Source organism: Maritimibacter alexandrii (assembly GCF_005871115.1).
In the GTDB taxonomy this organism is placed as follows: domain Bacteria; phylum Pseudomonadota; class Alphaproteobacteria; order Rhodobacterales; family Rhodobacteraceae; genus Maritimibacter; species Maritimibacter alkaliphilus.
In genome coordinates, this window is record NZ_SWKQ01000014.1 from 305640 (window position 1) to 360442 (window position 54803).

General features: G+C 65.3%; 56 protein-coding genes, 2 tRNA genes and 1 pseudogene (2 of these 59 cut by a window edge). 29 read left to right on the forward strand and 30 right to left on the reverse strand.

Annotation, left to right across the window (positions count from 1 at the left end):
* Window positions 1-560, forward strand: partial view of a TIGR02453 family protein gene (locus FCT00_RS18205; RefSeq protein ID WP_138424140.1) — the 3' portion only. It extends 79 nt beyond the left edge of the window; the window shows 560 of its 639 coding nt (coding positions 80-639); its start codon lies off the left edge, out of view; the stop codon is at window positions 558-560.
* Between the two features lie 92 nt (window positions 561-652).
* On the opposite strand, the gene FCT00_RS18210 is transcribed toward FCT00_RS18205, so the two are convergent.
* The 7 genes from FCT00_RS18210 to FCT00_RS18240 all read right to left on the reverse strand — a co-directional run bounded on the left by FCT00_RS18210 (window position 653) and on the right by FCT00_RS18240 (window position 8171).
* Window positions 653-1930: a lytic murein transglycosylase gene (locus FCT00_RS18210; protein WP_235889177.1), complete on the reverse strand. Its 1278-nt coding sequence runs from the start codon at window positions 1928-1930 to the stop codon at window positions 653-655.
* Between the two features lie 113 nt (window positions 1931-2043).
* Window positions 2044-2874, reverse strand: a complete 831-nt coding sequence (locus tag FCT00_RS18215) for an SDR family NAD(P)-dependent oxidoreductase (protein ID WP_138424142.1) — start codon at window positions 2872-2874, stop codon at window positions 2044-2046.
* Between the two features lie 70 nt (window positions 2875-2944).
* Window positions 2945-3886, reverse strand: coding sequence for a polyphosphate kinase 2 (gene ppk2 / locus FCT00_RS18220; protein ID WP_138424143.1), 942 nt, complete (start codon window positions 3884-3886; stop codon window positions 2945-2947).
* 119 nt (window positions 3887-4005) lie between these two features.
* On the reverse strand, window positions 4006-6285 hold the full coding sequence (locus FCT00_RS18225; protein ID WP_138424144.1) for a glycosyl hydrolase family 28-related protein: 2280 nt from the start codon (window positions 6283-6285) through the stop codon (window positions 4006-4008).
* Between the two features lie 256 nt (window positions 6286-6541).
* Entirely contained in the window at window positions 6542-7276 is a 735-nt protein-coding gene (locus FCT00_RS18230) for a DUF4336 domain-containing protein (protein WP_138424145.1), read from the reverse strand.
* Window positions 7269-7682, reverse strand: coding sequence for a hypothetical protein (locus tag FCT00_RS18235; RefSeq protein ID WP_235889178.1), 414 nt, complete (start codon window positions 7680-7682; stop codon window positions 7269-7271). The genes FCT00_RS18230 and FCT00_RS18235 overlap by 8 nt, the downstream gene beginning before the upstream one ends.
* 72 nt (window positions 7683-7754) lie before the next feature.
* Window positions 7755-8171, reverse strand: a complete 417-nt coding sequence (locus FCT00_RS18240) for a DUF4864 domain-containing protein (RefSeq protein ID WP_008329702.1) — start codon at window positions 8169-8171, stop codon at window positions 7755-7757.
* 244 nt (window positions 8172-8415) lie between these two features.
* On the opposite strand from FCT00_RS18240, the gene FCT00_RS18245 reads away from it, so the two are divergent.
* Genes FCT00_RS18245 through FCT00_RS18255 form a run of 3 tightly spaced genes read left to right on the forward strand, consistent with a single transcriptional unit; the run spans window position 8416 to window position 11001 of the window.
* Window positions 8416-9843: a cytochrome ubiquinol oxidase subunit I gene (locus FCT00_RS18245; RefSeq protein ID WP_008329700.1), complete on the forward strand. Its 1428-nt coding sequence runs from the start codon at window positions 8416-8418 to the stop codon at window positions 9841-9843.
* Window position 9844: 1 nt separating this feature from the next.
* Window positions 9845-10876 (forward strand): cytochrome d ubiquinol oxidase subunit II, encoded by a 1032-nt coding sequence (cydB, locus tag FCT00_RS18250; protein WP_008329698.1) that lies wholly within the window; start codon window positions 9845-9847, stop codon window positions 10874-10876.
* Window positions 10876-11001, forward strand: a complete 126-nt coding sequence (locus tag FCT00_RS18255) for a DUF2474 family protein (RefSeq protein ID WP_138424147.1) — start codon at window positions 10876-10878, stop codon at window positions 10999-11001. The genes cydB and FCT00_RS18255 overlap by 1 nt, the downstream gene beginning before the upstream one ends.
* 145 nt (window positions 11002-11146) lie before the next feature.
* On the opposite strand, the gene FCT00_RS18260 is transcribed toward FCT00_RS18255, so the two are convergent.
* The gene (locus FCT00_RS18260) at window positions 11147-12724 is read right to left on the reverse strand and encodes a lysine--tRNA ligase (protein WP_138424148.1); all 1578 of its coding nucleotides are present in this window, start codon (window positions 12722-12724) and stop codon (window positions 11147-11149) included.
* A 123-nt stretch (window positions 12725-12847) separates the two neighbouring features.
* On the opposite strand from FCT00_RS18260, the gene FCT00_RS18265 reads away from it, so the two are divergent.
* The 3 genes from FCT00_RS18265 (at window position 12848) to FCT00_RS18275 (ending at window position 14554) form a co-directional block, all read left to right on the forward strand.
* Window positions 12848-13270 (forward strand): tellurite resistance TerB family protein, encoded by a 423-nt coding sequence (locus FCT00_RS18265; protein ID WP_138424149.1) that lies wholly within the window; start codon window positions 12848-12850, stop codon window positions 13268-13270.
* Between the two features lie 7 nt (window positions 13271-13277).
* Window positions 13278-13739, forward strand: a complete 462-nt coding sequence (locus FCT00_RS18270) for a hypothetical protein (RefSeq protein WP_138424150.1) — start codon at window positions 13278-13280, stop codon at window positions 13737-13739.
* Window positions 13740-13855: 116 nt separating this feature from the next.
* On the forward strand, window positions 13856-14554 hold the full coding sequence (locus FCT00_RS18275) for a glutathione S-transferase N-terminal domain-containing protein (RefSeq protein ID WP_138424151.1): 699 nt from the start codon (window positions 13856-13858) through the stop codon (window positions 14552-14554).
* Window positions 14555-14707: 153 nt separating this feature from the next.
* Here the strand turns inward: FCT00_RS18275 and dacB are convergent, their stop codons facing one another.
* Window positions 14708-16180: a D-alanyl-D-alanine carboxypeptidase/D-alanyl-D-alanine endopeptidase gene (dacB, locus tag FCT00_RS18280; protein WP_138424152.1), complete on the reverse strand. Its 1473-nt coding sequence runs from the start codon at window positions 16178-16180 to the stop codon at window positions 14708-14710.
* A 165-nt stretch (window positions 16181-16345) separates the two neighbouring features.
* Window positions 16346-16948 carry a nicotinate-nucleotide adenylyltransferase gene (locus FCT00_RS18285; protein WP_138424153.1) on the reverse strand — a complete coding sequence of 201 codons (603 nt, stop codon included), beginning with the start codon at window positions 16946-16948 and terminating at the stop codon, window positions 16346-16348.
* Window positions 16949-17065: 117 nt separating this feature from the next.
* Between FCT00_RS18285 and FCT00_RS18290 the strand changes: the two genes are divergently transcribed.
* The 3 genes from FCT00_RS18290 (at window position 17066) to FCT00_RS18300 (ending at window position 20310) form a co-directional block, all read left to right on the forward strand.
* A complete protein-coding gene (locus tag FCT00_RS18290; protein WP_138424154.1) occupies window positions 17066-17941 on the forward strand; it encodes a bifunctional helix-turn-helix transcriptional regulator/GNAT family N-acetyltransferase in 876 nt (291 codons plus the stop codon).
* Window positions 17942-18044: 103 nt separating this feature from the next.
* The gene (locus tag FCT00_RS18295; protein WP_138424155.1) at window positions 18045-19760 is read left to right on the forward strand and encodes a family 43 glycosylhydrolase; all 1716 of its coding nucleotides are present in this window, start codon (window positions 18045-18047) and stop codon (window positions 19758-19760) included.
* Window positions 19761-19911: 151 nt separating this feature from the next.
* Window positions 19912-20310: a c-type cytochrome gene (locus FCT00_RS18300; RefSeq protein WP_138424156.1), complete on the forward strand. Its 399-nt coding sequence runs from the start codon at window positions 19912-19914 to the stop codon at window positions 20308-20310.
* Window positions 20311-20356: 46 nt separating this feature from the next.
* On the opposite strand, the gene FCT00_RS18305 is transcribed toward FCT00_RS18300, so the two are convergent.
* On the reverse strand, window positions 20357-20569 hold the full coding sequence (locus tag FCT00_RS18305) for a hypothetical protein (RefSeq protein ID WP_008329680.1): 213 nt from the start codon (window positions 20567-20569) through the stop codon (window positions 20357-20359).
* Window positions 20570-20924: 355 nt separating this feature from the next.
* Here FCT00_RS18305 and ettA point away from each other — a divergent pair, with 355 nt between their 5' ends.
* A complete protein-coding gene (gene ettA / locus FCT00_RS18310) occupies window positions 20925-22580 on the forward strand; it encodes an energy-dependent translational throttle protein EttA (RefSeq protein ID WP_138424157.1) in 1656 nt (551 codons plus the stop codon).
* Between the two features lie 229 nt (window positions 22581-22809).
* On the opposite strand, the pseudogene FCT00_RS21845 reads toward ettA, so the two are convergent.
* From FCT00_RS21845 to FCT00_RS18330, 4 genes and pseudogenes are all read right to left on the reverse strand, one after another.
* Window positions 22810-23253, reverse strand: a pseudogene (locus tag FCT00_RS21845) (REP-associated tyrosine transposase); the annotation flags it as partial.
* Window positions 23254-23324: 71 nt separating this feature from the next.
* A complete protein-coding gene (locus tag FCT00_RS18320; RefSeq protein WP_138424158.1) occupies window positions 23325-23675 on the reverse strand; it encodes a YkvA family protein in 351 nt (116 codons plus the stop codon).
* Window positions 23676-23746: 71 nt separating this feature from the next.
* The gene (locus FCT00_RS18325) at window positions 23747-24829 is read right to left on the reverse strand and encodes an acyltransferase family protein (RefSeq protein ID WP_171043040.1); all 1083 of its coding nucleotides are present in this window, start codon (window positions 24827-24829) and stop codon (window positions 23747-23749) included.
* Between the two features lie 73 nt (window positions 24830-24902).
* Window positions 24903-25454, reverse strand: a complete 552-nt coding sequence (locus tag FCT00_RS18330) for a MarR family winged helix-turn-helix transcriptional regulator (protein WP_138424160.1) — start codon at window positions 25452-25454, stop codon at window positions 24903-24905.
* Between the two features lie 119 nt (window positions 25455-25573).
* On the opposite strand from FCT00_RS18330, the gene FCT00_RS18335 reads away from it, so the two are divergent.
* The 3 genes from FCT00_RS18335 (at window position 25574) to FCT00_RS18345 (ending at window position 31846) form a co-directional block, all read left to right on the forward strand.
* Complete coding sequence (locus tag FCT00_RS18335; protein ID WP_235889181.1) at window positions 25574-27121, forward strand: MDR family MFS transporter; 1548 nt, start codon at window positions 25574-25576, stop codon at window positions 27119-27121.
* Between the two features lie 38 nt (window positions 27122-27159).
* Complete coding sequence (locus FCT00_RS18340) at window positions 27160-28305, forward strand: alpha-hydroxy acid oxidase (protein WP_171043041.1); 1146 nt, start codon at window positions 27160-27162, stop codon at window positions 28303-28305.
* 94 nt (window positions 28306-28399) lie between these two features.
* A complete protein-coding gene (locus FCT00_RS18345) occupies window positions 28400-31846 on the forward strand; it encodes a pyruvate carboxylase (protein WP_138424162.1) in 3447 nt (1148 codons plus the stop codon).
* Window positions 31847-31874: 28 nt separating this feature from the next.
* Here FCT00_RS18345 and FCT00_RS18350 read toward each other — a convergent pair whose 3' ends face one another.
* Window positions 31875-32369 (reverse strand): AAA family ATPase, encoded by a 495-nt coding sequence (locus tag FCT00_RS18350; protein ID WP_171043042.1) that lies wholly within the window; start codon window positions 32367-32369, stop codon window positions 31875-31877.
* Between FCT00_RS18350 and FCT00_RS21615 the strand changes: the two genes are divergently transcribed.
* Complete coding sequence (locus FCT00_RS21615; RefSeq protein WP_212748025.1) at window positions 32350-32958, forward strand: DUF1801 domain-containing protein; 609 nt, start codon at window positions 32350-32352, stop codon at window positions 32956-32958. The genes FCT00_RS18350 and FCT00_RS21615 overlap by 20 nt on opposite strands.
* Before the next feature lie 60 nt (window positions 32959-33018).
* Here FCT00_RS21615 and FCT00_RS18360 read toward each other — a convergent pair whose 3' ends face one another.
* Window positions 33019-33279, reverse strand: a complete 261-nt coding sequence (locus FCT00_RS18360; RefSeq protein WP_138424163.1) for a hypothetical protein — start codon at window positions 33277-33279, stop codon at window positions 33019-33021.
* A gap of 257 nt (window positions 33280-33536) precedes the next feature.
* On the opposite strand from FCT00_RS18360, the gene FCT00_RS18365 reads away from it, so the two are divergent.
* A complete protein-coding gene (locus FCT00_RS18365; RefSeq protein WP_138424164.1) occupies window positions 33537-33932 on the forward strand; it encodes a rhodanese-like domain-containing protein in 396 nt (131 codons plus the stop codon).
* A gap of 16 nt (window positions 33933-33948) precedes the next feature.
* On the opposite strand, the gene FCT00_RS18370 is transcribed toward FCT00_RS18365, so the two are convergent.
* A complete protein-coding gene (locus tag FCT00_RS18370) occupies window positions 33949-34920 on the reverse strand; it encodes a hypothetical protein (RefSeq protein ID WP_138424165.1) in 972 nt (323 codons plus the stop codon).
* Between the two features lie 147 nt (window positions 34921-35067).
* Between FCT00_RS18370 and FCT00_RS18375 the strand changes: the two genes are divergently transcribed.
* Window positions 35068-35514: an SRPBCC family protein gene (locus tag FCT00_RS18375; protein ID WP_138424166.1), complete on the forward strand. Its 447-nt coding sequence runs from the start codon at window positions 35068-35070 to the stop codon at window positions 35512-35514.
* Here FCT00_RS18375 and FCT00_RS18380 read toward each other — a convergent pair.
* Complete coding sequence (locus FCT00_RS18380) at window positions 35495-36112, reverse strand: DUF2306 domain-containing protein (protein WP_138424167.1); 618 nt, start codon at window positions 36110-36112, stop codon at window positions 35495-35497. The genes FCT00_RS18375 and FCT00_RS18380 overlap by 20 nt on opposite strands.
* A gap of 81 nt (window positions 36113-36193) precedes the next feature.
* On the opposite strand from FCT00_RS18380, the gene FCT00_RS18385 reads away from it, so the two are divergent.
* Window positions 36194-36781: a TetR/AcrR family transcriptional regulator gene (locus FCT00_RS18385; protein WP_138424168.1), complete on the forward strand. Its 588-nt coding sequence runs from the start codon at window positions 36194-36196 to the stop codon at window positions 36779-36781.
* 101 nt (window positions 36782-36882) lie between these two features.
* Window positions 36883-36957 (forward strand) — tRNA-Gly (locus FCT00_RS18390).
* Window positions 36958-37066: 109 nt separating this feature from the next.
* Here FCT00_RS18390 and FCT00_RS18395 read toward each other — a convergent pair.
* Window positions 37067-38212 (reverse strand): alpha-hydroxy acid oxidase, encoded by a 1146-nt coding sequence (locus FCT00_RS18395; protein ID WP_138424169.1) that lies wholly within the window; start codon window positions 38210-38212, stop codon window positions 37067-37069.
* A gap of 237 nt (window positions 38213-38449) precedes the next feature.
* On the opposite strand from FCT00_RS18395, the gene FCT00_RS18400 reads away from it, so the two are divergent.
* Window positions 38450-39967 (forward strand): phospholipase D family protein, encoded by a 1518-nt coding sequence (locus tag FCT00_RS18400; protein WP_171043043.1) that lies wholly within the window; start codon window positions 38450-38452, stop codon window positions 39965-39967.
* 309 nt (window positions 39968-40276) lie between these two features.
* Window positions 40277-41938 (forward strand): B12-binding domain-containing radical SAM protein, encoded by a 1662-nt coding sequence (locus FCT00_RS18405; RefSeq protein WP_138424171.1) that lies wholly within the window; start codon window positions 40277-40279, stop codon window positions 41936-41938.
* Window positions 41939-41953: 15 nt separating this feature from the next.
* On the opposite strand, the gene FCT00_RS18410 is transcribed toward FCT00_RS18405, so the two are convergent.
* From FCT00_RS18410 to FCT00_RS18420, 3 genes are read right to left on the reverse strand one after another with little or no spacing between them, the layout of a single operon-like run.
* Window positions 41954-42769, reverse strand: coding sequence for an arylamine N-acetyltransferase family protein (locus FCT00_RS18410; RefSeq protein WP_138424172.1), 816 nt, complete (start codon window positions 42767-42769; stop codon window positions 41954-41956).
* Window positions 42769-44214 carry a glutamine synthetase family protein gene (locus FCT00_RS18415; RefSeq protein WP_138424173.1) on the reverse strand — a complete coding sequence of 482 codons (1446 nt, stop codon included), beginning with the start codon at window positions 44212-44214 and terminating at the stop codon, window positions 42769-42771. The genes FCT00_RS18410 and FCT00_RS18415 overlap by 1 nt, the downstream gene beginning before the upstream one ends.
* A 4-nt stretch (window positions 44215-44218) precedes the next feature.
* Window positions 44219-45541, reverse strand: coding sequence for an aromatic ring-hydroxylating dioxygenase subunit alpha (locus tag FCT00_RS18420; RefSeq protein WP_138424174.1), 1323 nt, complete (start codon window positions 45539-45541; stop codon window positions 44219-44221).
* 99 nt (window positions 45542-45640) lie between these two features.
* Between FCT00_RS18420 and FCT00_RS18425 the strand changes: the two genes are divergently transcribed.
* Entirely contained in the window at window positions 45641-46609 is a 969-nt protein-coding gene (locus FCT00_RS18425) for a Kelch repeat-containing protein (RefSeq protein ID WP_171043044.1), read from the forward strand.
* 21 nt (window positions 46610-46630) lie between these two features.
* Here the strand turns inward: FCT00_RS18425 and FCT00_RS21535 are convergent.
* Window positions 46631-46714 (reverse strand) — tRNA-Tyr (locus FCT00_RS21535).
* Between the two features lie 130 nt (window positions 46715-46844).
* Here FCT00_RS21535 and rlmB point away from each other — a divergent pair.
* The 4 genes from rlmB to FCT00_RS18445 all read left to right on the forward strand — a co-directional run bounded on the left by rlmB (window position 46845) and on the right by FCT00_RS18445 (window position 49384).
* Complete coding sequence (gene rlmB, locus FCT00_RS18430; RefSeq protein WP_138424176.1) at window positions 46845-47648, forward strand: 23S rRNA (guanosine(2251)-2'-O)-methyltransferase RlmB; 804 nt, start codon at window positions 46845-46847, stop codon at window positions 47646-47648.
* An 18-nt stretch (window positions 47649-47666) separates the two neighbouring features.
* Complete coding sequence (locus FCT00_RS18435; protein ID WP_138424177.1) at window positions 47667-47906, forward strand: putative hemolysin; 240 nt, start codon at window positions 47667-47669, stop codon at window positions 47904-47906.
* Window positions 47907-48168: 262 nt separating this feature from the next.
* A complete protein-coding gene (locus FCT00_RS18440; protein WP_138424178.1) occupies window positions 48169-48600 on the forward strand; it encodes a CoA-binding protein in 432 nt (143 codons plus the stop codon).
* Window positions 48593-49384 (forward strand): class I SAM-dependent methyltransferase, encoded by a 792-nt coding sequence (locus FCT00_RS18445; protein WP_138424179.1) that lies wholly within the window; start codon window positions 48593-48595, stop codon window positions 49382-49384. The genes FCT00_RS18440 and FCT00_RS18445 overlap by 8 nt, the downstream gene beginning before the upstream one ends.
* A gap of 87 nt (window positions 49385-49471) precedes the next feature.
* Here the strand turns inward: FCT00_RS18445 and FCT00_RS18450 are convergent, their stop codons facing one another.
* Window positions 49472-49780, reverse strand: a complete 309-nt coding sequence (locus FCT00_RS18450) for a phosphoribosyl-ATP diphosphatase (protein WP_138424180.1) — start codon at window positions 49778-49780, stop codon at window positions 49472-49474.
* Window positions 49777-50538: an imidazole glycerol phosphate synthase subunit HisF gene (gene hisF, locus FCT00_RS18455; RefSeq protein ID WP_138424181.1), complete on the reverse strand. Its 762-nt coding sequence runs from the start codon at window positions 50536-50538 to the stop codon at window positions 49777-49779. Before hisF ends, FCT00_RS18450 begins: the two co-directional genes overlap by 4 nt.
* Window positions 50539-50651: 113 nt before the next feature.
* On the opposite strand from hisF, the gene FCT00_RS18460 reads away from it, so the two are divergent.
* Window positions 50652-51407 (forward strand): SDR family NAD(P)-dependent oxidoreductase, encoded by a 756-nt coding sequence (locus FCT00_RS18460; RefSeq protein WP_138424182.1) that lies wholly within the window; start codon window positions 50652-50654, stop codon window positions 51405-51407.
* A gap of 2 nt (window positions 51408-51409) precedes the next feature.
* Here the strand turns inward: FCT00_RS18460 and FCT00_RS18465 are convergent, their stop codons facing one another.
* The gene (locus FCT00_RS18465; protein ID WP_138424183.1) at window positions 51410-51802 is read right to left on the reverse strand and encodes a cupin domain-containing protein; all 393 of its coding nucleotides are present in this window, start codon (window positions 51800-51802) and stop codon (window positions 51410-51412) included.
* Between the two features lie 58 nt (window positions 51803-51860).
* Window positions 51861-52583 carry a 1-(5-phosphoribosyl)-5-[(5-phosphoribosylamino)methylideneamino]imidazole-4-carboxamide isomerase gene (gene hisA, locus FCT00_RS18470; protein WP_008329778.1) on the reverse strand — a complete coding sequence of 241 codons (723 nt, stop codon included), beginning with the start codon at window positions 52581-52583 and terminating at the stop codon, window positions 51861-51863.
* Between the two features lie 148 nt (window positions 52584-52731).
* Between hisA and FCT00_RS18475 the strand changes: the two genes are divergently transcribed.
* Window positions 52732-53130 carry a DUF2147 domain-containing protein gene (locus tag FCT00_RS18475; RefSeq protein WP_138424184.1) on the forward strand — a complete coding sequence of 133 codons (399 nt, stop codon included), beginning with the start codon at window positions 52732-52734 and terminating at the stop codon, window positions 53128-53130.
* 94 nt (window positions 53131-53224) lie between these two features.
* Window positions 53225-53611 carry a DUF2147 domain-containing protein gene (locus FCT00_RS18480; RefSeq protein WP_040884503.1) on the forward strand — a complete coding sequence of 129 codons (387 nt, stop codon included), beginning with the start codon at window positions 53225-53227 and terminating at the stop codon, window positions 53609-53611.
* A 90-nt stretch (window positions 53612-53701) separates the two neighbouring features.
* Here FCT00_RS18480 and hisH read toward each other — a convergent pair whose 3' ends face one another.
* Both hisH and hisB read right to left on the reverse strand, forming a co-directional pair.
* A complete protein-coding gene (gene hisH / locus FCT00_RS18485) occupies window positions 53702-54337 on the reverse strand; it encodes an imidazole glycerol phosphate synthase subunit HisH (protein ID WP_138424185.1) in 636 nt (211 codons plus the stop codon).
* A 1-nt stretch (window position 54338) separates the two neighbouring features.
* Window positions 54339-54803 carry the 3' portion of an imidazoleglycerol-phosphate dehydratase HisB gene (gene hisB / locus FCT00_RS18490; RefSeq protein ID WP_138424186.1) on the reverse strand. It continues 123 nt past the right edge of the window, so only the last 465 of its 588 coding nucleotides appear in the window; its start codon lies off the right edge, out of view; its stop codon occupies window positions 54339-54341.

Consider the following 54803-nt stretch of genomic DNA (forward strand, 5'->3'; position numbering starts at 1 on the left):
TCGCGGACCACAGGGCGGATTACGAGGCCCGGGTGAAGCGCCCCGCTGCGCTTCTGCTGGACGACATCGCAGCGACCCTGTCGCGTGATCTGAACGTGGCGACCAAGCCCAAGCTCTACCGGGTCCATCGCGACGTGCGGTTTTCCAAGGACAAGACGCCTTACAACACCCATCTGCACATGCAGTGGTCGATGCCGGACGCGCCGGTCTGCTACCTGTTCGGCGCGTCGGCGGAGTATTGCAAGCTGGGCGTCGGCGCGATGGTGTTTCCCAAGGATGCGATCGCGACGTGGCGCGCACGGGTCGATGGCGGCGCCGACGTGGTGGAGGCGGCGGCGGCGTTGCAGGCGGCCGGGTGGGAGATGTCAGAGCCGGAGTTGAAGCGCGTCCCGGCCCCCTACGCCCCCGACCATCCGCAGGCCGAGCATCTGAAACGGAAGGGGCTGATCCTGTGGCACGACCTGTCGGAGGCCGAGGCGCAGTCGCTCACCACCGTCTTGCCGGCCCGGTTCACCGAGGCGGACGGATATCGCCGTGCTCTGGTGTCGGCGCTGGCCTGAGGGATCGAATGGCGCGGGGCGCGCCATCCGATCCGGGCGGGGGCCAGCCCCCGCACCCCCGAAGTATTTTTGAAACGAAGAAGAGGCGGGCGTCAGGCGCGCGGGCGACCGCCGAGTTTGACGAGGAGCGCCTTGGTCGCCTGCCCTGTGGACGGCATCCCGTTCGCGGCCTCGAAGGCGCGGATCGCCGCTTCGGATTTCGCGCCGATCACGCCGTCGGTGCCGTCGGTGTCGAAGCCCTTGGCCGTCAGGCGGCGCTGAATGTCCTTGCGGTCGTCGAGTGTGAGGCCTTGGGGATCGGGGCCGAAACTGCCCCGGATCGGGCCACCGCCCGCGATCCGGTCGCCCAGATGGCCGACCCCGATCGCATAGGAGGTCGCGTTGTTGTAGCGCTTGATGACGTCGAAATTCTTGAAGACCATGAAGGCCGGGCCGCCGCCGCCCGCCGGCTCGATCACCCGCGCCGCGCCGTAGTTGCCGACCGCGTTCCCGTTCATGTCGCGCACGCCCATGGCGGTCCAGCTATCGACGCTGCGGCTGTTGGAAAAGCCCGCCTGCGCGCGGTCGAAGCCCTGCGGCAAGCGCACCTCCACGCCCCAAGGCTGGCCTTTTTGCCAGCCGTGACGTTTGAGGTAGTTGGCCGCCGAGGCCAATGCGTCGGTCGGATCATCGGACCAGATGTCGCGCCGCCCGTCGCCGGTGTGGTCGACCGCGTAGCTGAGATACGAGGTCGGCATGAACTGCGTATGCCCCATCGCGCCCGCCCAAGAGCCGACCATACGGTCCGGGGTCGTGTCGCCGTTCGCGAGGATCTTGAGCACGGCGTAAAGCTGCTGGGTGAAGAACTCCTGCCGCCGCCCGGCGTAGGACAGGGTCGCCATGGCGCTCACGATAGGTGTGTCGCCCCGGCGGGTGCCGTAGCTCGATTCCATCCCCCAGACCGCCGCGACGACCTTGCCTTCGACCCCGTAGGTGCTTTCGACCGAGTTCAGCGTCGAGGCGAAGCTGCGGTAATTCGCGCGCCCGTTCGACACGCGTTCGTCGCTCGCCGCGATGGCGAGGTAATCTTCGAGCGTTCGGGTGAATTCGGTCTGGTTCCGGTCCCGCTCGATCACGCCGGGGATGTAGCCCGCGCCCCGGAACGCCGTGTCGAGCACCGAGCGTGAGATGCCGCGCCCTTCGGCCTGGTTCTTGAAGCTCACCACCCAGTCGTCGAAGCCTGCGTTCTGCTGGATCGGCATCGCGCTTGCGCTGCTGCTGGACGCGCTGGCGACCGAGCGGCCGCGCGGCGACGCGCCGCAAGCGGTCAGCGCGCCCATCGCCGTCAGGCTTAGCAGCGCCGTGCGCCGGGTCATGTGGAAATTGGTCATGCCTGCCCCCGTCGTTTTTCGGGTTTCGTTTTGCGAAACCATAGCCCGAACGCGCCTTTCGGCCAAGGAGAGGCTGAGGCCGCGCGAAACCGCTCGGCGGGCCTTCGCCGGGGTCAGCCGCGCATCGCCCCCGCGACGAGTTTCGGATAGTGCGCCGGGATCGCACGCACCAGCAGGTCGAGCCAGTAGGCCTTGGGCGTCACAGTGATCCGCCGCCGCCCCCGCGCGAGTTTCGTCAGGATGTCCCGCGCCGCGACCTCCGGCGGCATCTTGAGGTATTTGCGGTAATTCTCGTCGATCTGCGCCTTGATCTGCGCCTGTCGTTCCGGCGTCAGGTCGTCCCAGTCCGGCGGAAGCCTGCGGGCGATGTCGGTGGCGATGCCGCCCGGCAGGACGAGCGCCACCGCGACCGGCGCGCGCGCCTGCAACATCTCGATCCGCACGGATTCGGTCAGGCCGATGACCGCGGATTTGGACGCACAATAGGGCGCGGCGCCGCCAAGGGCGAGCATCCCGTTCAGGCTTGCGATATTGCACAAAAGACCATCGCCGCTGTCTTTCAGATGCGGCAGGAAGGCGCGAGTGCCGTTGAAGGCCCCCCAAAGGTTCACGCGCAGAACCTTTTCGATCTCGTCATCCGCAAGCCGGGTGATCGGTTTGCCTTCGATCGCGATGCCCGCGTTGTTGTAAAGCTGGTGGACCGCCCCGAAATGCCCGGCGACCCGCCCTGCGAAGGCACCCATCGCCACGCTGTCGCCCACGTCGACGGCTTCGGACAGAGCCTCCCCCCCGGACGCGCGCACCATGCGGGCGGTCTCGTCCGCCCAGTCGCCGTTCAGGTCGCAGACCGCGACCCGTGCGCCCCGCGCGGCGAGGCCCAGCGCAAGCTCACGCCCCAGCCCCGCGCCACCGCCGGTCACGACCGCCACCTTGCCGGAATACATGCTCACGCCCCCTGCCGCCTTGTCCGGGCGAGGTTAGCGGGATGGTCCCACCGGGTCCATGCCGGACGGCCTATTGCTCGGCAGGCTTGGCCACGCGGCGATGGTCGGGATGCAGGCTCGCCCCCAGAATGTGATCGGCGCCGTGGATCACCTGACTTGCATGCCCGACGATCAGGGGGTCGGGCGGCACGGCGATGTGACGGTTCTTGTCGGGATAGTCGAGCGTCGACAGGAAATGGCGCATCGCCTCAAGCCGCGCACGTTTCTTGTCGTTCGATTTCACGATGGTCCACGGCGCATCCGCCGTATCGGTGTAGAAAAACATCGCCTCTTTCGCCTCGGTATAGTCGTCCCATTTGGACAGGGACGCCTTGTCGACCGGCGACAGCTTCCACCGTTTCAGCGGATCGGTTTCACGCGCCTTGAAGCGGCGGGCCTGTTCTTCCTGCGTGACGGAATACCAGTATTTGTAAAGCCGGATGCCGGAGCGCACGAGCATCCGTTCCAGTTCCGGTACCTGACGCATGAATTCGAGGTATTCGTTGGGCGTGCAGAACCCCATCACGCGTTCGACGCCCGCGCGGTTGTACCAAGAGCGGTCGTAAAACACCATTTCGCCCGCCGTCGGCAGGTGTTCGACATAGCGTTGAAAGAACCACTGGCCGCGTTCCCGGTCGGAGGGTTTGTTCAGCGCGACCACCCGCGCCTCGCGGGGATTGAGATGCTCCATGAACCGCTTGATCGTGCCGCCCTTGCCCGCCGCATCGCGCCCTTCGAACAGAAGCACGAACTTCTGCCCGGTCTCGCCCGCCCATTTCTGCACCTTGAGAAGCTCGGCCTGAAGCTGCGCCTTCTGCGCCTCGTAGTCCTTGCGGTCCAGCTTGCCCTCGTAGGGGTATTCCCCGTTCTCGAAGGTCTGACGGATGAGGTCGGCGGTCACCGTGGGGAAATGGGTGATCTCGCCCGTCTCGGGGGTCGTGGCGCCATTGGCGGCGGTCGTCTCGCGCGTCATAAGTCTCTCCTGTCCAATATGTGCCGATTGTAACCGGAGAAAGGTCTTTGCGCCTTGATCGGGGTCAAGAAAACGCCCCGGCGAGGGGCCGGGGCGCAGGTCTTGCGAAAGGTGCGATCTTAAAGCGGTTTGTCGACCCGGATCGTGGTGTGGACGGTGCCACGGCAGGCCTGCGGCCAGACAAGCTGGACGTACTTGTTCTGCGACCCCGCGTTCACGTTTACGTAGGGCATGGACTCCACGCGCGCGTTGGAGGAATTCTTGATCTCGCCCTCGGTCACCACCGCGCTCACCGTGCGGGCATTACCCCCGAACGGCAGGTAGTCGGAAGGGTCCAGCGTCCATGTCGTCGCGTTCGACGTCTGGTTGAACTCCAGGCAGACAGGGCTGATCGTGCGCTGGGTGATGCCGTTGAAGTTGTTGCGCTCGAAGGTGATGTTGCGGAACCGCCAGTAATCGGGGCCGGCATGAGTGGTGTCCCATTCCTCGACCCGTTCGATGGTGCCGGTCGCGCAGTAGAACGTGTTCTCGTTCACCTGAAGGCCGGACAGGAAGTGGTCGTTGCCATAGGGCTTCACGCGCAGGAAACGGAAGCTGGAAATGGCGTTGGAGCAGTAGAAGATATTGCCGGTGATCGTCAGCCCGCCGAACCCGTATTCGTTCGAGAAGTCGGGCTTGGAGTCGTGTTCGTTCGTCCACTCGATCGAACAGTTGTCGATGTAGTTGCCTGTGACCGTGGCCACGCAGGCCTCGCGCGTGAAAATCAGCCCCGCGACCCGTGGCGCGTTCGAGAAATCGTCGCCCTGGAAGAAGTGGTTGCCGGTGACCATATGGCCGGTGCCGTTGATGATCGCGGACAAGCCCATGCGCTGGAACCGGCAATCGCGGATCTTCGTGTCGTTGGCGTTCACGTTGAACCCGACGCTCACGCGTTGGTCAGCCTCGAGGCTCTGCTCGTTCGAAATCCACTGGCACTGCTCAAGGTGCAAATCCTGACAGGCCCGGCCCGCCGAGGTGATCCCCTTGTGCTTGGGCTTGATGAAGAAGCAGTCCTTGAACTGGATGTTCTCGCCTTCCTTCGACAGCATGACCCCATTGCAGTAGCCGTTCATCTGAAACTCGACCTCGGAGAACGTCAGGCGCCGCAGGTTCTCGAACCCCATGAAGTCGAGGATGTATTTGTAGCGTGTGAAGGTATAGGTCTGGGTCGAGTTGGGGCCGTAGAGGGGTTGGCTGATCTCGCAGCTCGCCGCCCCCACGTTAACCGACTTCACGTAAACCTCGCGCCCCACCCCGTTGCCGGTGATCTGGCTGCCCGGCTGGATCTGGCTGGCATTCGTCAGCCCGGTGAGCATAAGCGGGTTGTTCGGGTTGTAACTGCCCTGCGAGGTCGTCACGTCCGGATCCCACGCCGGATCGTCCTGTGCGTAGAACTGGCCGTTGCGGATGACGCGGCGGATCAGGAAGGTGTCGGACGTGTTCAACGCGTCCTGCATGTCGATCGGGCCCCAGACGTTGATGGTGCGGCCCGCAAGGTCGAACCCGTCGTGGTCGGAGTAGTTCATCAGGGCCTGAAAGCCCTTCTTGAACCCCGTCACCTCGTCGCCGAAAGCGTCGATGTAGGTTTCCAGATCGAAATTGCGCAAGAGCGCCAGATGCGCGCTGGCGGGCATGTTCACGGTGCCGTCGAAGCGCACCTTGTTCTGGATCGTGAGCGACGAGCCGATATGGTAGTTCCCGTCCGGCACAATTACGGTGCGCCCGTCGGCATCGGCATCGGCAGCCGCGAAGGCCGCGCGGTCATCGGTCGAGCCGTTGCCGACGGCGCCGTAGTCGCGCACGTCCACCACGTCGAGGATGTCGCGCAGGAAGGTGCCGGTCACGTCCTCGATCTCGATGTCGTCCACCCGCACGATGCCGCCCGAGGGCCCGATGAGGTCGATCCCGAAATGTCCGTATTCGGGGGCCGCGCCCCAGATCATGTCGACCCCGTCGCGGTTGCCGGCGGCGACGATGCCGGTGACGGTCACCACCTCGCCATAGGTGTCGAGCGCGACCGAGGGCGCGGTTTCGTCCAGCCCGGAGACGTGGTTATCGGAGCCGTCCATCGCGTAGCCCGCGACGCGCACCGAGGGGAACGTGCCGCTCATCGCCTTCACCTTGGCGGTGACGCGCAGATAGGTGCCCGGCAGGATCGGCGTCTGGCCGGTCCAACGCAGTTTCTGCGTGCTTTCGGTCTTGAGCAGTTCGAGACAGCCCCCGAAATCCTGATCCGACGGCACGAAGGCGGCGTTCGCCGCCCCGTTGTATGTCGCGGAGCCCGAGGTTCCGTTTTCGCTGGACCATTGGTCCAGCCCGTCGACGAAGGGCGACGGCATCAGGTCGAGGGTGGTGCTCATGGATATCCCTTTCCGCGTGGCGCAGCAGTTGGCCAAGGGGTATCGGTCAGGCGTTAAATGCCGCTGAGGGCACCGTGCGCTGCCCCGGACCGGACGGTGCCGAGCGGCGCGTGGGGCAAGCCCCACGCACAGGTTTTGCACCGCCCTGCCGCTGGCAGGTCGGCGCGGCGGGGGGACCGGTCCCCCCGAGAGGGCGCCTTTGCGGGCAAAGACGCCCTCCCCCCCTGAGGTTTTCTGAAACAGAGAAGGGGCGGCGTCAGGGCAGGACGAACCGGAAGGCGCGTTTCAGTTCCGAGGTGCCGTCGCGGTCATACCATCGACCGTGGGCCAAGATGACCCGCTCGGGGCCCCAGCCGATCATGGTTTCGACGTCCGTGCGAAGCTGGTCGTGGTGGCCCCGGAAGGTCGCGCGCATGTCGCGGGGCATCTTGCCGTCCGGGTCGGCCACGCCCACGAGCGGGACGATCAGGCGGAACCACCACGGGAGTTTCGCAGGCTCGAAGTTTTCGATGAGGTCGGTGAGGATCAGTGTGCGCGAGGCGCGGTGGAAGAAGACCGCTTCACGGTGCACGCTGCTGCCGCGCACGATCATCTGGTCGATCTCGCCGGCCCAGTCCGGGGGCGGCGTCCGGGTCAGGAGGTTATCGTAATCGGCGAAGGCGCCATGCTTGCGCGCGCGGTCCGCGACGCCTGGTGCCGCCCATGTTCGGGCCTTGGGGAACCGGGCCTTCCAGTCGCCGACATAGGCATAGTGAATCCAGTTCGGCGCGACGAGGTGCCGGACCGGTCCCAGCGCCGCGACCTGAGCGGCGAGATCCTCGGAGAGGCGGGTCGGGGAATGCACCCACAGATCGCCATTGGCCAGCCGCAGGATGGTCGCGCGGGTCGAGAACGGCATGCCGTAGAAGCGGACCGCGGGGCCGTCGACGATCCACGCTTCATCCGCGACGGGTTTGGGGGTGTCGAGCGGTTCGTAACCGGTGTCAGTCAAGGAGCATTAGGCTCACATCTTCCCCGCTCGCCCGCGGGTCCGGGTAGTTTCTGAGGTAGTCGGTCATCCGCCAGCGCAGGAGAAAATCCTTGTCGTAGACCAGATACGCGACCCCGGCGGCTTCGGCCACCATGCGAACCTGATATTCGTACTGGTCTTCGCGCCCGTTGGTGTCGATCATCACGACGCCGGGCGCCTTTCCGGTCAGGTGCGCCGCGAACAAGGCCTGATGCAGGCTGTCGGTGGAGGATCGTTTGTCCAGTCCGACTTCATACACCGTCATTTCGGTCTCGCAGTCCACCACGACGTAGTGCAGGTCGTAGGCCGCGCTGTAAGGATGACGGACCTCGGCTTCGCCGCCAAGGATCAGGCTACATAGAATTGCGGCCAGTTCCAGTTCACCCATAATCGCCTCCTCAGACGAAAATGGGGGTTCGGCGGTCTCGTGTTAACCTTTTGTTAACACTTTTTTAACCTTTCAGACGCCGACGCCCGCTTCGCGGATGAGCTGCACGCCGTCGATCAGCCAGCCCTTGTCGGTGGCGAACATCTTGTAGTCGAGCACGTGATAAGTGCCGGAACCGTCACGCACGAGCACCTTCTGCCACATCGACCCGTTGATATCGCGCAGCTCCAGAAATTCGGTCGAGGTCTGCTTCCAGACCATCGGGTAGCCGGTTTCGACCATATGTCCGAACAGTTTGGGGGTGCGGAACATCCGTTGGATCATGGGCGAGGCGTAGGACCACGCGGTATCGACATCTTCGGCGCGAAAGGCATCGAGTTGGCTCGCGATCACACCCTGAATGGCGCCTTCATCCGTCTCCTCGGCCGTGGTGGCGTGGGGAAGGATCGTGGCCAGAGTCATCGCGAGGACGAGTAGAATCTGTTTCATCTGATGTACTCCCTGATACCCAACATACGTTGACGGCGCGTCAATGGTTTCATCGCCGACCGCCTTTTTTGCAAGCGCGCAAAGGGTCCGGGAACCGAAGCCGCCGGTTTCCGTTGTGATTACAAGGACGTGATGGGTGGCGACGAATTGTCCCGTCGAAGATTTTTTGTGCCGCACTAACTTTTGCAGCAGATAAAGGTTTACTGGCGCCCATCCGCGTGCGCCGCGATCAGGGGAGCATCTCATGCTTGGTTCATTCGACGCCGTCCTGCTGGCCCGCATCCAGTTCGCCTTCACGGTGTCGTTCCACTTCCTGTTTCCGGCCTTCACCATCGGCCTTGCCTCGTTCCTCGCGGTTCTGAATGCGGCGTGGCTTTGGACGAAGAACCGGAAATACCTCGACCTGTTTCGCTACTGGGTGAAAATCTTCGCGCTGGCCTTCGCCATGGGCGTCGTCTCCGGCATCGTCATGTCCTACCAGTTCGGAACCAACTGGAGCGTGTTTTCCGACAAGGCCGGCCCCGTCATCGGCGCGCCGATGGCCTATGAGGTGCTGTCGGCCTTTTTCCTCGAAGCGGGTTTCCTCGGCATCATGCTGTTCGGGCGCGACCGCGTGGGACCGGGGCTGCACATGGCGGCGACCGCGATGGTCGCGTTCGGCACGTTCCTGTCGGCGTTCTGGATTCTGTCGGTGAACTCGTGGATGCACACGCCCGCGGGCTTCTCCATCGACCCCGAGACGCAACAATTCGTGCCGGAGGATTTCTGGCAGATCATCTTCAACCCGTCCTTCCCCTATCGCCTCGCCCATACGGTGACGGCGGCCTATCTGACCACCGCCTTCATCGTCGGCGGGGTCGGCGCGTGGCACCTTCTGCGCCGCCGCCGCAGGGGCGAAAAGACGAGCGCGGCGACCAAGCAGATGTTTTCCATGGCGATGTGGATGGCGGCCATCGTCGCGCCGATCCAGATTTTCCTCGGCGACATGCACGGGCTGAACACGCTGGAGCATCAGCCCGCCAAGGTCATGGCGATGGAGGGGCACTATGAAAGCCATCCCGAGGGCGCACCGCTCTACCTCTTCGGCATCCCGAACGACGAAGAACAGCGGCTGGACTATGCCATCGGCATTCCCAAACTGTCGTCGCTGATCCTCAAGCACGACCTGAACGCGCCGCTCGACGGGCTGGACACCATTCCCGACGACGAACAACCCCCGGTGGGGATCGTTTTCTGGTCGTTCCGCATCATGGTCGCGCTCGGCTTCGCGATGCTGGGGATCGGGCTGTGGTCGCTCTGGGCGCGCTGGCGTGGCGGGCTGTTCACGATGCCATGGCTGCACCGGGCCGCCGTGCTCATGGCCCCGTCCGGGCTGATCGCCGTGCTGGCGGGTTGGATCACGACCGAGGTCGGGCGCCAACCCTATACCGTCTATGGTCTCTTGCGCACGGTCGACAGCGCCGCGCCACTCGATGCGCCCGCCGTCGGTGCCTCGCTCGTCGCCTTCATCGTGATCTATTTCACCGTTTTCGGCGCCGGCACCTTCTATATCCTGCGGCTGATGTCGCGCCCGCCTGCCGATCACGAGCCGTCTTACAAGACGACCGTTGACGGCCCCACCCGTGCGGCGGGCATCACGCCCGCGCCCGAAGACCCGAAGGCAGGAGAGTGACATGCCCATCGTATCCGACATTTCCTTCGACCTGACGACGATCTGGGCCTTCATCATCGCCTTCGCCGTACTGGTCTACGTGGTGCTCGACGGGTTCGATCTGGGCATCGGCATCCTGTTCGCGGCGGAGCGGGAACGCGACGACCGGGACGTGATGATGAACTCGGTCGCGCCGGTGTGGGATGGCAACGAAACCTGGCTGGTGCTGGGCGGCGGCGGGCTGTTCGCGGCCTTTCCGCTGGCCTATTCCATCGCCCTGCCCGCGCTTTACGCGCCGCTCATCGCCATGCTTCTGGCCCTCGTGTTCCGGGGCGTCGCGTTCGAGTTTCGTTGGAAGGCCAAGACCGGCCGATGGCTGTGGGATTACGCCTTCATCGCCGGATCGACCCTCGCCGCGTTCGCGCAGGGGGTCGCGCTCGGCGCGCTCCTGCAAGGCGTCGAGGTGAACGAGGCGCAGCGCGCCTATGCGGGCGGCTGGTGGGACTGGCTCTCGCCCTTCTCGATCTTCGTCGGCATCGCCGTGGTCGTCGGTTACATGCTGCTGGGGGCCACGTGGCTGGTGATGAAGACCTCCGGCCCGTTGCAGGAGCGGATGCGGACACGCGCATGGCACCTCGGCATCGCGACGGTGATCTTCATCGGCTCGGTGTCGATCTGGTCGCCGATGTTGCAGGACGGCTATTTCGCCCGCTGGTTCGAAGGCTGGCATGTGCTCTGGGCCGTCGCGGTCGCCGCCGTCGTGCTGGCGCTGGCGTGGTTCCTGTTCCGCGCGCTGCATGTCCACCGCCACGACCACTGGCCGTTCCTGTCGGCGCTCGGCCTGTTCGTGGTCAGTTTCATCGGCCTTGGCCTGACGATGTATCCCTACATCATCCCGACCGAGATCACGATCTACGAGGCCGCCGCCCCGCGCGCGAGCCAGATCTTCATGCTGGTCGGCGCGGGCGTGCTGATCCCGGTCATTCTGGGCTACACGGCCTATGCCTACTACGTGTTCCGGGGGAAAATCGACGTGGACACCGGGTATCACTGATGCGGGACGCGCCTGATACGAAACACCGGAAAGGCAAACAGCTTCTGTGGTTCGTCGCGATCTACGGGATGAGCGTGGCGGCCATCGGCGCAGTCGCATGGGTCATACGTTTGTGGATCGTGTGACCGCGCGAACGCCCTCTGGCTTGACGTCTTATTAGGCACGAAAACCCATCGGGGGTCGCCCCTGTCGCGCCATTGGTCCGCGCGGCAATGGCGACGGGGCGGCGCCCCAGAAAAGGTCGTCCCGAGCTCGGCCCGGGACGAAAGATCAACCGACGAGATCGCCCGCCAGTGCCTTGTCAATCAGCGCAACGGTTTCATCGACCCCGTAGAGCGCGATGAACGAGCCGAAGCGCGGACCCTGATCGGCTCCCAGCAGCACCTGATACAGCGCCTTGAACCAGTCGCGCATCGGGTCGAAGCGTTCGCGGCCACAGGCGAAGACTTCGCCCTGAAGCCCTTCCGCATCGTTACCGCCCTCCCACGCCGCCAGACGGTCGCGCAGGTCGGTGAGCGCCTCGCGCTCAAGATCGGTCGGCAGGCGGTAGGATTTGGTGGGAGCCACGAAATCCTCGTAATACTTGATCGCGTAGCCCGCAGCGGCGTCGAGGTCCGGGTGCGACTCCGGCGTCGCGTCGGGTGCGTAGTTCCGGATGAAGCCCCAGAGCACCGACTTGTCATGCGCCGAGGCTACGGACGCGAGGTTCAGGAGCATCGAATAGTTCACCACCATCTTGCTCTCCGGCACGTTGCCGGAATGGATGTGGTAGACCGGGTTCGCAAGCTGCTGCTCGGGCGTCTGGGTCGGATAGGCCTGCAACTGCTGGTGATATTCGTCCATCGCGCGCGGGATCACGTCGAAGAACATGCGCTTCGCGGTCTTGGGCTTCTGGTACATGAAATACGACAGGCTCTCGGTCGAGGCATAGGTCAGCCATTCGTCGATCGACAGCCCGTTGCCCTTGGACTTGGAGATCTTCTCGCCCTTGTCGTCGAGGAACAGCTCATAGGTGAAATGCTCCGGCGCCCGGCCACCCAGCGCACGGCAGATGCCGTCATAGATCGGCGTGTTGGACGAGTGGTCCTTGCCATACATCTCGAAATCGACGCCCAGCGCGGCCCAGCGCGCCCCGAAATCGGGCTTCCACTGAAGCTTCACGTTGCCGCCCGTGACCGGCAGCGTCCATTCGCGGCCATCCTCGTCGTCGAAGGTGATCGTGCCGTCCTCGGCGTTCACCTCCTTCAGCGGCACATAAAGCACCCGCCCCGTTTCCGGGTGGATCGGCAGGAAGATGGAATAGGTCTGCTGACGTTCCTCACGGAGCGATTTCAGCATGATTTCCATGAGCTTGTCGTAATTCTTCGCCGCCGCCAGAAGCGTCTCGTCGAAGGCGCCGGACTTGTAGAACTCGGTCGCGGAATAGAACTCGTACTCGAACCCGAAGGTGTCGAGGAACCGGCGCAACATCGCGTTGTTGTGGTGACCGAAGCTTTCGAACTCCTCGAACGGGTCCGGCACGACGGTCAGCGGCTGTTGCAGATGTTCGCGCAGCATCTCCTGGTTCGGGACGTTCTCGGGCACCTTGCGCATCCCGTCCATGTCGTCGGAGAAGCAGAAAAGCCGCGTCGGGATGTCGCTGATGACCTCGAACGCATGGCGGATCATGGTGGTGCGCGCCACCTCACCGAAGGTGCCGATATGCGGCAGACCGCTTGGCCCGTACCCCGTCTCGAACAGCACGTATCCCTTTTCGGGCGGCTGTTTTTCATAGCGTTTCGCGAGCCGGCGCGCCTCTTCGAAGGGCCAGGCTTTGGAGTTCATCGCGACGTCACGCAAGTCAGACATGGTTCGGGTTCCGGTCTCTGTCGGGCGGGCGCACCCATGCGCCCGTGAAAGCGTCTACCTATTGAACGGGATGATCCGGGTCAATATTCTGCAACGCAACAATAAAGACAAAGGAGGCCCCCCGTGCCCGACCTGCCCCATGCCCTGACGCCCGAAGACTGCCTGATCGCCGTGATGATGACGGTGTCGCTGTCCGACGGTCAAATCCGCACCTCGGAATTGCTGCGGATCGAGGAAATCGTCGACCACCTTCCGGTCTTCGCGAGTTACGACGCCGACCGGATCAAGCAAGTCAGCCAGACCGTGTTCGATCTGATGAGCGAAGAGGACGGTCTGGATGCCCTGTTCGGATTAGTGCGTGAGAACCTGCCCGCCCACCTTTGGGAAACCGCCTATGCCATGGCCTGCGACGTCGCGGCGGCCGATGCGGTCATGCGCGAGGGGGAGCTGCGGCTGCTCGAAGAAATCCGCTATGAGCTGAACATCGACCGGCTCCACGCCGCCGCCATCGAACGCGGGGCGCGGGCGCGGCACATGACGCTTTAGGCCGGGGATGGGCGCACCCGACCCGGCCCGGGAAACTTCGCCCCTGTCGGGCGTGGCGCTGCCCCTCGCGGTGCTCGCCGTCTCGGTCATCGGCGCGGGGGCGATCCTTCTGTGGCCCGAGGACGACCCGGCCCCGGCGGTCGCCCCCTTTGAGGCGGCGCGCGACTGCGATGCGGCGGAGCAGGTTCAGTTCGAGGGCAAGGTCTTTTGCCCCGGCACGCCCATCGAGGTCTTCAAATACGCGGGGATCGACACGGTGGCGCATGACGGCGCCACCTATCGCATCGTGGTCGATGCAGGCCGGACCGGAACGATACTGGGTCACGCCCCCTCGCCCGTGAACGGAACGCCGTCGGTCGCACGCATCCTGTGGGACGCGCAGGAATGGCCGCTGGAGGACGGTGGCACGGCCATGCTGCCCGCTTTCGAGGAAACCACCCACGCCGACCACCTGCGCCTACGCCGCTGACCCATGTGCGCAGGCCACGGCTGGCATGTGCGAAATTGCCCGTGGCACTTCGCGGCGTTTGGTGAAACCGTAACGCGACCCGACCGCACCTGAGGTCGCACGAGAAAGGACACGCCATGCTTCAAGACTTCGAGATCACGAAACGCTGGCCCGCCGAAGACCCGTCGAAGATCCAGCTTTATTCGCTGCCCACGCCGAATGGGATCAAGGTTTCGGCCATGCTCGAGGAAACCGGCCTGCCCTATGAGCCGCACCTCGTGAACATCATGGAAGACGACCAGTTCACGCCTGAATTTCTGTCGCTCAACCCCAACAACAAGATCCCGGCGATCATCGACCCGGACGGTCCGGGCGGCAAACCGCTGGGGCTGTTCGAAACCGGGGCGATCCTGATCTACCTGGCGGAAAAGACCGGGCTTTTCCTGTCCAGCGACCCGGCGGAGAAATACGAAACGATCCAGTGGCTCATGTGGCAGATGGGCGGCGTCGGCCCGATGTTCGGGCAATTCGGCTTTTTCCATGCCTTCGGCGGCAAGGACATCGAAGACCCGCGCCCGCGCGACCGCTACATCGGCGAGTCGAAACGGCTGCTGGGGGTGCTCGACAAGCGCCTCACGGGCCGCGATTTCATCATGGGCGAGGCCTATACCATCGCCGACATTGCGGTCTGGCCCTGGGTGCGCGGCCTTTCCTCTGCCTACAAGGCCGACGACGTTCTGGAGCTGGGCAGCTTCGAAAACGTGGTGCGGTGGCGCGCGGCCTGCCTGTCGCGGCCGGCCAGCGAAAAGGCCATCAACATCCCGGCCCGCACCTGAGGCGACCGAACGGTGCGGGCGGCGGGGCCGCCCGCGCAGGTCTTGCACGGCCCCGGCTTGCGCCGGGTCCGCGCGGCAGGGGGGCCAGCCCCCCTGAGCGACTTTGCAGGGCAAAGCCGCTCCGCCCCCCGAGGTTTTCGGAAACGAAGAAGATCAGACGCCGTAGACCGTCATCCACCGGTTGATGAGCTGCTGCTGAAGCCAGCGCGAGCGACCGGCCCAGCCGCGCCCGCCATCGGGGCGTTCGCGTTCGGCGCGGGTCAGGGCCGCGCGGCGATCCATGTCGTTGGTGAAGATGGCGAAGCACAGCACGTTGCCGTCGGCGGCGGTCACGTAGCCCGCGAGGGTCGAGACGAAGTTGAGCGTTCCGGTCTTGGCGAAGATCGAATGCGCGGCGTGTTCGTTGTATTTGCCCTCGTCGTCCTTCACCGCGACCTCTTTCAGGTGCTGGTGCAGGACACCACCGGGCTTGGCGGTCTGCAACATGCGCACCATGTCCTGCGTCGACACCACCCCGGTATCGGACAGGCCGGAATGGTCGGTGAAGGCCGCCGCGCGCGCCCCCATCGAGGTGCGCATCCAGTCGCTCATCGCCGCACCGGAATCGGCCAGCGAGGTGACCGGGACGCCGCGCGCACGGGTGGCGGCGAGACCCACGGCCTCGGCGGTGATGTTTGTCGAGTAAAGCAGCATGTCGCGCACGATGGTCGACAAGTCCTGCGAGGCATGGCTGACGATCGCCGTGCCGGTCGGTGCCGCGTCGCGCACCGTCGCCGTGGGCAGGGTCACGCCGTGGACGCGGGCCAGCGCCTGAAACACTTCGCCCGCGTAAAGGTCGGGGCGGCGCACCGGAAGCCAGCGGGACCCGCCATTGCCGAGCGCGCCCTTCGCCACCGTCCATTCGTCGATGCCCGTGGTGCCGCTGGCATAGGTGTAGACGGGCAGACCGCGGTCCACGACCTTCATCCTGGCGGTGGTGACACGGGGGCGATAGCGGTCCGAGCGCGCGTCCATTTCGACGGTGTAGCCGCTGTCGGACCGGGTCCACTGGAAATGCACACGATTGAAGTTGAGGTTCAGGCCCGACACGGCGGGGTTGTAGCCCAGATGGTCCGGCTGCGACGGGTCGATGGATTTCACGTAAGGCAGGGCACCGGCATAGACCTGAAACGCGCCGGTGATGCCGGTGACGCCCAGCGCCTTTAGCTTCTGCGCCATACCAGCGAGCGCGTTGGTGTCCAGCGTCGGATCGCCGCCGCCCGCAAGGATCAGGTCGCCCTGCACCTTGCCGTCCTTGATCCCACCGGTGGCGAAGAGGCGCGTTTCGAACACGTGGTCCAGACCGAGCGAGTCGAAGGCGTAGAGCGCGGTCACCGATTTGGCGACGCTGGCCGGCGGCATGGCGACGGCGGCATTGCGCTGTTCGAGGATCAGGCCGGTCTTCGCGTCGGACACGACGAAGCCGATCTTTCCGTTCAGATTGGCCTGTTTGACGAGGTCGTCGACGGCCGGCGCGGTGATCGTCGGGCGCGCGGGCGGGACCACCACGCCCGCATCGGCACGCGGCATCGGGCGGATCGACGTCAACGGCGCTTCGGCCACGGCCGCGGTCCCGACCGCAGCCATGGCGCCGGTTAGAAAACTGCGCCGTGTGTAACCCCCTGACATGGGTGCGAGTAAAGCCAAACCTCCGGTCCCCGACAAGTGCGATTCCGGAAACAATAGATGCGGAGTCTTGGTTAATTGCGGGTTTCTGCCGGTCACATTCGCGGGAGTTCGCCGGTCACGCGCTCAATCGGACCATTCCCCGCGGGCGCGAATCTCGGACGATGAATGCGGGCGCATCGGGACGTTGACGAGGGTCCAGGCCGGCGGGTCCATGTGGATGATCCGGCGGGCATGGCGGCCGGGCACGCGGTGGTCGCGAAACGTCTGGGCGGCGGGCGACATGCGCGCCGCGACGCGCTGCCCCGGTCTTGCGATCACGGCGACCGGGAGCGCGCCCATGATCCAGTCCCAGTTCTCCCACCTGTGGAACTGGGCGAGATTGTCGGCCCCCATCAGCCAGACGAACCGGACCTTGGGATAAAGATCGAAAAGCCGGCCCAGCGTTTCGGCCGTATACCGCGTGCCGAGCTTCGCCTCGATGTCCGTGATCGTGACTCGAGGGTGCTGCATGACCTGACGCGCCCGTTCGAGCCGCGCGTCCATCGCGCGGGGCCCCTTGGCTTTCAACGGGTTGCCGGGGCTGACCAGCCACCAGACCTCGTCCAGCCCAAGCCGTTTGATCGCCTCGCGGGTGATATGGGCATGGCCTTCATGGGCCGGATCGAAGGATCCGCCCAAAAGCCCGATCACGCGCCCGGGCCGTCCCTGTGGCAAGTCAAAACGCATCGCGCCTGATTGACCCGGAGGCAGGCCGGGTGTCAACGGCGTTTGCAAAGGGCGGCTTGACGGTCGCTTATTTGTCTGACCAATGTCAGCTATATTTCCTGACCCGAGTCCGAGACCATGCAGCCCACCGACATCGACCGCATCCGCCGCTTTCACCGGACCGTCACCCGCGAAACCGGGGTGATGGATCAGAGCTTTCTCAGCCGGGGACGTCCGCTTGGCGCGGCGCGGGTTCTGAACGCGATCGGGCGCGGCATGGAGGACGTGGGCGCGATCCGCGATTACCTCGGCCTCGATTCCGGGCTGATGAGCCGCCTGTTGCGCAGCCTTGAGGACGAGGGGCTGGTCGAAACCCACCCGGCCCCGCAGGATGCCCGACGCCGTGTCGCGCGCCTGACGCACGAGGGTCGCGCGGAATTCGAGGCCTACGAAGACCTGTCGAACACGCGGGCGCAGCGCCTGCTGGATCATCACCCGAACCGGGCGGACCTGCTTGCGGCGATGGACCTGATCGCCTCGGCCCTCGGCCAGCACGCGGTCGAATTCGTCGAGGCCGACCCCCGCGACCCGACGTCGGTCTGGTGCCTGTCCGAGTATTTCGCGGAACTGTCGCGCCGGTTCGAGCGCGGGTTCGAGGTGCATCTGTCGCGCGACCCCGAAGCGACCGACATGATCGCACCGAAAGGCGCGTTCTTCGTCGCCATGTCGGACGGGCTTCCCATCGGTTGCGGCGGGCTCAAGGGCCACGACGGCACATGGGGCGAGGTCAAACGGCTCTGGGTTTCGCCTGCCGCGCGGGGCCTGAAGCTCGCCACGCGGCTGATGGAGGTGATCGAGGCCCGCGCGCGCGATCTGGGAATGGGCGTGCTCCGGCTCGACACCAACAGCCAGTTGCCCGAGGCGGTCGCGATGTATCGTCGGCTGGGGTGGACCGAGATCGAACGGTTCAACGACGACCCCTACCCCGACGTGTTCTTCGAAAAACGCCTCTGACCCCGGCTCTGACGAAAGATTGACGCGGGCGTCGGCCCCGCACGCTTGACCGGATTTTGCACCGGGGCCATGCTTTTCGGCAAAAACATACAGGCGTGCAGATATGACGAAGCAACCGATCCTGGCGGCGGTGCGGGCCGCGACTTTGGGCTTGCTGACCGCGTTCGCGGGTCCGGCCCAAGCGGCCGATCCGGGCCGCGTTCACATCATGGACGGGCTGGCCGACCCCGAAGTCGTCCGCGACGGCGACCGTTACCTTCTGACCGGAACCTGGGCGCCGGGGCGCAACAATTCGCTGAAGATCTGGCAGTCATCGGACCTCACGAATTTCCGCGAACTGACCCATTACCAACCGACGAAAATCGACCCTGACCACGGATATTGCCGGATCTGGGCGCCCGATATCTCGGTCGATGGCGACCAGCTCGTCCTGTCGTTTTCGGCGATGCAATATCCCAAGGGCGGTACCTGCCCCCCGATCGCCAAGGCCCCCAGCAATCAGCAAGTGACCACGTGGGTCGCCACCTCCCCCCGCCGCAACGTGAGCTTCGGCGTGCCGAAACCGATCAACGCGGGCACCAAACTGCCCCGGTCGTTCAAAAGCAGCGCCTGCCCGCCCGAAGGCTGCAACCGGGCGATCCGCATCGACAGCTCGGTCTATGACCACATGGGCGGCGACTGGTTTTTCTACACGTGGTTCACGCGCGGCAACAACATCGCGGCCTTTCCGATGAGCCGCCCCGACGCGGTCTACAACATCCTCACGCCGTTCTCGAACTACGACAATCCGTTCTCGAGCGTCGATTACGAGGAGTCGATCAACGAGGCACCCGACGTCATCTCGCACAACGGGCTGGACTACCTGATCTACAGCCGCGGCAATGCGCATTTCGCCTATGGGCTGAGTTATCTGGTGGCGAACGGCCCCGGCAACTTCTCGAAGGCGCGCGGGGTGCGCAGCCTGTCGACGCCCGTCTTCGCGGAAACCGGCCCCGGCTGCACCAACAAGGGGATGCGGTGGAACTACCGCCGCGAACCGCTCCTTGAAAACCTCGGGCACAGCGCGGCGGTCGAGATGGGCGGGCGGTATTTCATCTTCTACCACGTCGGCGAATGGACGGGCGAGAACTGCACCGGCTTCAAGCGCAACACCTATCGACAGGCCCTTACCTTCAAGCCCGACGGCACGCTGGAAAGCCTGACCGACCTGTTCCTCGTCTGGCCACGGCAGGAGGGGCACAGCTACTCCATCGACGTGCGGCTGAAGAATGGGCGTTGGATCGCGCCCTGCGTCGGTGCCAGCACGCTGGGCCAGACCCCATCCTACCGCTTCACGGGCGCCTGCCCGACGGCGAGCGGCAAGGACCGCCGCGTCCACAAGTCCGAGATCGCCGAGGTGAAGCTGGTGATGTCGAGCGACGGAAACTGGGGCGACGGCAAGGGCGAAAGCGCGCGAAAGGTCGCCTATTCGGGCGGCGACTACCTGTATCTCGGCCCGCCCGCCGAGGACGCCGTGTCGATCACATGGACCGAAACGGGGCGCCGGGGCGAGGATTTCTCGCTCGACGTCATGCTGAAGAACGGTCGTGTCGTCGCAGGCTGCTTCGGCCCCGGCGATCTGGGCCATGCCGACGCCGTGCGCTTTGCCGGCACCTGCCGCGACAACGCCCGCTCCCGCATCGCCCTGAACCAGATCGCCGGATTCCGCGTCTGCTCCTCCGCCGCGTGGATGGGCGCGGTGCGCCAGAACGACATCTGCGTGCGCGAAGCCTATCGCCCCGGACAACAGCGGGTGCATGTGGACATGGGCGGAGGCTGAGGCGCGCGCGCCCTTCCCCGACACGCGAACCGTCCGAGCGGCGACGATCCGGCTGTAACGCTGCGACCAAAGGTCCGAGTTGAATTTCGGGCCGTTCATAAGTTATATTTTAATTACTTCCGCGCGAACGTTGAACCGAGAGGAGCATCGTATGTCCATGAAACACTGGGCCGTCGCGGCCATGTTCGCCACCCTGCCGCTTGCCGCAACCGGGCAGGACACCACCGCCGGGCAGGAGGAATACATGGTGGCCTGCGCCATCTGCCACGGGGAATCCGGCAAGGGCGACGGCCCCTTCGCATCGGTCCTGAACCTGAGCGTTCCGGGGCTGACGGGCCTCGCCGCCGCAAATGACGGCGTGTTTCCCTATCTCGAAACCTTCATGGTGATCGACGGACGCACCGGTGTGCGCGGCCATAGCGGCCCGATGCCGATCTGGGGCGACCGCTTCACCGCGACCGCATCGGACCTCGGCCCGATCAGCGCGGAAATCATCGCGCGCGGGCGGATCGCTGTCCTGACGGATTACATCGAGAGCATTCAGGACTGACGCGGCCCGACACCGCCCGACCCCGACGGGCCGGGCGGTCAGCGCATTACATCAGCGTTCTCCGGTCCATGTCCGGCGGCATCCGGCTGGGCCGGGCGGCCGGAGGCAACCCCACGTCGCGGTGCAGATACTCCGGCACGGACCGTGTCAGCCGCGCGGGCGGGCGCTGGCGGGCGGGCAGGATGGCAAGGACGATCCGGCCCAGCCGGATCACGCGCCGCGGGCCCGGGCGCAGGGTGGTATTGGTGACGTAGACCATCGGTCTCTCCTTGGGTCAGGAGGGACGCCTGCACACGTAACCTGTTGGATAAGAAACAAAAAAGGCCGCGTTTGCAGGCGGCCTCCGGTTGCAAAAGATCATGCGAACGCCGCGCTAGGGGGTCGAACCCCGCTGGAGATATGCTCGGCAAAACTTCGACATGATCGTCTCCTTCTCGCACCGGACCATCCGGTGCGCCCCTATCCTTAGCCCCGCCCGCCCGTTCGGCAAAGCAAAACCTGACCCCGTGTCATGACTTATCGCAATGTTGCCCATCGACAACTCGGATGCAGGCTGTTGCCCCTGCCCCGCGCGGGGATTATCTAGGCCCAAACCCAAATTCCACGAGGGCATCATGGCCAGCTATCAATACGTCTACCACATGGACGGCGTTTCCAAGACCTACCCGGGCGGCAAGAAGTGTTTCGAGAACATCCGCCTGTCGTTCCTGCCGGGCGTCAAGATCGGCGTCGTGGGCGTGAACGGCGCGGGTAAGTCGACGCTGATGCGGATCATGGCCGGGCAGGACAAGGATTTCACCGGCGAGGCTTGGGCGGCCGATGGCGCCAAGGTCGGCTACCTCAGCCAAGAGCCGGAACTGGACGATGGCCTGACGGTGCGTGAAAACGTCATGCTGGGCGTGAAGGCCAAGAAGGACATCCTCGACCGCTACAACGAACTCGCCATGAACTACTCGGACGAAACTGCCGAGGAGATGGCCGAGCTTCAGGACACCATCGACGCCCAGAACCTGTGGGATCTGGACGCGCAGGTCGACGTGTCGATGGAGGCGCTGCGCTGCCCCCCGGACGATGCCGATGTCTCGTCGCTCTCGGGCGGGGAACGCCGCCGCGTCGCGCTGTGCAAGCTGCTGCTCGAAGCGCCCGACATGCTGCTCCTCGACGAACCGACCAACCACCTCGACGCGGAAACCATCGCGTGGCTCCAGCAGCACCTGATCGACTACAAGGGCACGATCCTGATCGTGACCCACGACCGCTATTTCCTCGACGACATCACCGGCTGGATTCTGGAACTCGACCGGGGCCGCGGCATTCCCTACGAGGGGAACTATTCCGCGTGGCTCGAGCAGAAAGCCAAGCGGCTGGAGCAAGAAGCGCGTGAGGACAAATCGCGCCAGAAGACGCTGCAACGCGAACTGGAATGGATGCGGCAGGGCGCGAAGGCCCGCCAGTCCAAGCAGAAGGCACGGATCGACCGCTATAACGAACTGGCCGACCAGTCCGAGCGTGAAAAGATCACGAACGCCCAGATCGTCATCCCGCGCGGCCCGCGCCTCGGCTCCAAGGTGATCGAGGTCGAGGGGCTGAAAAAGGCGATGGGCGACAAGCTGTTGATCGAAGACCTGTCGTTCTCGCTCCCCCCCGGCGGCATCGTCGGCGTGATCGGTCCGAACGGCGCCGGTAAATCGACGCTGTTCAAGATGCTCACCGGGCAGGAACAGCCCGACGCAGGGTCGATCGAATTCGGCGACACTGTGGATTTGGCTTACGTCGACCAGTCGCGCGACGCGCTGGATGCGAACAAGACGGTGTGGGAAGAGATTTCGGGCGGGGCCGAGGTGATCGACCTTGGCGACGCCCAGATGAACTCCCGCGCCTATTGCGGCGCCTTCAACTTCAAGGGCGGCGACCAGCAGAAGAAGGTCGGGCTTCTGTCAGGCGGTGAGCGCAACCGGGTTCACATGGCGAAGCTGTTGAAATCGGGCGGCAACGTCATCCTCCTCGACGAACCGACCAACGATCTGGACGTCGAGACGCTGCGCGCGCTCGAAGACGCGCTGGTCGATTTCGCAGGCTGCGCCGTTGTCATCTCCCACGACCGCTTCTTCCTCGACCGTATCTGCACGCATATTCTGGCGTTCGAGGGCGAGGCGCATGTGGAGTGGTTCGAAGGCAACTTCGAGGACTACGAAGAGGACAAGAAGCGCCGGTTGGGACCGGATGCGCTTGAGCCGAAGCGGTTGAAGTATAAGAAGTTTTCGCGGTGACGTAGGGTGGGTGCCAACCCACCGCGCTCGTAAAAAACCCCGCCACCTTCGCAAGGTTTAGGGTCTTGGCGGGATGGCGCCCGGTCTCGGTGGGACAGCACCCGACATTGGTGGGTTGGCACCCACCCAACGGGCCATCAACAAGGGTCTGATGGTCGCGATGGATGGACGAAAAGGGCCAATGCACCGGGTCTGAGACCAAACCGTGTTTCACAGGGTTTTCCCGAATGTAGCGAAGATGGTTGGCGAGGTCCGCGTCGTCCCGGATCGTATGCTCCCAGAACCGCCGTTGCCAGATGCCGACCTCGCCCTTGCGAGATTTACTCGGCGAAACCCGTAGGGTGGGTGCCAACCCACCATCGTCTCCACCATCGCCTCCAACATCATCCCCACGATCCGCCCCTCGAATGACAGCCTTCGAGAAGTGCGCTTTGATTTTCTTCCAACGGGTCGAAAAGTCACTATTGCCCTCAGGCAACGTCCATATGGCGTGCAGATGGTCGGGCAGGACCACAATCGCCTCGGTCCGAAAGGGATGCTGCCGCCCCACGAACCCGTAGGCCGCCCGAAGGTCACCGATCCGATCGACGAGCAAGGTCGAACGCCGATCAGCAAGGTTGACCGAGAAGAAGAATGTGCCACCCGGGCGCTTGATACGACGATAGTTGGACATACCGTCGATCTTCGCGGAGAGTTGGTTTGTTTAGGGTTATCATAAGGTGGCATGGTGGGTTGGCACCCACCCTACCCCAACATCTCATCCGCCTTGGCGTAATGCCCTTCGTCCAGCCGGTTCCCGAACGACCTAAGCGCCGCCAGGATCACCACGAGATCGTCCGTGAACCCCACACCCGCCAAGAAGTCTGGCACCGCGTCCACCGGCATCACCAGATAGGCCAGTGGCGCGACCAGCGCGGCGCGGGTCAGGATCGGCACGTTCGGGTCGAGCATGGCGTAATAGGCCGCCGCCGCGTCGCGCACGAAGGGGATGCGTTTGCCGAAGCGGCGCACCTTGGCCGCGAAGCCCTCGCGCACTAGCCGCTCCTGCGCGCCTGCGTCCATGCCGTTCAGATGGTCTGCGTAGCTCCGGTCCATCGGCGCCTCCCTCCCGGCCCCCAAACGGGACCGTCCCTTTCATATATGGACTGTCGGCGGAAACGCCAAATTCAGGGCGCGGTGGTGGCCGCCCGTGCCTTGTCGCGCCCGCGCAGCCAGCCGCGCACAAGACGGCTCGCCGGTTTCTCGATCCAGTGGAACGAGATCACCGACCAGACCGCCGCGATCACAAGCGTGACCACGACGTAGCCAAGAAAATCGCCGGGGCCAGCCATGGGCAGGCGGCTCCACAGGATGAAGACCGCCGTGATGACGAAGGGATGCGACAGGTAGAGCGAATAGGAGGCATCCCCCACCCGCTCCATCACCGCCAGCGCACGCGGGTTGCGCGGGGCGGGTGCCAGCGCGAAACTCGCCACGATCAGAAGCGCAGGGAGGCCCAAGATCAGCACCCGGTTCGCGTTGGTCTGCATCGGTCCGGTCACATAGGCCACGACGAGCCCCGCGAGGATCAGCGCCCATGTCGCGGCGCGCGGCAGGCGGATACCCCGGAAGAACACATGGGCCAGCACCATGCCCGCGCCGAATTCGAGGATGATCGGGTTGGCCCAGAAGCCCATCGGGGCGGCCCCGAACGCGCCCGCCATCCAAAGCCCGGCCAAAAGGACGAGCACGCCCAAGGTCACCTCATGCGCGCGCTTGCGGGTCAGGAACAGCGCGACGGCGAAGATCGCGTAGAAGAACATCTCGTAATTCAGGGTCCAGCCGAGTTTCAGCACGGGCCGGACGCCCTCCCCGACCCCCGGAATGAAGAGATATGAGAACACCGTCTGCCGGGCGTCCAGCTCCGCCGAGTCGAAGACCGAGGGGACGAGGATCAGGGGGATCAGCATGAGCGTCGTATAGATCCAGTAGGTCGGCACGACCCGCGCGATCCGGTTGGCGAGGAAGGTGCCCGCATAGCCCGCCCGCGCCTTTTCCGACTGGCTGACATAGACCATGATGAAGCCCGAGATGATGAAGAACACGTCGACACCGATCTGGAACGGAAACAGGTCGGACGCGCCGCGCAGGGCGCTTTCGGGGGGCACCAGTTTGCGCGCCTCGGCCAGCGTGTGCCCGAGAGCGACCAGAAGGGCCGCGACGGCGCGGGCGTATTGCAGCGTTACAAGTTTGCGATCGTCATGCGCCACGGCAATACATCCCTGAAATCGGTCGGTCCCGGGAAGATTGTCACCGCGATGTGGGGGGACCGCAAGGGGTGGCTCAGACTTCTTCCACCTTGACCCCGAGAACGCCCGCGACGTATCGGCCGAACAGGTCCGAGAAGCGTTCGATGTCGCTCTCGCTCCAGTCCGAGAACATCTCGACCATGTGGGTCCAGCGCAGATCGCGGACGGTTTCGAACGCGCCTTTGCCCTTTGCGGTCAGGAGCAACACGGATTTGCGCCCGTCGTCCTGTGCGGCGGCGCGCTGGACGAAGCTGCGCGCGATCAGTTCGCTCGCGATCCGGCTGGCGCGGGAGGGGTCGATGGCCATTTCCTCGGCCAATAGGCCCACGGTCGGCTCCTGCGCGCGGTCGCGCCCGACCCCGTGGGTGATCCGCATCACCGCCATCAGCCCCTGAAACAGCGAGGGTTCGAGGTCGAGGTCGGTTTTGGCAAGCAGGCGTCCGGTCAATTCGCCCTTCGCCAGCTTGCGATGCCACTGGAACATCGCCGCGTCCAGCTCCATCAGCGCCTGCTTGGCGGGCTCCGACAGGGACGAGGCCGCGAGCGGCGGCGCGATGGGGAAGGGTTTGAACGGCGTCTTGGGCATAGCCCGCATATGCCGCGCATCGGCGCACAGGTCAAGAAGTTGCTTCGCACATTTATGTGCTATTGACACATAATAGGCCCGCGCCCTATGTGGAGGGCCAAAGCGACAGGACTCAGATTATGACGAGCACAGATTCCGCTGCATCCGACAGCCCCGCCCCCGCCGACCGCCACATGGCTTATGATGCCGGACGCATCCGGCTCATCATCATATCCATCGGGCTTTTGCTGTTCCTCGCGGCGCTCGACCAGACCATCGTGTCCACCGCGCTGCCGACCATCGTGGCCGATCTCGGCGGGCTGGAGCATCTGTCGTGGGTGGTCACCGCCTATATCCTCGCCTCGACCATCGCCGCGCCGCTTTACGGAAAGCTGGGCGACCTTTACGGGCGCCGAAACATCGTTTTCGTATCGGTCGGGCTGTTCCTGCTCGGCTCGGCGCTGGCGGGTGCGGCGCAAAGCATGGTGTGGCTTATCGGCTCGCGCGCCGTGCAGGGGCTTGGCGGCGGCGGGTTGTTCGTGCTGGCCCTCAGCGTCATCGGCGATGTGATCCCGCCCAAGGACCGGGGCAAGACCCAAGGCGTGTTCGCCGCGACCTTTTCCATCGCCTCGGTGATCGGGCCGCTGATCGGCGGCTGGTTCGTCGAGCAGTTCTCGTGGCATTGGATCTTCTACATCAACCTGCCCATCGGCCTTGCCGCGGTCGTCGGCTTCGCCACCGCGTTCAAGCCGACCGGCGTGCGCACCAAACACGTCATCGACTGGGGCGGCGCGGCGGCCCTTTCGGTCACGCTGGCCTCCATCACGCTCGCGACCTCGCTGGGCGGCTCGACCTTCGCATGGGACAGCCCGCAGATTCTGGGCCTCGCGGTGCTCGCCGTCGCCGCCGGTATCCTGTTCGTCTGGGTCGAAAACCGCTCGGCCGAGCCGCTGCTGCCGCTGGGGCTGTTCCGGATCAACGTGTTCTGGGTGACGTCCTTCATGTCCGCGATCACCGGCGCGGCGATGTTCGGTGGGATCACGTTCCTTCCGATCTACCTTCAGATCGCCAAGGGCCTGACGCCCACGCAATCGGGCCTCATGTTGATACCGATGACGGCGGGCATCCTGTTGTCCTCCATGATGTCGGGCCGGTTCATGGGCAAAACCGGGCGATACCGCGTGCTGCCAATGCTGGGCATGGGGTCGCTGGCCTTCGGGTTCCTGCTCCTGACCGGGCTGGACGCCGACACGCCGATCTGGGGCTTTGCCGCGCGGCTTGTGTTCGTGGGCCTTGGCCTTGGCGCGATTTTCCCGGTCCTGACGACCGCCGCCCAGAACGCGGTGTCGCGCGAGCAATTGGGCACCGCCACCGCGTCTGGCCTGATGTTCCGGCAGGTCGGCGGATCGGTCGCTGTGGCGGGCTTCGGCGCCCTCTTCGCGACGACGCTGGCCGACAAGATCGGAAGCGCCGGGGCCGCGATGGGCGGGGCGGTCGGGCTGGAGCTTGGCCCGCAGACCCTGCGCGGACTGCCGGAGGATGTGAAGGCGATGATCGGCGAGGCGGTATCCTCGGCCATCCATCCGATTTTCCTGATCGCCGCCGGGCTTGCCGTCCTCGGGTTCCTGTTCGCGCTGGTGCTCGAAGAAATCAAACTCGCCAACCGCATGGTTCCGCAGGGCGAGTGAGGCTTGCCGCCGCGCACGTTACGTGAATGATGCCGGGTATGGACCTAGACGCTCGATACCCGGCATTGAACGACCTGCGCGACCGTGCGCGCAGACGCATCCCCTATTTCGCGTGGGAGTACCTCGACAGCGCCACGGGGGACGAAGCGGTGCCGCGCCGCAACCGGGCTGCGCTGGATGCGGTGACGTTTCACCCCGCCATCCTTGCGGGCGACGTGGCCCCGGACCTGTCCACGACCTTTCTCGGGCGCGACTACCCCCTGCCCTTCGGGATCGCGCCCGTCGGCATGTCGGGCCTGTTCTGGCCGGGGGCCGAGATGCTGCTGGCCGATGTGGCCCGCGGGCGCGGCATTCCCTATTCGCTGTCCACCGTCGCCGCCCAACCGCCCGAGGCGCTGGCGCCCCATATCGGTGACAACGGCTGGTTCCAGCTTTACACGCCGCGCGACAAGACGATCCTCGCGGACATCCTCAAGCGCGTAAAGGCCGCGGGCTTTCACACGCTCGTCGTCACGGCGGACGTTCCCGCCGCCTCGCGCCGCGAACGGCAGGTGCGCGGCGGCGTGACCAGCCCGCCCCGGATCACCCCCCGGCTTCTCAGCCATGTCGCGACCTGCCCGGCCTGGGCGCTCGGCACGCTGAAGCACGGGATGCCGCGCCTCAGGCTGATGGAGAGTTATGCCAAAGCCGAAGCCGGCACCTCGTCCACGGGTCATGTCGGATACCAGCTTCGCACCAATCCCGACTGGGATTATCTCGCGGGCCTGCGCGAGACGTGGGACGGGCCGATCATCGTCAAGGGTGTGACCGATCCCGAGGTCGCGCCGAAGCTGGCCGATGCGGGCGTCGATGCGATCTGGCTGTCGAACCACGCGGGGCGCCAGTTCGACGGCGCGCCCGCCGCCCTACCCGCGCTGCCCGCGATCCGCGCGGCCCTGCCCGACATGCCGCTGATCTACGACGGCGGCGTGAACTCCGGCCTCGATGTCGCCCGCGCCATCGCGATGGGCGCGGATTTCGTGATGCTGGGCAAGGCGTGGCACTGGGGGCTGGGCGCGTTCGGGGCCGCGGGGGCCGATCACGTCGCGCATATTCTCAAGGCCGACCTCGCCTCGGTCATGGCGCAGATCGGCGCGGCCAGACTGGCCGACCTGCCGACCCGATTGGGCCGGGCGATACCGTAATTCGATCACCCGGCCCCGCGCCGGATCGTCTTGCGCCGCGATGCAGCATCGCCTAGCGTCACGCTAACTCAAAATATTGGTCGGGGAGAAACGCATGGCCGACTTCAAGAAAATCCTCGTGGCGAACCGGGGTGAGATCGCGATCCGTATCCTTCGGGCGTGCAACGAGATGGGCAAGCGCACCGTTGCGGTCTATGCCGAAGAGGACAAGCTGGGCCTGCATCGCTTCAAGGCGGACGAGGCCTATAAGATCGGTGAAGGTCTGGGGCCGGTCGCGGCGTATCTGTCGATCCCCGAAATCATCCGCGTCGCCAAGGAAAGCGGCGCCGATGCGATCCATCCGGGCTATGGCCTTCTCTCCGAGAACCCCGAGTTCGTCGACGCCTGCGACAGGGCGGGCATCGTGTTCATCGGTCCCAAGGCCGAAACCATGCGCAAGCTGGGCGACAAGGCCTCGGCCCGCAAAGTCGCCATCGAAGCGGGCGTGCCCGTCATCCCCGCGACCGAGGTGCTGGGCGACGACATGAAGGCCATCGCCAAGGAGGCCGAAGAGATCGGCTATCCCCTGATGCTCAAGGCGTCGTGGGGCGGCGGCGGGCGCGGGATGCGCCCCATCGAAGGCCCCGACGAGCTCGAGACCAAGATCAAGGAAGGGCGGCGCGAGGCCGAGGCGGCATTCGGCAACGGCGAGGGTTATCTGGAAAAGATGATCACCCGCGCGCGCCATGTCGAGGTTCAGATCCTCGGTGATACGCACGGCAACATCTATCACCTGTGGGAGCGCGACTGTTCGGTCCAGCGCCGCAACCAGAAGGTCGTCGAACGCGCCCCCGCCCCCTACCTCTCTCCGGCCCAGCGCGAGGAGATCTGTAACCTCGGGCGCAAAATCTGCGAGCACGTGAATTACGAATGCGCAGGTACCGTCGAGTTCCTGATGGATATGGAGACGGGCAAGTTCTACTTCATCGAAGTGAACCCCCGCGTGCAGGTCGAGCATACGGTGACCGAGGAAGTCACGGGCATCGACATCGTGCGCGCCCAGATCCTGATCGCGGAAGGCAAGACGCTGACCGAAGCGACAGGGGTGGCCAGCCAGTATGACGTGCAGCTACAGGGCCACGCGTTGCAAACCCGGATCACCACGGAAGACCCGCAGAACAACTTCATCCCCGACTATGGCCGCCTGACCGCCTATCGCACCGCGACCGGGATGGGCATCCGTCTGGACGGCGGCACGGCCTATGCGGGGTCGGTCATCACGCGCTACTACGACTCGCTTCTGGTCAAGGTCACGGCCCACGGCCAGACGCCGGAGCAAGCAATCAAGCGGATGGACCGGGCGCTACGCGAGTTTCGTATTCGCGGCGTGTCGACCAACATCGACTTCGTCATCAACCTGCTGAAACACCCGGTGTTTCTGAACAACGAATACACCACCAAGTTCATCGACACGACGCCGGAGCTGTTCCAGTTCAAGAAGCGCCGCGACCGGGCGACCAAGATTCTGACCTATATCGCGGACATCACCGTGAACGGGCACCCCGAGACCGAGGGGCGGCCCGAGCCGCGCTCGGACCTCAAGCCCCCGGTTCTGCCGACGCTCGCGAACGACACCCCGCCTGCGGGCAGCCGCACGCTGCTCGACGCCGAAGGGCCGGAGGCGGTTGCCAAGTGGATGAAAGAGCAGAAACAACTGCTCATCACCGACACGACGATGCGCGATGCGCACCAGTCGCTCTTGGCCACCCGGATGCGGTCGATCGACATGATCAAGATCGCGCCCGCCTATGCCGCGAACCTGTCCCCGCTCTTCAGCGTCGAATGCTGGGGCGGCGCAACCTTCGACGTGGCCTATCGCTTCTTGCAGGAATGTCCGTGGCAGCGCCTGCGCGACATCCGCGCCAAGATGCCCAACATCATGACGCAGATGCTGCTGCGCGCCTCGAACGGCGTGGGCTATACCAACTACCCCGACAACGTGGTTCAGTTCTTCGTCAAGCAAGCCGCCGAGTCCGGTGTCGACGTGTTCCGCGTGTTCGACTCGCTCAACTGGGTCGAGAACATGCGCGTTGCGATGGATGCGGTGGGCGAAAGCGGCAAGGTGATCGAGGGCACGATCTGCTACACCGGCAACGTGCTGGACCCGGATCGCGCCAAATACGACATCAAATACTATGTCGACATGGCGAAGAAGCTGGAAAAGGCCGGCGCGCATGTGCTGGGGCTCAAGGACATGGCGGGGCTTCTGAAACCCGCCGCCGCCAAGGTGCTGATCCCGGCGCTGAAAGACGCCGTGGACCTGCCCATCCACTTCCACACCCATGACACGGCGGGCATCGCCTCGGGCACGATCCTCGCTGCGTCCGATGCGGGCGTCGATGCGGTCGATTGCGCGATGGACGCGCTCTCGGGTAACACCTCGCAAGCCACCCTCGGCACCGTGGTCGAGGCGCTTCAGTTCACCGAACGCGACACCGGGCTGGACATCGGTGCGATCCGCGAAATCTCGAACTACTGGGAAGCGGTGCGCGGCCAATACGCGGCCTTCGAGAGCGGGCTTCAGGCCCCGGCCTCCGAGGTCTACCTGCACGAAATGCCCGGCGGTCAGTTCACCAACCTCAAGGCGCAGGCGCGGTCCATGGGGCTGGAAGAACGCTGGCACGAGGTGGCGCAGGCCTATGCCGACGTGAACCAGATGTTCGGGGACATCGTGAAGGTGACGCCGTCCTCCAAGGTCGTGGGCGACATGGCCCTGATGATGGTGAGCCAGGGCCTGACCCGCGAAGAGGTCGAAGACCCCAATACCGACGTCAGCTTCCCCGACAGTGTGATCGACATGATGAAGGGCAACCTCGGCCAGCCGCCGGGGGGCTTCCCGAAGGGCATCGTCAAGAAGGTGCTCAAGGGCGACAAGCCCGACACCGAACGCCCCGGCAAGCATCTGGACCCCATCGACATCGAAGCGACCCGCGCCGAGGTGTCGAAGGAGCTTGAGGGCTTCAAGCTGGATGACGAGGATCTGAACGGATATCTCATGTATCCCAAGGTCTTCCTCGACTACATGGGCCGTCACCGGACCTATGGCCCGGTCCGCACCCTGCCGACCCTGACCTATTTCTACGGCATGGAACCGGGCGACGAGATCGAGGCCGAGATCGACCCCGGCAAGACGCTGGTGATCCGCATGAGCGCGGTGGGCGAGACCAACGAGGAAGGCGAGGCCAAGGTGTTCTTCGAGCTGAACGGCCAGCCGCGCACGATCCGCGTGGCCGACCGGTCGGCCAAGGCGACGCAGGCGGCGCGGCCCAAGGCCGATGCGGCCAACCCGCGCCACCTCGGCGCGCCGATGCCGGGCGTGGTGGCGAGCGTCGCCGTGCAGGCGGGGGCCAAGGTCAAGCAGGGCGACCTGCTGCTGACCATCGAAGCCATGAAGATGGAGACGGGCATCCACGCCGAAAAGGCAGCCGTGGTGAAAGCCGTCCACGTCACCCCCGGCGCCCAGATCGACGCCAAGGACCTGCTGGTCGAATACGAGGAATGACGGGTTGGGGCGCGCGTCGCCCCGGCCCTCACGCGTTCACATGGCGCACCACCTCGAACCCCTCGTCCGCGGACGGGGGGACGAAATGCTTGGCGAGCCTGTCGAACTGGTCCTCCGTCACCGCGAAAGGGTGATCGCCGCCCGCATTGCGCGCCCGAAGCCGCGCCCTGGCGACGTCGTCCGGCACGTCGAGCAAATGCATCTGATGCCCCGCGCCCGACGCGTCGATCACCTCGCGCATCCACCGGCGCGTTTCGACCGTGTTCGCGGGGAAGTCGAGCACAACGGACGTGCCTGACCTCAGCAGCGCGACCACGTGCGGCGCCATTGCCGCGCGCAGCTTGGCCGCGCAGCGGACATAATCGGCCAAAGTGGTCATCTCGTCACCGAACAGCGCGAAAAGCCACGCATCCTCGGCGATGACCACGGTGTTCGGCGCCTTGCCCAACCGGGCGGCGAGCGTGGATTTGCCGGACGCGGCCTTGCCGCACAGCAGGTGCAACATGGGTGTGGAACGGGTCATGGGATACCTCGTGCGGTGTTCAGAATGGTGGGACTACGCGGAAAGCCCGGTCAATCAGACCGGGTTCGTAATTCGCGAAAAGGTCGAGACCCAACAATTCGGAACCGAAGTATTCATGCCCTACCCTTGCCATGCCCATGCCGCGAAGTCCATCACGACCGGGCGGGCTGGCGCCACCCGCGCATCCCCCGTAGTCTCGCGGCAGGCGAAGGAGAGGGCGATGGCGGGCAAGGCCGAAACCGACAACATGCAGGCTCTGGCGCAACGGCTCGTCGCCATCATTCACGCCGCCCTGCCCGACGCGACGCTCGGCCAGAAGTGGAACGCGCCCAGTTTCGCGATGGCGGGACGCGACCTCATAACGCTGAACCTGCCGCCCAAGGGCGGTCAGGTGCGCGTGATCTTTCATCGCGGCGCGAAGGCGAAAGACACCGACACCGGCGCCCGGCTGATCGACGAACCCGAAGGGCGGCTGGCGTGGCCCTCGGACCAACGCGCCATCGCTTGTTTCAAGCTTGGAGAGGACATCGACGGCGACTGGCTGTCCCGCGTCTGTCAGAATTGGGTGCGCGCCGCCGCTTTGGGCTGACCTACAAGACGCCTTGTCAGGGTCGGCGGAGCGCCATGGCGCTCCGTCGGTTGGTGACGATCAGCAGTTCTTGCCGCCTTGGCATTGGTTCCCGGAATTTCCGGGATCCTTGTCCCGGCCACCGGTTTCGCCATTGGTGGTCGAGGTCCAGGATCCGTTGTTCCTCTGGCGCTCGCCGCCATTGCCGTTACCGGAGTTGGTGTTCCGGTTCTGATCGACTTGCGCCGCCTTTTCCTCAGACCAGTTGGCGCTGTCGGCGACCACGGCAAAAGGTGCCGTGACAAGTGCAGCCACGGCAATAGAAATGAGAGTTTTTCTCATTGTAGTTCCCCCCGATGTTTGAAAGCGCAAGATCCCTTGCACGAAACAATCATATCACAAATTGCGCAATGATGCAAAATTGAGCACTTTGTGAAAAGTAGATGGGACATTCAACGCAATATATCGTCCCACATCTTGCTCCCGGCCCAAAATACACCTCCGACTGCGTTGTGGGTCGGTCCCATTTGATCTTTCGATATTCCTTGTGACTCACCCAAGGCTGGCGCAGTTTGACCGCGCTCAAGACAGGGGGAGATATGGCGAAACTCACGAAAACCGCCGCGCAACTGGTGGAAGAGGCCCGCGCCCGGATCGATGAGGTCGAGGCATCGGACCTGATCGCGGCCATGGACGACCCGGACACGGTGATCGTGGACATCCGCGATGTGCGTGAGCTGCAAAAGGTGGGGCGCATCCCCGGCTCGGTCCACGCCCCGCGCGGGATGCTGGAGTTCTGGGTCGACCCCGACAGCCCCTATTACCGCGACGTCTTCGGACAGGACGGCAAACGCTATGTGCTGCACTGCGCCTCCGGCTGGCGCTCGGCCCTCGCCGCTGCGGCGCTTGAGGACATGGGGTTCGCCTGCGCCCACCTGAAGGGCGGCTTCACAGCGTGGAAAGCGGCGGGCGGTCCGGTCGAGGACAAGGCCTGACCGGACCCGTGCGACCCTAGCCGAGGTCGGCGGTCGCCACCTCGGTCGTCTCGAAATACAGGCGATAGGTGCCGGGCGCACCGGACCCGAGGAAGTAGAACGTGCGATCCGTCTCGCCGCTCGTCCCCTCGCCCGACCAGTTCTCGGTGTTGGACACGTCGTTACCAATCGTCCCGCGCCGATCCTGCCCCATGGGCACCAGCGGCAGGCCCTCGGGTCCGACAAGCTGAAAGGTTTCGGTCTGGAAATAGGCGGCGTTGTTGCCCTCGTCCTGATCGACGAGCGTGTTCTGCTTGGGATTGATCGTGACCGACACCGCCACGATCTGCCCCATCGTCGGTTTCACCACGCCGTTCACGACCCGGCCCCGGCTTTCGCGGGAGGTCGCCACCTCGTCCATCACCGACAGGCTGTCGATGGTCACGTCCCACAGTGTCGCCGCGGGCGGCAAGTCCCCGACCGGGCCTGACAGGTCGATCGGCAGCTCCAGCTGCGGTTCGTCGTCCTTGCCGATGAGCAGCACCGCCTCGGTCGCGTTCGACGGCACGGTCCAGAGCCCGCTCAACACCGCGTCCTTGTCTTCGTCGGGCCATTTGCGCGGGCGCGACTGGCTGAGGTTCGGCGGCCGGATTTCGACCGCCGGATACCATTTGATCTGCCCCCACGGGCGCAGCCACGCGTCGGGGTCGTCCACACCGGGCAGCTTCAGCGCCTGCGCCTGTGACCCGGAGTAGGACACGCGGTCGACCTCTTCGGACCAGGCCACGTCGAAGACGACCTTGATATAGACGAAATCCTCGGCCTCACCGCTCACCAGCATCTCGGGCGCGCAGCAGATCGAGCCTGCATTGACGTCGGAATGAAGCACCGTGTCGAGTTTCAGAACTTCGACGGACAGCGGCGACAGCGGCGGCGGCGCGGCGTCCTGTGCGGTAACGGGGGTGGCGGCAAGCGCGAGCGCCGCCAAGGGCGCGAAACGGCAGATCATAGAACGTCTCCGATACTAATACTTTGGGTCCAATATCCCAAAAGGGCCGCAGCGCGCGCATCAAGTCAAGCACTACCGTCTTCACCCTGCCCGTTGACACCGGACGGGACGCATCAGACGGTTGGGCAAAGAGCGAAAGGAACGGCGATGGTGCGCCCTGTGGATGTGAGTGTGGAGCGCGTGATCCGGGCGGCGCGGGCCGATGTGGCCGGGTTCGCCGCGGACATGGGGAATGCGCCGCGCTGGTATCGCAACATCAAATCCGTCGAGTGGCGCACCGACCCCTCGACCGAACCGGGTGCACGTGCCGCCTTCGTCGCCGAGTTCATGGGGCGGCGCATCGCCTATACCTATGAAATCCGCGAACATCTGCCCGGCGAACGGCTCGTCATGTCGACCGAGGAAGGCCCCTTCCCCATGCAGACGATCTATGAATGGTCGGATGCCCCGAAGGGCACGCATATGCGGCTGACCAATCGCGGGTTTCCCAGTGGGTTCAAGGCGGTGCTGATGCCGGTGATGGCGCTGGCGATGCGACGGGCGATGACGCAGGACCTGTCCCAACTGGACAAGGTCATGCGGTCGCGGGCCTGACGCGCAGGCGGCGCGGACGGCGCAGCAGCCACTCCGCGACCAGAAGGTTCGGCACCCACGACGCCCAGGCGAGGATCTCGATCGCCTCGACATATGTCAGACCGGCGATGGTGAGCACGACCAGTTCCAGCCGAAGCGTCACCGCCGCGAAGGTCAGCGCGAAGGAGCGTGTCATCCAGCGGCGATGCGCGGCGATGTCGCGCTTCCGTGCGCGCGAGATGCCGATTGCCGTGGTGCCCAGCCACAGGATTGCGAGCGACCCGAAGCCCAGCGACGCCAACGGGCCACCGTTGGACACCGGTGCCATGACCAGCGCGCCGATGGCGGCGATCACGATCGCCACGCCGTAGACCCGCCCCGTCCAACGGTGCAGCGCGGGCCGGCGCGACCGAAGGCGCGGCATAAGCTGGAACGTCGCCGCCGCGAGCGCGATCGGGGCGGCGACCACATGGGCCAGAAACGCGAGCCGGACCGTGTCGATGTGGACGGCCATATCCGGAAACGCCGCGGGCAGCCCCAGCCCGACGAAGCGATAGGAGGCGAAGGCGATGGAGACCGTCAGAACGGTCGCGAAAACAAGCAGCAGGCGGCGGGTCATGTCGGTAACCTCAAATAAACTTTACAACGTCAAGTTTCGCGATTTGCTTGACGCTGTCAAGTTCGGTGATACGGTGCGCCTATGCCGACGAAAAAACCCCATCATCACGGGAACTTGCGGGCCGCGCTGATCCAGGCGGGTCTGGACCTGATCCAATCCGAGGGGCCGGATGCCCTGTCGATTCGCAAGGTCGCCGCGATGGCGGGGGTCAGCCACGCCGCCCCGGCCCACCACTTCCCGTCGCTCGCCCACCTGCGCACTGCCGTCGTGGCCGAAGGCTACCGACGTTTCACCGCGTCGATGGAGGCCGCCATCGCAGAAGCGGATGGGACACCGCGCGACGTGGTCCTGGCGGCCTGTCTTGGATACCTGCGGTTCGCCTGGGCCTACAGCGGGGTCTTCAGCTTGATGTTCGGGCCGAATGTCCACGGTCACGACGACCCGGACCTGCGCGACGCGTCGGACGCCGCCTATGGCGTGCTGGTGCGGATTTGCGCCCCCTTCGCGAAGGACGACGCGGTTCGGACCGAGCTGACGGTCTGGTCGCTCGTCCACGGGTACGCGAGCCTCGCGGTCGCGGGCAATCGAAGGTTGGTGCCGGGCGAGGCCGCCGAGGCGGTCTTTCGCGGCATGTTCGCCAAGCTCGATCTCGGCGCGGCCGAAGCGTGACACCTCGCCCAAAGCGCGGTGGCCAAAAAAATTCGCAATCCGCGCGATTTTGCCCTTGCAGGTCCGAGCACTGTTTTATACATCACCGCTCACCACAGGATGCGGGCGTAGCTCAGGGGTAGAGCATAACCTTGCCAAGGTTAGGGTCGGGCGTTCGAATCGCCTCGCCCGCTCCAAGTGGACCCTCCTTCGAGGATGACGGAAAAGCCGCCTTCGGGCGGCTTTTTTCGTTTTAAGGTAACGCCATGGCGGGCGCCGGTCACCCGGCACCCGCATGGGGCCCCTCTAGCGCCAGCGCAGGTTGTCGCGGCTCAGGTCCGCCACCTTGGCCGCCCCCATCAGGCGCATGTCGCGCTCCACCTCGTCCCTGAGCAAGCCGACCATCCGTTCGACCCCGGCCTGCCCGGCCGCCGCGAGCGGGAACAGGTAGCCGCGCCCGATCCCGACCGCCTTGGCCCCCATGCTCAGAGCCTTGACGATATGGGTGCCGCGCTGAACCCCGCTGTCCATGATGACGTCCAGCTTGTCGCCGACCGCATCCACCACCTCGGCCAGCCCATCGAACGGCGCGCGCGAGCCGTCCAGTTGCCGCCCGCCGTGGTTCGACAGGATCACCGCGTCGCACCCGACCTCGGCGGCCCGTGCCGCATCCTCGGGGTGGATGATCCCCTTGAGGCAGAACTTGCCGCCCCATTCCTCGACCATCTCGGCCAGATCGTCCCAGTTCATCGTCGGGTCCAACATCTCGGTGAAATAGCGCCCGATCGACAGGGTGCCGCCGCCCATGTCGACGTGTTCGTCGAGCTGCGGCAGGCTGAATTTCTCGTGCGTGACGTAGTTGATGCCCCAGGCGGGCTTCATCGCGAACTGCGCCATGCCGCCCAGCGTCAGCCGAAACGGGATCGAAAAGCCCGTGCGCTTGTCACGCTCGCGGTTGCCCCCGGTGATGGAATCGACGGTCAGCATCATCACGTCCACCCCCGCCTCTTTCGCGCGCTGCATCATCGCGCGGTTCAGGCCCCGGTCACGGTGGAAGTAGAACTGATAGACCTGCGGCGTCTTGTGCTTGCGCCGAAGCTCCTCCAGCGACGTGGTGCCCAGCGACGACACCCCGAACATCGTCCCGTATTTCTCGGCCGCCGCCGCCACGGCCCGCTCGCCCCGGTGATGGAACAGCCGCTGGAGCGCCGTGGGCGACAAGTAGAACGGCAAGGCGAGCTTCTGTCCCATGATCTCGACCGACAGGTCGATCTCGTCGGTTCCGCGCAACACCTTGGGCAAGAGATCGACCTGATCGAAACTGTCCGAGTTGCGCCGATACGTGACCTCGTCATCCGCCGCGCCGTCGATGTAGTTGAAGATCGGTCCCGGCAGGCGGCGCTTGGCCAGAGTACGGAAATCGTGAAAGTTATGACAATCCTTGAGCCTCATGGGTCCTCCTGCCAGTGTGTCGGAGGATGCACGCCTCCGTCCCTTGGGTCCGGGGCGACTTAACAGACATCCCGAGGCCAAAGGAATAGGCCAATCCCGCGCATCTGCCGCGCGGCCCGATATTGGCGCCGGATTCTTCGGTCGGACAGGGAACCCGCACAGGGCGGCGGGGCTTTCCACTGTATGTTCGACACTGACACGCAAAGCCCCCGTGACCCGGACCAAGGAGCGCATGACATGCAGACCGAAACGGCGCAGGTCCTGATCACCGCGTCCGAAGCCTATCCGGCTTTCGAGCGCATGGTGTTGAACGCGCGGCGCGACGTGTGGATTTCGATGCGGATCTTCGACCCGACGACCCATCTTTACAGCGACGAGGCCAAGGCGGTGGGCGAAACGTGGTCGGACCTCTTGCGGCACAAGCTGGATGAGGGCGTGCGCTTCACGATCATCATCACCGATTTCGATCCGGTCGCCCGGCCCGATCTGCACGAGCTGTCGTGGCGGTGCCGCGACGATTGCGTCGCCGCCGCCGAGGCGTCGCGCAATCCCGACCTGCTGGACATCGACGTGCACATGCATCCGGCCCGCGTCGGCTGGGCGCATCGCGTCCTGTTCATGCCGGTGACCCGCCGGAAACTGCGCGACGAATGCAACCGCCTGACCGGGATGGACCGGGAGGAGTGCGACACCGTGCTCGCCCACCGCCCCCGGTTCCGCCAGATGATCCGCCGCCGGGCCGGCAAGATGTGGCCGCGTCTCTGGCCGCCTGCCCCGCTTGTGCCGGCCACCCATCATCAGAAGATGGCCGTCGCCGACGGGCGCGTGCTCTACGTCGGCGGGCTGGACCTGAACCCGCGTCGCTACGACGACAAACATCACCGCCGCGCGCCGGAAAAGACGTGGCACGACGTGCAACTGATCGTCACCGGCGAAGTGGCCAAGGCCGGGCTTCGGCACCTGCGGGAGTTTCGCGCGGTCACAGCGGGCGAAGTGCAGCCGTCCGCGTTCGGCGGCGTGCTGCGCACGCTGTCCTGCGACGTTCCCGGCGGGCGGCGACTGGCGCCGCATGAGGTTCTGCGCGAATTGGAAGAGGCCCATCTCAGGCTTATCCGCACGGCCAAGCGATACATCTTCATCGAAACGCAATTCCTGCGCTCGACACCGATCACCGACGCGCTGGTGACGGCCGCCGCCGCTCAACCTGATCTGCAACTCGTCGTTCTGTTGCCTGCCGCGCCCGAGGATGTGGCGTTCGACAGCAGCGACGACATGGACGCAAAATACGGCGAGCAACTGCAAAGCACCGCCGTCGAGCGCCTGCGCGACGCCTTCGGCGACCGCGTCTTCTTCGGCTCGCCCGCGCAACCGCGCCGGATGCAAACCGACGGGCGCGACACGCATTACGACGCCCCGATCATCTATATCCACGCCAAGGTGATGGTGATCGACGACCGCGCTGCGATCGTGTCGTCGGCCAACTTGAACGGCCGCTCGATGCGGTGGGACAGCGAAACGGGCATCGAACTGGCGGAACCGGGACGTGCGGAGCAGGTGTTTTCGCGCTGCTGCGACCACTGGTTCCCGGATGGCGCGCCGGGCGACCTGACCCGCGCCGCGACATGGACCCGGGCCGCGCAGGACAACGCGAAACGCGCACCGGAAGACCGAAACCACTTCATTCTGCCCTATGATGTGGAGCCTGCCGAAAAAATGGGCGAACCATTGCCGGGGGTGCCGGAAGAAATGGTCTGACGGGCGACGGGGACGCGGCAAAAGGTCGTCCCTGCCCTGACGTCAAGAAGGCCGACCCGACGCAAGCCTCTGTTTTCCCTAAGGTAAGCCCGACGTGGGCAAGCGCCATCCCCGACCGCCACGGCGGGACACGGGCCCTTGGCTGAAGCGACCCACGCCGCGACGCGCTAGCCCCGAATTGCCCCATAAAACCAGCCGTCACGCGAATTTGCCGACGCGCCCCAAGAAATGAATCCGGAAAAAACGGGTTTCAGGTTACGCTTTACCAAAGGCCAGCAATTTCAAACGCAACGGATATGGGAGCACGTCATGGCTGACCCAACGCCGAAGGTCCTATTGGTTTACCCGAAGTTTTCGAACGTCTCGTTCTGGAATTTCCTCGAGACCTGCGAACTCACCAATGCGAAATACCCGGCCCCGCCTCTGGGCCTTATCACGGTCGCGGCGATGCTGCCGGGCGACTGGCCCGTGCGTCTGGTGGACACCAACACCGAGGAATTGACCGACGACCAGATCGACTGGGCCGATATCGTCATGTTCTCCGGCATGATCTCGCAACAGCGCCACCTGCTGAACGAGGCCGCCCGGTGCAAGGCACGCGGCAAGGTCACCGTGGTTGGCGGGCCGGATGTCAGTTCCCACCCGGAAATGTATTCCGACGTCGATATTCGCGTCATCGGCGAGGCGGAGGGCGTGCTGGACGAGGTCATCGCCGCGCTGCGCTCCGGCATCCGGTCCGGCGAATTCCGCGCGCCGCTTCACACCGTCGACGTCACCACGACACCGATCCCGCGCTACGACCTGCTCGACCTCGACGACTACCTGATGATTAACGTCCAGCTGTCGCGCGGCTGCCCGTTCCTTTGCGAATTCTGCGACATCATCGAGCTGTTCGGGCGCAAGCCGCGCACCAAGATGGAAGACCAGATCCTGAGCGAACTCGACCGGCTTTACGAGATGGGCTACCGGGGCCACGTCGATTTCGTGGACGACAACCTGATCGGCAACAAGAAATCGGTGAAGGCGTTTTTGCCCAAGTTGGTCGAATGGCAACGCGCGCACGGGTTTCCGTTCGAGTTTTCCACCGAAGCCTCGCTCAACCTCGCCGATGACCACGAGTTTCTGGGGCTGATGCGCGACGCGGGCTTCTTCACCACCTTCGTCGGCATCGAAAGCCCGGACCCCGACGTGCTGGTCGCGATGAAGAAAAAGCAGAACACCAAACGCGACATCGCCAAGTCGATCCATACCATCCAGAGCTACGGGATTTTCGTCATCGCCGGGTTCATCGTGGGCTTCGACAACGAAAGCGAACATGCGGCCCAAGGCATGATCGAGTTGATCGAGGAGGCGTCGATTCCCGTCGCCATGGTCGGGCTTCTGACCGCCCTGCCCAACACGCAGCTTCAACGCCGGCTCGAAGCTGAGGGGCGGCTCGACCCGATGTTCGGCGTGCTCGAAAAGGACGACGACGGGGATCAGTGCGTCTCGGGCCTGAACTTCCAGACCCTGCGCCCGCGCAAAGATATTCTTGGTGAATACTATACGGTCGTCGACACCATCATGGCGCCTGAGAGCTTTTTCCAGCGCGTGCGCAACATGGTCGACCTTCTCGACCCGTCCGGTCCGTCGGGCGATCTGAGCCGGAAGATGATCGTCAAGGATGCCAAGCATCTGATGACCTTCTTCTGGAACGCAACGACCAAGCGCCCGGATCTGCGCGGGCATTACTGGCGGCTGCTGGCCTATGTGCTGCGCAAGAAACCCCGCGCGATCAAGCACGCACTCTATTGCGCCGCGCTCTATGCGCATCTCGGCCCGTTCAGCGAATACGTGAAGCGCGAGATGAAGGACCAGATCGCCTTTTGCGAAAAGCACCCGGACGCGAATGCGACGGAAGTCTATCGTCGTCGCATGGGCGAAGGCAGCTTCGGCACCGAAGACACCAAAGAGCTTACCGCCGCAGAATAGAGAATCGCATTCGTTTCAACGTGATACGGGCGCGCCTTCAACCTTCTTCCAGATCGCCGCCACCTCCTCCGCGGTCAGGTCGAGCGTGAACTCGTGGCGCAGGACCGCAGCAAGGTCATTTGCATCCGCGATCATCCGCGTGTCCAGATCCGGGGGCAGCCCGCGCGAAAACGCCCGGTTGAACAGGGTCACGCGGCCCCCCGGCCCATGGAACGAGGCCATGAGGTTCGCGGGAAACGGCGCCTTGTCCCAGCACGCCGTCACCACGTTCGCCGCCTCGATATCCACCGGGCGCACCGGGTAGTCGTCGAAGCCCCAGAGCGAAACCCAGTCCGCCCCCGCCAGACGCTCGATCACCGTCTCGCCGCTCGCGGCGTCCGCACGGAACCGATAGCGCCCGTTCGGCGCGTCGTGCTCGACGTCGAAGCGAAGCGCGAGCGGGACGAGCGGGCTATGCCCCCCGAAGCCCACGTCGGTCAGCCAGGTCTCGCCGTCGATGTCGACCAGATGCGCCTGATGCGTGCGCGCGCCGCCCTCGGGCGCCCCGTTGCGCACGCGCCCGAGAAGCGGCGTGATTTCATAGCCGAGCGCGCGCAGGGCACCGGCGTAGAGCCCGTTGTGCTCGAAACAGTAGCCACCGCGCCGACGCGTCACCATCTTGTCGAACAGATCGTCGGGCGCGAGTGACGGCACCCTGCCCAATAGCGGCTCGGTGTTCTCGAACGGCACATGGGTCATATGCGCGCGGTGCAGCCGGAACAGCCCCTCGCGCCCCGAACCGGGGGTCGGCAATTCGAGCCGGGCGAGATAGGCGGTAAGGTCGAAATCCATCAGAAAAGCCGAAAATATTCGGCCTGCTCCCACTCCGACACGGCGGCGAGATAGCGGGACCACTCGGCCCGCTTGAGCGTCAGAAGATGTGCGACCGTCTCGGACCCGAGCGCATCGGCATAGAGGTCGGAGGCCGCGAAGGCGGCGATCGCTTCGCCCAGCGAGGCGGGCAGCGGCTCCGGCCCTTCGCCATAGGGCCGTTCCACCGGGGCGGGCGGGGTCAGGTCGCCCTCGATTCCGGCGAGGCCGCTGATGATTTGCGACGCGAACAGAAGGTAAGGGTTGGCCGCCGGGTCCGCGACACGATTCTCAATCCGGCTGGCCGGATCGCCCGGCGCGACAAGCGCGCGTAGCATGGTTCCCCGGTTGTCCATCCCCCAAGCGATGCGGTCTGGGGCGAGCTGGAATTGCGTATAGCGTTTGTAGCCGTTGACGGTGGGCGTGGTCAGCACACAGCTTTCGCCCGCATGGGCCAAGAGCCCCGCGACCCATTGACCCGCAAGGTCGTTCAAGCCCTTGGTATCGCTCATGAAAAGGTTCACGCCCGTCTCAGCGGATACGAGCGACTGATGCACGTGCCAGCCCGAAGCGGCGGCGTTGTCGACCCTTGGACGGCACATGAAGGTCGCATGCTTACCATCTGCGGCGCAGACCTCTTTCACCAAGGTGCGGAACATGACCATGGCATCGGCCTGCGTGACCGGATCGGCGGGGTCGAAGGTGAACTCGAACTGGCTTGGCCCCATCTCGACCTCGGTCGAGCGGACTGGCAGGCCGATCTCTTCCGCCGCACGGCGAAGGCGGTCCATCAGGGGTTCGAGCTGGGCATAGACGGTTTCGGTCAGGAACTGGTAGCCGGGGGCCAGCGCGCGCGTGTGTGGCGGCGCGGGCGGCATCGTGGTGTCGGCATGGTTCAGACGCGGGTCCACCACGTCGAACACGTGAAACTCGACCTCCAGCCCGATCCGCATCTCGATCCCGCGTTCGGCGAGCCGCGCCACCTGACGGCGCAGGATCGCACGCGGATCGAACGGCATCTCTGCCCCGTCACCCCTACGGACATCGCACAGGAGCCAGCCGGAATGCGGCGACCACGGCAGACGCCGGAAGGTGGCTGCATCCGGCACCAAGAGCACATCCGAAGCCCCGGCCATGGGCACGTCATCCCCCGACCACACCGGAAAGGCCGTGCGCCCCGACGTGTCCTTGAGCAACAGCGTCGAGGGCACCTTCATCCCATCCGCCAGCACCGATCCCAGCGCCCGCGTCGCGATCACCTTGCCGCGCAGCACGCCATGCGGATCGGTGAACAGCACGCGCACCGTTTCAAGGCCTTCGGACCGCACATGCGCCAGAAGTTCGGCCCCCGCCGCCGTTTGGTCGTCGGTAAGCAGCCCAAGCCGCGCCAGCGCGCCCGAGGCGATCCTGTCCCTGTCCGCGCTCACCCGTTCACCCGACCTTCGCGTCCCAACCCGTGCAGGCCGCACGGCGTGCCGCATCGCCTTCGGTATAGGCGCGCACCCAATCCCCGTCGTTCGAGATCGTGTCGTTCGCGAGCGGCCCGGTCAGCGCGGCGACGTCGGTGCCGTTCTTCATCGGCAGCGCATCTTCGTTCCCCTCTTCAAGCGCCTTGATCGCCGCCCGCAGCCGCCGCCGGTTCGCGATGATCGCCTTGTCGGTCTTGCCGAGGTGTTCCTTGGTCCGGTCCTGAATGCGCCCCATCGATTCCACCGCCCACTGGTCGTGCACGTTGATGTCGAGGCCCATGCCGGTATAGGTCAGCCGATCCTGCTCGTCCGCGTTGTAGCCATACTGATTGCGCTTGTTCTTGAGCGGTGCGTAGTCGGGCAGCCGATGCTCGGCCAGACGCTGCTCGCGCATCAGCTCCTTGTTCACCGGGTCACCGAAGCTCGTGAACATCGAGTACCAATAACAGGTCTCGTCATCGACGGGGACGTGCCACTGGGTGATAATCATCTCGCGGCTCATCGGGATCGTGATCGCCTCGGGGAAAATCTGGTTCGTCACCCGCACATGCGTGCGCCCGTCGTCCAGATTGCGCAGGGCGATGACCCGCATACCGTAGTCTGTCTCCTCGACCTCGATCTCGGGGCGCGGATAGTCGCGCAGAAGCTGCGTCATCGGGATCTCGGTGTTCGCCGCCTTGTCGCGGAACTGTTTACCGTAGCCGTCGGACGGGTCTTCGTCCTCCAGAAACCGATGCAGGAACGAGGCGTGCGCGGGGTCGATGCCCACCTCCAGCGCCTGAAGCCAGTTACACTCCCACAGACCCTTGAAGGCGAAGACATGGCTGTCGGGCGCACGGAAACAGTCGAAATTCGGGAACGGCGGCGGATCGCCCGGCCCCATGTAGGCAAAGATGATTCCGTTCCGTTCCTCAACGGGATAGGAGGTGGTCTTGATCTGCTCATGCATCTTCGAGCCTTCCGGCTCGCCGGGTTGTTCGACGCATTGCCCGGTCCGGTCGAAGTGCCAGCCGTGGAACGGGCAGCGCAGACCGTTGTCCTCGAGCCGCCCGTAACACAGGTCCGACCCGCGATGCGGACAGTGCCGGTCGATCAGGCCCAACTCGCCCTCGGAATCGCGAAACAGAACCAGTTCCTCGCCCAGAAGCGTGACGGGCACCACGGGCCGCTTGCCCGCCAACTCGTCGCTCAGCGCGGCAGGCTGCCAATACCGGCGCAGCACCTCGCCCGCAGGCGTTCCCGGCCCGACTCGCGTGATGGTGTCGTTGAGTTGCTGGCTTATCATGATGCCTCCCTGCCGATCGTTCGCAGCGCAATGGTTACAGGGTTTGACCGGAAGGACAAATGCTTTGACCATGGCAGCACGCAGCGGGAGGGTTCGCGAATGTGGAAAGCCTTGGTCGTCGCCTGTGCCACCTGGCCGGGCGCAGCCCTTGCCGATTGGGTGCCGGTCGCGCCGATGCCCGCGCCGGCGCAGGAAATCTATGGCGACACGCATGACGGCCTGTTCTACACGCTCGGCGGCTTCGACGACCGGGGCCGCCCGACCGACGCCGCGCGGGCTTACGATCCGGTGGCGGATACGTGGCGCGACCTGCCGCCCCTTCCCGCGCCGCGCCACCATGTCGGCGTATCGGTCGTCGGCGACACGCTGTTCGCGCTCGGCGGGTTTCAGGGCGTTCCGCCGGTCTGGGCTGCTGTGGACGAGGTTCTGGCCTTCGACCTGACGGACGGGACGTGGCGGAACGCGCCGCCCCTGCCCGTGCCGCGCGGCGAGCATGTGAGCGCGGCGGTCGGCGGCAAGATCCACGTCATCGGCGGGCGGGTTCCCCGGCGCGACGGGGCGGACCGTTTCGAACATCACGCCGACACCGCCCGGATGGACGTCTTCGACCCGGTCACGGGCCGTTGGACACGCGGGCCGGATGCCCCCACGGCCCGCAACAGCGCCGCAGGCGGCGTGATAGACGGGCGCATCCATGTGGTCGGCGGGCGACAGTTCGGCACGGACGGCCAAATCCGCAATGTCGCTATGCACGAGGTATTCGACCCCGCCACGGGCGCATGGGAGACCCGTGCGCCGATGCCAGAGGCACAAGGCGGCCTGTCCGCCGCCGTCTTGAACGGCAAGCTCTACGCGTTCGGCGGCGAGGTCTTCGTCCCGCGCCCGAGCGTGTTCGCCGAAAGCTGGGTCTACGACCCCGGAACCGACACCTGGTCGCCCCTGCCCGATCTGCGCACCCCCCGCCACGGCACGACCGCCGCAGCCCTGGGCGGCGCGCTTTTCGTCTTCGGCGGCGCAAAGGTCGCGGGCTTCGGCGCGGTCGCGACGGTCGAACGACTGGAACCGTAGCGGCATTTCGATGTGGGGGAGTGGTGGGCGACCCTGGAATCGAACCAGGCATGGGTCTCCCCGGCGGAGTTACAGTCCGCTGCCGCACCTTGCAGCTCGTCGCCCGAACCGGGGTTGCCCCCGGCGCGTGGGGGGCTGATTACCTGTGCGCCCCTGACCCGTCAAGCCGAAAATCCCTTGCACTCGGCCCCGGTGGCTGCGCATTGTCCGGGCCTGTCGAAACAGGGGTGCACGCGTGTCGAAGAAACCGAAATGGGTGGTCGAAAAAGAGAAGTCCAAGCGGGCTGCGGCGGCGGAAACCGTTTGGCTTTTCGGTCTGCACGCGGTGCGCGACGCGCTGGTGAACCCGCGGCGGGACAAACTGCGACTCGTCGTGACCAAGAACGCCGCCGACAAGCTGGCCGACGTCATTATCACGGGCGGGATCGAGCCCGAAGTGGCGGACCCGCGCAAGTTTCCCGTTCCGCTCGACCCCGGCTCGGTCCATCAGGGTGCCGCGCTCGAAGTCAAACCGCTCGACTGGGGCCGGCTGGAGGAGGTCTGCATGGGTGACGGCGACCGGCCGCCCGTCGTCGTCCTGCTCGACCGCGTGACCGATCCGCACAACGTGGGCGCGATCCTGCGCTCGGCCGAAGTGTTCGGCGCCCGCGCCGTGATCGGCACCAAGCACCATTCGGCACCCGAAACCGGCGCCCTTGCCAAGACCGCATCCGGCGCGCTCGAACGGCAGCCTTATCTGCGCGTCACGAACCTCGCCGACGCGATGGGGACGCTCAAGGACATGGGCTACACCGTTCTGGGCCTTGCCGGAGAAGCCGATGACGACATCGCCGACGCGCTCGCCCCGCTGTCAGGGCACGCCGTCGCGCTCGTGATGGGGGCCGAGGGGCCGGGGCTGCGCCAGAAAACCCGTGAAACCTGCGATGCGCTCGTGAAAATCCCCTTCGCCGCCGAGTTCGGATCGCTCAACGTGTCCAACGCCGCCGCCGTCTCGCTCTATGCCGTCACGCGGGCACAGGGCGTTGCGCCCCGGCCCTGATCGGAGCAGACCGCCCCCATGACCATCCCGCGTTTCCTGGCCCTCGCGGCCCTGCCCGTCACGCTCGCCGCCTGCACGCCGCAGACGGACGAAGCCCCGTTCGTCGATATGGAGAACCCCGCTTCGGTTCATTGCGGCAGTATCGGCGGCGAGACCGTCATCAAGGACGGGCCGGACGGTCAGACCGGCTATTGCCGCCTTCCAGATGGGCAAATGGTCGATGAATGGGCACTCTACCGGGACGCGCAGACCGCCTGACCGCGAAGTGTCGGCCAATTCCCGCCGAATGCTCCCCTCCTTTCACAGATTCTTTATTCACCCTTTTTCTGCGGTGGGCGCATCATATGTGTCATGGCGAGACCGGGTGGTGGAACGCCCGCAATCTCACTTCACTGTCCCTCGTTCCACAAACTGCGCCCGGGTCCCCTTCCGGGCGCTTTTTTTTGGCCCCGCAGCGCCATCGCGCCACCGCGATCGAATGACCGCTTTCCTCCAACTCCGCTTGGGATACTGTCGCGCCATGACACAGAGCTATTCAGACGAATTCATCTCCGGCATCCTGACGGACACCAAGACCATCGCCGTCGTCGGCTGGTCGCCCAACGAAGCCCGCCCGTCGAACCGGGTCGCGCGCTTTCTGTCCGCCAAGGGCTACCGCGTGATCCCGGTGAACCCCGGCCAGGCCGGGCAGGAGGCGCTTGGCGAAACCGTCGTCGCCTCGCTCTCCGACATTCCCCGCGACTGGCCCGTCGACATGGTCGACATCTTCCGCCGCTCGGACGCGGTCGGGCCGGTGGTGGACGAGGCGCTCGAGGCGCTCCCCGCCCTCAAATCCATCTGGATGCAATTGGGCGTGGTGAACGAAGATGCCGCCGCCGCCGCCCGCGCGGCAGGGGTCGACGTGGTGATGGACCGCTGCCCCGCCATCGAATACCCCCGCCTCCTTGGCTGATCGGCTGGCGCCGGGCGACCTGTTCGTCACGACGCGCAAGAAACCGGACCCGGACGAAGTGGCCGACGCGCAAGCGATCGCGCACCGCTTTGATCTGCCCTTTGCCGAGCGTGCGGGCCGCTCCATCGCCCATCATGCGCGTGAAACCGGGCGCCCGGTGGGGCTGGTGGTCAAGCGTGAGGCGATCACCATCGTTCAGGGCAGCCGCCGTCTGGGATTTCACCCCAATCTCGCCGCCCGCCGGGTGGGCGATGCGGGCCGTACCGACCATTTCATCGCCTCGTCCGGAATCGGTCCCGGCGACCATGTGCTCGACTGCACCTGCGGCATGGGCGCGGACGCGATCGTCGCCGCGCAGACGGTCGGCCCCACGGGCCGCGTCGTCGCGCTCGAGGCCGACCCGATCCTCGCCCTTATCGTCGCGCGCGGTCTAGCCCGATATGACGCAGCGCCAGCCCTGATCCCCGCCATGCGCCGGATCGAACACCTCGCCGCACATGCCGACACGTTCCTCGCGGCCCAGCCCGACGACAGATTCGACATCGTCGCCCTCGACCCGATGTTCGCCTGGCCGCAGGAGGGCGCGCATGGGCTCGACCTCGTCCGTCTTTTCGCGTCCGACTGGTCCCCCAGCCCAGCGACCATGGAACACGCCGCCCGCGTCGCCCGCCGCGCGGTCGTCATGGCCGACGGCGCGCCCGGCCCACGCCTCACCGCGCTCGCCGTCCCGATCGTCAGCCGCGACCGCCGCCGCTGGTGGGGCCGGATCGACCGCGCGTCCTGACCTTCTTCGTTTTTCAAATACTTCGGAGAGCGCGAGAGGCTGGCCTCTCGCACGGGTCGGGGTGGGCGCAAGCCCGGCCCGATCCGTCTACCGCGATGCCTTTTCGGCAATTCCCGACGTGCCTTCGCGGCGGTCGAGTTCCGCCAGCACATCCTTGAACAGCACATCGCGGGCGGCCAGCATGACGAGCAGATGATACAGCACGTCCGCCGCCTCGGAGGTCAGCTTTTCCCGGTCGCCCTTCACCGCCTCGATGATCGCCTCGACCGCCTCTTCCCCGAATTTCTCGGCGCATTTTTCCGGCCCGCGGGCCAGCAATGCGGCGGTCCAGCTGTCGCGCGGGTTCACGCCCCGGCGTTTCTCGATTGTTTCGGCAAGTCGGTCCAGCGCGCTCATTCGATCCTCATGGGGATGCCCGCGGCGGCCATGTGCTCCTTGGCCTCGCGGATGGTGAAATCACCGAAGTGAAAGATCGACGCGGCCAGCACGGCGCTCGCCCCGCCTTCCGTCACGCCCTCGACGAGATGGTCGAGCGTGCCCACGCCGCCCGAGGCGATGACCGGCACGTCCACCGCATCCGAAATGGCGCGGGTGAGCGGCAGGTTGAAGCCCGCGCGCGTGCCGTCGCGGTCCATCGAGGTGAGCAGGATTTCCCCGGCCCCCTTCGCGACAACCGTTTTCGCGAATTCGACCGCGTCGATGCCGGTCGGTTTGCGCCCGCCGTGGGTGAAGATCTCCCACCCGCCGCCCGCGACCGTCTTGGCGTCGATGGCGCAGACGATGCATTGCGAGCCGAAGCGTTCAGCGGCCTCGGCGATCACGTCGGGGTTGGCCACGGCGGCGGAGTTGAAGCTGACCTTGTCGGCCCCCGCGAGCAAAAGCGCGCGCACGTCCTCATGCGTGCGCACCCCGCCACCCACGGTCAACGGCATGAAGCACTGCTCGGCCGTGCGCCGGACCAGATCGAACATCGTCCCCCGGTTCTCATGCGTCGCGTGAATGTCGAGAAAGCACAACTCGTCCGCCCCAGCGGCGTCATAGGCCTTGGCGGCCTCCACCGGGTCGCCCGCGTCCCGCAGATCGACGAAATTGACGCCCTTGACCACGCGGCCATCGGCCACGTCGAGGCAAGGTATGATGCGGGTCTTGAGCATGTGCCCTCCGGGGATCGTCGCGGTCGGAATAGACGGTTTGCCCCGGCTTTGCCAGTGGCGGCTTGCGCCCGCGCGCGCCCCACGTCAGGGTCCGCGCAAAGGGAGGACGGCTGATGGACAACTTCGCGACATATCCCTCGCTCGCCGGGCGCGCCGTGGTGGTCACGGGCGGGGCCAGCGGGATCGGGGCCGAGATCGTGCGGGGCTTCGCCGCCCAAGGGGCCAAAGCGGGCTTCATCGACCGCGACCGCGACGCCGGACTGGCGCTTGCGCACGAACTCGGCGCAAACGTCACCTTTGCCGAGGCCGACCTCACCGACATCGATGCGCTCCGCGCTGCCATCGCCACGCTCGAGGCTGCGAACGGCCCCGCCCGCGTGCTGGTCAACAACGCCGCACGCGACGATCGGCACGACTGGCGCGATGTGACCCCCGAATACTGGGACGAGCGGATGGAAACCAACCTGCGCCACGCCTTCTTCGCCATTCAGGCGGTCGCCCCCGGCATGGCGGCGGCGGGTGGCGGCAGCATTGTGAACATGGGCTCCAACTCCTGGCACGAAACTGTCGGCAACTTTCCGGCCTACGCGACTGCCAAGGCCGGGATCGAAGGGCTCACGCGCACGATGGCGCGCGACCTTGGCCCGGACCGCATCCGCGTGAACACGGTCGTGCCCGGCTGGATCATGACTGAGCGGCAGAAGACACTCTGGCTCACCCCCGAAGGCGAGGCCAAGCACCGCGAAGCACAGTGTCTGCCCGAGATGATCGACCCGGTCTGGGTCGCGCGCATGGTCCTGTTCCTCGCCTCGGAGGACAGCCGGATGTGCACGGCGGGCGCCTATCCCGTCACCGCAGGCTCGATGTAGCCTCAGCCCGCATCCGGGTCATGAAGGTCGGTCTGAATCCATTCACCGTTCAGATGAATGTCCATGGTGTAAAGCGGCCCCGGCCCGAGGTTCTTGAACTTGTGCGGCGTATTGGCAGGGGCCATCGCCACGTCGCCCTCGCCCGCCTCGAACGTCTCGTCCCCGACGGTGAAGATCGCCCTGCCAGACTTCACCACGAAAATCTCGTCGTAAGGGTGGACGTGCAGCACGGGGCCGGACCCGACCTCGTCGAACCGGGCGAAGAGGACGAAGGAATCGGTGCCGAGCGCCTCGGCAGACACGCTGCCGGACCACGGCCCGTTGCGATGCGCACCGTCCCCGGCGCGGATCAGGACGGGCGGGCGATTTGGCGCACGGGTGGCTTTCGTCGACATGGCATCCTCCTCTCCCCGCAGATTACGGGTCGGACCGCGCCGTGCCAGCGAAAAAGCGTCAGGCCTTCAGAACCGCGAGCGCCTCGGCCAGATCAATGGCGCCGTCGTAAAGCGCGCGGCCCGAAATCGCGCCGTTCAGCGGCGCACCGCAGGACTTGAGCGCGCGCAGATCGTCGAGCGACGAAACGCCGCCGGACGCGATCACCGGGATCGACACGGCATTGCCCAGCGCGGCGGTGGCTTCGACGTTCGGGCCCTGCATCGCCCCGTCCCGGTTGATGTCGGTGTAGATGATCGCGGCGACGCCCGCGTCCTCGAAGGACTTGGCGAGGTCCGTGACCTCGACATCCGTCTCTTCGGCCCAGCCTTTCGTCGCGACCTTGCCGCCGCGCGCGTCGATGCCCACGGCCACCTTGCCGGGAAACGCGCGCGCCGCGTCGCGTACAAGATCGGGGTTTTCCACGGCGACCGTGCCGAGGATCACCCGCGACAGCCCCTTGTCGATCCATGTCTCGATGGTCGCCATGTCGCGGATGCCGCCGCCCAATTGCGCGGGCACCGAGATCGCGGACAGGATCGCTTCGACCGCCGCCGCGTTGACCGGCGCGCCCGCGAAAGCGCCGTTCAGATCGACCAGATGTATCCACTCGCACCCCGCCGCCTCGAACGCCTTGGCCTGCGCCGCCGGGTCGTCGTTGAACACCGTCGCGGCCTCCATCTCGCCGCGCAACAGGCGCACGCACTGGCCGTCTTTGAGGTCGATGGCGGGATAGAGGATCATGGCGGCTCCGGGTCGCTGGAAGGGTCAGATTGATCTGGTGGCATTAAACATGCGTAGCCCCCAACGACAAGACAGGCGGAACATCCGCGCCGAACCGTTCGTTCGGCACACATTGGGGCGGCAGACATAGACACAGAGGACGGACAACATGAACACGCATTTCCTGAAACCGCTCGCCACTGTCGCGGCCCTCGCCATGTCGGGCGGTGCCGCCCATGCCGACACCGGATTGTCCGGCACATGGCGCACGGCCACCTATAACGGCGACTATGCCTTCGTCCGCTTCGGCCCCTGCTCGGGCAAGATCTGCGGCGTCGTGACCCGCACCTTCGGCCCGGACGGCGAGATCGAGGGCGGATCGCTCGGCAAGACCATCGTCATCAACATGGAGCCGGTCGGCGGCGGCCAGTTCGAAGGCGGGCGCATCCGCAGGCCCGACACCGGGCAATCCGCGCCACTGAAGCTCAAGGTCAACGGCGGCACCATGACCGTGTCGGCCTGTCTCGGCCCGCTCTGCCGCAACGAGACCTGGAACCGCGTGCAATAAGCGGCGCGCCGCCGGCACGATCGAGAGTTGGCTTCACGTCAATGTTGTATTGGCGTGAGACTTCATGGACGATGCCCGAAACAGGGAGGATTCCATGAAAAAACTCGCACTCGCCGCCGCGTTCGCCGTGATAGGTCTGCCCGCACTGGCCCAGGATGCCGCCTTCGGCATCTGGAAAACCCAAATCGACGACGGCGCCTATGCCCATGTGACGATGAAGCAATGCGGCCAGAAGGTCTGCGGTTTCATCACGCGCACGTTCAACTCGTCCGGCGAATACCAGTCGCCCAACATCGGCAAGCCCATCGTCATCAACATGGAGCCGAAGGGTGGTGGCGCCTACGAAGGCAGCGTGTGGCGCCCGTCGAACGACAAGATCTACATCGGCAAGATGCAGGTGAACGGCAACGCGCTGTCGCTCAAGGGCTGTGTCGCGGGCGGCCTTCTGTGCGCCAACCAGAACTGGACCCGCATTCAGTGATTTCGCCGCGGGCTTGCGCCCGCGCCGATCCGTTGGGGGAGGCCAGCCTCCCCCAAAACCCCCTCCGAGGTATTTTCGGACCAGAGAAGGTCAGGGGCGCCAATCGAGGAAGTTGGCGATGATCTTCAGCCCGTTGGCCTGCGATTTTTCTGGGTGGAACTGGGTGCCAACCATGTTGTCGCGGCCGACGATGGCCGTGATCTCTTCGCCGTAATCGCAATAGGCCAGCCGGTGCGCCGGGTCCGCCACGCGGAAGTGGTAGGAATGGACGAAATAGGCGTGATCGCCCGTCCCGATCCCGTCCAGCACCGGATGCGGGTTGTCGATCACCAGATCGTTCCAGCCCATGTGCGGCACCTTCTTGTCCGGTCCCGGCTCGATATGCACCACATCGCCGCCGATCCAGTCGAACCCGTCCGTCTCGGAATACTCATGCCCGCGGGTCGCCAGCATCTGCATCCCGATGCAGATGCCCATGAAGGGCACGCCGCGCTCGAACACCGCGCGCTCCATCGCCTCGTAGATGCCGCGATGGTCGAAAAGCGCCTGTTTGCAGGCCGGAAAGGCCCCGTCGCCCGGCAGAACGATGCGGTCCGCCGATGCCACGAGATGCGGGTCCGAGGTCACGATGACGTCCCCCGCCCCCACCTCGCGCGCCATCCGCTGAAACGCCTTCTCCGCAGAGTGCAGGTTGCCGCTTTCGTAGTCGATCAGCGCCGTGACCACGTCACAGCGCCCCTTTGGTCGACGGCACCGCATCGGCCTTGCGCGGGTCGGTCTCGACCGCGACGCGCAGCGCCCGCGCCACCGCCTTGAACGTGGCCTCGACGATGTGGTGGCTGTTGAACCCGTGCAGGCGATCGACGTGGAGCGTGATGCCGCCGTTGCCGGAGAACGCCGTGAAGAATTCGCGCACAAGTTCGGTGTCGAAGGTGCCGATCTTCGGCGTCGAAATATCGACGTTCCACACCAGATAGGGCCGTCCCGACAGGTCCAGAGCGGCGCGCACCTGCGCGTCGTCCATCGGCAGGTGGCACGCGCCATAACGTACAATGCCCTTCTTGTCGCCCAATGCCTCGCGCAGGGCCTGACCCAGCGCGATCCCCGTATCCTCGACCGTGTGGTGGTCGTCGATGTGGTAATCGCCCTTGGCCCGGATCGTCATGTCGATCAGCGAATGGCGCGACAACTG

Excerpts from the sequence above, each read along its gene's own strand:
- FCT00_RS18350 (WP_171043042.1), bottom strand. The coding sequence starts at position 32,369 with ATGACCCGTTCCACACCCATGTTGCACCTGCTGTGCGGCAAGGCCGCG.
- FCT00_RS18380 (WP_138424167.1), bottom strand. The coding sequence starts at position 36,112 with ATGACCCGCCGCCTGCTGCTTGTTTTCGCGACCGTTCTGACGGTCTCC.
- FCT00_RS18480 (WP_040884503.1), top strand. The coding sequence starts at position 53,225 with ATGAAAAAACTCGCACTCGCCGCCGCGTTCGCCGTGATAGGTCTGCCC.
- FCT00_RS18300 (WP_138424156.1), top strand. The coding sequence starts at position 19,912 with ATGTCCATGAAACACTGGGCCGTCGCGGCCATGTTCGCCACCCTGCCG.
- FCT00_RS18245 (WP_008329700.1), top strand. The coding sequence starts at position 8,416 with ATGCTTGGTTCATTCGACGCCGTCCTGCTGGCCCGCATCCAGTTCGCC.
- FCT00_RS18320 (WP_138424158.1), bottom strand. The coding sequence starts at position 23,675 with ATGGACCGGAGCTACGCAGACCATCTGAACGGCATGGACGCAGGCGCG.
- FCT00_RS18275 (WP_138424151.1), top strand. The coding sequence starts at position 13,856 with ATGCTTCAAGACTTCGAGATCACGAAACGCTGGCCCGCCGAAGACCCG.
- FCT00_RS18385 (WP_138424168.1), top strand. The coding sequence starts at position 36,194 with ATGCCGACGAAAAAACCCCATCATCACGGGAACTTGCGGGCCGCGCTG.
- FCT00_RS21615 (WP_212748025.1), top strand. The coding sequence starts at position 32,350 with ATGGGTGTGGAACGGGTCATGGGATACCTCGTGCGGTGTTCAGAATGG.
- FCT00_RS18260 (WP_138424148.1), bottom strand. The coding sequence starts at position 12,724 with ATGTCTGACTTGCGTGACGTCGCGATGAACTCCAAAGCCTGGCCCTTC.
- FCT00_RS18285 (WP_138424153.1), bottom strand. The coding sequence starts at position 16,948 with ATGCGTTTTGACTTGCCACAGGGACGGCCCGGGCGCGTGATCGGGCTT.
- FCT00_RS18290 (WP_138424154.1), top strand. The coding sequence starts at position 17,066 with ATGCAGCCCACCGACATCGACCGCATCCGCCGCTTTCACCGGACCGTC.
- FCT00_RS18365 (WP_138424164.1), top strand. The coding sequence starts at position 33,537 with ATGGCGAAACTCACGAAAACCGCCGCGCAACTGGTGGAAGAGGCCCGC.
- FCT00_RS18440 (WP_138424178.1), top strand. The coding sequence starts at position 48,169 with ATGACACAGAGCTATTCAGACGAATTCATCTCCGGCATCCTGACGGAC.
- FCT00_RS18435 (WP_138424177.1), top strand. The coding sequence starts at position 47,667 with ATGACCATCCCGCGTTTCCTGGCCCTCGCGGCCCTGCCCGTCACGCTC.
- FCT00_RS18330 (WP_138424160.1), bottom strand. The coding sequence starts at position 25,454 with ATGCCCAAGACGCCGTTCAAACCCTTCCCCATCGCGCCGCCGCTCGCG.
- FCT00_RS18460 (WP_138424182.1), top strand. The coding sequence starts at position 50,652 with ATGGACAACTTCGCGACATATCCCTCGCTCGCCGGGCGCGCCGTGGTG.
- hisF (WP_138424181.1), bottom strand. The coding sequence starts at position 50,538 with ATGCTCAAGACCCGCATCATACCTTGCCTCGACGTGGCCGATGGCCGC.
- FCT00_RS18255 (WP_138424147.1), top strand. The coding sequence starts at position 10,876 with ATGCGGGACGCGCCTGATACGAAACACCGGAAAGGCAAACAGCTTCTG.
- FCT00_RS18450 (WP_138424180.1), bottom strand. The coding sequence starts at position 49,780 with ATGAGCGCGCTGGACCGACTTGCCGAAACAATCGAGAAACGCCGGGGC.
- FCT00_RS18340 (WP_171043041.1), top strand. The coding sequence starts at position 27,160 with ATGGACCTAGACGCTCGATACCCGGCATTGAACGACCTGCGCGACCGT.
- FCT00_RS18235 (WP_235889178.1), bottom strand. The coding sequence starts at position 7,682 with ATGGGTGAACTGGAACTGGCCGCAATTCTATGTAGCCTGATCCTTGGC.
- ppk2 (WP_138424143.1), bottom strand. The coding sequence starts at position 3,886 with ATGACGCGCGAGACGACCGCCGCCAATGGCGCCACGACCCCCGAGACG.
- FCT00_RS18305 (WP_008329680.1), bottom strand. The coding sequence starts at position 20,569 with ATGGTCTACGTCACCAATACCACCCTGCGCCCGGGCCCGCGGCGCGTG.
- FCT00_RS18345 (WP_138424162.1), top strand. The coding sequence starts at position 28,400 with ATGGCCGACTTCAAGAAAATCCTCGTGGCGAACCGGGGTGAGATCGCG.
- FCT00_RS18240 (WP_008329702.1), bottom strand. The coding sequence starts at position 8,171 with ATGAAACAGATTCTACTCGTCCTCGCGATGACTCTGGCCACGATCCTT.
- FCT00_RS18475 (WP_138424184.1), top strand. The coding sequence starts at position 52,732 with ATGAACACGCATTTCCTGAAACCGCTCGCCACTGTCGCGGCCCTCGCC.
- FCT00_RS18400 (WP_171043043.1), top strand. The coding sequence starts at position 38,450 with ATGCAGACCGAAACGGCGCAGGTCCTGATCACCGCGTCCGAAGCCTAT.
- FCT00_RS18295 (WP_138424155.1), top strand. The coding sequence starts at position 18,045 with ATGACGAAGCAACCGATCCTGGCGGCGGTGCGGGCCGCGACTTTGGGC.
- FCT00_RS18395 (WP_138424169.1), bottom strand. The coding sequence starts at position 38,212 with ATGAGGCTCAAGGATTGTCATAACTTTCACGATTTCCGTACTCTGGCC.
- dacB (WP_138424152.1), bottom strand. The coding sequence starts at position 16,180 with ATGGCTGCGGTCGGGACCGCGGCCGTGGCCGAAGCGCCGTTGACGTCG.
- FCT00_RS18410 (WP_138424172.1), bottom strand. The coding sequence starts at position 42,769 with ATGGATTTCGACCTTACCGCCTATCTCGCCCGGCTCGAATTGCCGACC.
- ettA (WP_138424157.1), top strand. The coding sequence starts at position 20,925 with ATGGCCAGCTATCAATACGTCTACCACATGGACGGCGTTTCCAAGACC.
- FCT00_RS18270 (WP_138424150.1), top strand. The coding sequence starts at position 13,278 with ATGGGCGCACCCGACCCGGCCCGGGAAACTTCGCCCCTGTCGGGCGTG.
- FCT00_RS18225 (WP_138424144.1), bottom strand. The coding sequence starts at position 6,285 with ATGAGCACCACCCTCGACCTGATGCCGTCGCCCTTCGTCGACGGGCTG.
- FCT00_RS18370 (WP_138424165.1), bottom strand. The coding sequence starts at position 34,920 with ATGATCTGCCGTTTCGCGCCCTTGGCGGCGCTCGCGCTTGCCGCCACC.
- FCT00_RS18360 (WP_138424163.1), bottom strand. The coding sequence starts at position 33,279 with ATGAGAAAAACTCTCATTTCTATTGCCGTGGCTGCACTTGTCACGGCA.
- FCT00_RS18425 (WP_171043044.1), top strand. The coding sequence starts at position 45,641 with ATGTGGAAAGCCTTGGTCGTCGCCTGTGCCACCTGGCCGGGCGCAGCC.
- FCT00_RS18210 (WP_235889177.1), bottom strand. The coding sequence starts at position 1,930 with ATGACCAATTTCCACATGACCCGGCGCACGGCGCTGCTAAGCCTGACG.
- FCT00_RS18420 (WP_138424174.1), bottom strand. The coding sequence starts at position 45,541 with ATGATAAGCCAGCAACTCAACGACACCATCACGCGAGTCGGGCCGGGA.
- FCT00_RS18465 (WP_138424183.1), bottom strand. The coding sequence starts at position 51,802 with ATGTCGACGAAAGCCACCCGTGCGCCAAATCGCCCGCCCGTCCTGATC.
- FCT00_RS18215 (WP_138424142.1), bottom strand. The coding sequence starts at position 2,874 with ATGTATTCCGGCAAGGTGGCGGTCGTGACCGGCGGTGGCGCGGGGCTG.
- cydB (WP_008329698.1), top strand. The coding sequence starts at position 9,845 with ATGCCCATCGTATCCGACATTTCCTTCGACCTGACGACGATCTGGGCC.
- FCT00_RS18335 (WP_235889181.1), top strand. The coding sequence starts at position 25,574 with ATGACGAGCACAGATTCCGCTGCATCCGACAGCCCCGCCCCCGCCGAC.
- FCT00_RS18375 (WP_138424166.1), top strand. The coding sequence starts at position 35,068 with ATGGTGCGCCCTGTGGATGTGAGTGTGGAGCGCGTGATCCGGGCGGCG.
- FCT00_RS18405 (WP_138424171.1), top strand. The coding sequence starts at position 40,277 with ATGGCTGACCCAACGCCGAAGGTCCTATTGGTTTACCCGAAGTTTTCG.
- hisA (WP_008329778.1), bottom strand. The coding sequence starts at position 52,583 with ATGATCCTCTATCCCGCCATCGACCTCAAAGACGGCCAGTGCGTGCGC.